The sequence below is a fragment of the Streptomyces sp. NPDC058371 genome (genome assembly GCF_042723265.1).
Taxonomy (GTDB): domain Bacteria; phylum Actinomycetota; class Actinomycetes; order Streptomycetales; family Streptomycetaceae; genus Streptomyces.
The window spans coordinates 366,635-421,314 of sequence record NZ_JBHXJC010000005.1 but is presented as its reverse complement, the minus strand read 5'-3'; the positions used below and the strand labels follow the sequence as shown (position 1 = coordinate 421,314).

The following is a 54,680-nucleotide window of genomic DNA, read 5'->3' as shown; positions in this document are numbered from 1 at the left end:
ATAGCGGGGTGGGGTGGGGGGGGGTGGGGCGGGCGGCGTTCAGGGGGTGGGGGCGGGCTGTGGTTGGGGCGTGTCCTGCGCTCTCCTCCCCCCCCCCCCCCCCCACGCCGTGCCACGGCACCGGGACGGAGGTCAGCCCGACAGGACGTCCAGCAGCCGGTCGACGTCGGCGGACGTGTTGTACAGGTGGAAGGCCGCCCTCAAGTTGCCGGCGCGGTCGGAGACTTCGACTCCCGCACGGCTCAGGTCCGGCTGCCGGTCACCCAGTCCGGGCACGGAGACGATGGCCGACCCGGGCGCCGGGACCGGCGCGTGGCCGAGCTCCTGAAGTCCCGCGCGGAAGCGGTCCGCCAGGGCGAGGTCATGGGTCCGTACGGTGTCCACGCCCAGTTCCGCGATCAGTTCGAGGGAGTGCCGGGCACCGGCGTACGAGAAGAGGCTCGGGCTCTCGTCGAACCGCCGTGCGGAGTGGGCGAGTTCCTCGACCGGGCCGTAGCAGCTGTCCCAGGGGCGCTCCCCCGCGACCCAGCCCGCGAAGAGCGGGGTGAGTCCCCCGAGGTCCTCCGGCACGACCAGGAAGGCCACGCCCCGCGGGCAGACGAGCCACTTGAAGGCGACGGAGGAGACGTAGTCGTACGCGTCCGCGTCCACCGGCAGCCAGCCGGCGGCCTGCGACACGTCGATGTACGTACGGGCCCCGTGCGTCCGCGCGGCCTCGCGGATCGCCGGCAGATCGGCGATCCGGCCGTCCGCCGACTGCGCGGCACTGACCGCGACCAGCGCCGTGCCGGGGCGCACCGCGTCGGCGATCCGCTCCAGCGGCACCGTGCGCACCTTGAGGTCCCCGCGGACGTGGAAGGGGTTCACGACGGAGGTGAAGTCGGCCTCGGCGGTGAGGACCTCGGCGCCGGCGGGCAGCGAGCCCGCGATCAGGCCGGTGTAGACGGCGACCGAGGCCCCGGCCGCGACCCGCCGCTCGGACACCCCGACCAGCCGGGCGAAGGCGGCCCGGGACGCTTCCACGTCCGCGAACATGTCCTGCGGCTGCCCGGCCGCGACCGATTCGACGCCGGCCCGCATGGCGTCCACCGCGCGGACCGGGAGCAGCCCGGTACTCGCGGTGTTCAGATAGGTGTTCTTCGGGGCGAACTCGGCTCGTACGAGGGTCTCGAAGGTCTCCATGGGACCACTCTGCGGCCCCTGGATCCCCCCGTCCATTGCCGATTTCTGCGTGGATCCGCCAAGAAGCGCTTATACATGCCCTCCGACCTGCGCTTTTCCTTGCTGGTCGGGAGTCGGTGGGGTCGGCGCGGTCGGTGCTCAGTTCTGCGGTACGGCGCAGCCGTCCGGACCGCAGGCCTCCGCGTCCCCGCCGGCCTCCTGGATCAGCTTCAGCGGCGAGCGCTCGCCCCACGCCTGGGTCAGGGCCTGGGTGAACGACTCGACGGGCTGGGCGCCCGAGACGCCGTACTTCCGGTCGAGGACGAAGAAGGGCACGCCGGTGGCGCCCAGCTCGGCCGCCTCGCGCTCGTCGGCCCGCACGTCGTCGGCGTACGCGGCCGGGTCGGCGAGGACCTTGCGGGCCGCGTCCGCGTCGAGTCCGGCGGCGACGGCCAGCTCCACGAGCCGCTCGTCGTCGTCGAAGACGGACCGCTCCTCCGCGAAGTTCGCCCGGTAGAGCAGGCCGACCAGTTCGTCCTGGCGGCCGTGCTCCTTGGCGAGGTGCAGCAGCCGGTGCATGTCGAAGGTGCTGCCGTGGTCGCGGCCCTCGGTGCGGTACTCCAGGCCCTCGGCGGCGGCGTTCTCGCCGAGTCGGTCCTCGGCGGCCCGCGCCTGCGCCTCGCTCATCCCGTACTTCTTGGCGAGCATCGGCAGGACGAGTCCGGTGTCCCCCTTGGCGCGGCCCGGGTCGAGCTCGAAGGAGCGGTGCACCACCTCGACCTCGTCGCGGTGCGGGAAGGCGTCGAGCGCCTTCTCGAAGCGGGCCTTGCCCACGTAGCACCACGGGCAGGCGATGTCGCTCCAGATCTCGACGCGCATGTCTTCGGCTCTCTCCAGGTCGTACGGGTGCGGAGGCGCGCTCCGCCGGTGCGGAGTCCTCCTCCGCCCACTGTGTGAACGTTCAAGCGGGCAGGCTCATTCCCCGGTCACCGCATAGCGCAGGTCCAGGTGATGGTCCCCCTCGGCGGGCGGCTTCTCCGGGTCGGGGACCCAGCCCTGGCGGGCGTAGAAGGCCTGCGCGCGCCGGTTGTCGACGTGCACGTCGAGCGTGGCGGTCCGCTTCCCGTCGGCCCGCCACTCCTCGACGCAGGCCGCGTGCAGCGCGGTGCCGATGCCGGCGCGCCAGTGGTCGGGGTCGACGTGGAACTGGAAGAGCTTGACGGTGTCGGCGGGGGCGCCGTCGGCGGTGCGGAAGGAGGCCAGGCCGACGATCCGGCCCTGTTCGACGACGCACAGCACATGTCCGTCCGGCCGCTCGACGGCGGTGCGCCAGGTCCCGAGCCAGTCCGTGCCGTCCTCCGGCACTCCGTCCGGGTAGTACGTCGCCCGGGCACGCGCGTGCAGGGCGGTGACAGCCGGCGCCTCGGCGGGCAGGGCGGTCCTGATCACCCGGTTCACATGGGTCACACGGTCCTCGATCATGCAGCGGAGGACGTCTCGGCCGGTGCCGTGGTTCCGATGCGGGTGAACTGGGCGCGGTACGCGCTCGGAGTGAGACCGGTGCGGCGGACCAGGTGGCCGCGGAGCGAGTCGGCGGTGCCGAGCCCGCAGGCGCCGGCGATCCGGTCCATGGGCAGGGTGGTCGTCTCCAGGAGTTCCTTGGCGCGTTCGATGCGCTGGTGCAGGAGCCACTGCAGGGGGCTCACCCCGCTCTCGGCGTGGAAGCGACGGGTGAGCGTGCGGACGCTGACGCCCGCGTGCCGGGCGAGTTCGGTGAGGGTGAGCGGCTTGTCGAGGTTGCGCATGGCCCAGCCGCGGGTGTCGGCGCAGAAGGTGCCCCGCTCGGGCGGCAGCGGAGTCTGGGTGAACTGGGTCTGGCCGCCGGGCCGTACGGGGGCGACGAGGGCGAGCCGGGCCACCTGGTTGGCGACGGCGGCGCCGTAGTCGGTGCGGATGATGTGCAGGCACAGGTCGATGCCGGCGGCGTACCCGGACGAGGTCATGATCTGGCCGTCGTGCACGTACAGGACGTCGCCCTTGAGGTCGAGTGCCGGATACCGCTTGCGCAGTTCCTCGGCCAGTTCCCAGTACGTCGTGACCGGGCGGCCGTCGAGGAGTCCGGCCTCGGCGAGCACGAAGGCGCCGCTGCAGATGGACGCGACCCGCTTGCCGGCGGCGGCGGCCTCGCGGACGGCGGCCACCGTCCGCGGATCGGGCACGTAGCGCTGTCCGGTGCCCGCGACGAGGACCGTGTCCGCTTCCCGCACGGCGTCGAGTCCGTGCCGCACATACAGGTCGAGGCCGCCGGTGGTGGACACCGGGCCCGGCTCCGGGGCGCAGATCACCACCTCGTAGCCCGGATCCCCGTCGACCTCGACCTTCGTGAACAGCAGTTCCGGGATGGCGAGGTTGAACATCGAGACGGGGGACGCGGCCACCACGGCGACGCGGCGGACACCCTGCGGGCGGGTCATGGCCAGAACCTCCGGATGTATGGCGTTCGGGCCACTACTGTACGCCGCCGGGGATCCGCAGCATGGAGGACATGTCAACGAACACGACCCCCGGGACACCTGCCACGGACGGCCGAATCCCTTGCGGGGAGGCGGAGTCGCCTTACGGGAAGAAGGCGGAGTCCCCTTGCGGGGAAGCGGAGTCGGGGCACCCCGCGCATCCCGCCTCGCCCGCCCTCACCCTTCTCGCCGCCCTGCTCGGCTTCGCGCTGATCACCCTCGACGCGTCCGTCGTGAACGTGGCCCTCCCGTCGATCGGCTCGGTGCTCGGCGGCGGGATGTCGGGGCTCCAGTGGGTGGTGGACGCCTACACCCTGGCCTTCGCGGCACTGATGCTCTCCACCGGGGCCTTCTCGGATCGGGTCGGGGCGAGCCGGGCGTACGGCATCGGGATCGCGGTGTTCACGCTGGCGTCCGTGGCCTGCGGTCTCGCGCCGGACCTGCGGGTCCTGATCGCGTCGCGCGTGGTGCAGGGCGCGGCCGCGGCCGTGGTGCTGCCCGCCTCGCTCGCGCTGGTGCGGCAGGCGTACGCGGACGCCGCCAAGCGGGCGCGCGCGGTGGCGCTGTGGGCGGCGGGCGGCTCGATCGCGGTGGCGCTGGGACCCGTGGCGGGCGGAGCGCTGACCACGGTGTGGGACTGGCGGGGCATCTTCTTCATCAACGTGCCGCTGGGCGCGGTGGCGCTCGCGCTGCTGCTGCGGGCACCCCGGTCCGCGCGCCGGCCCGCGCCGCTGGATCTGCCGGGCCAGTTCACCGCGGTCGTCGCGCTGACGGCGCTGACGTTCGCGGTGATCGAGGGCGGGACGACGGGGCTCGTGGCGCTGGCCGTGGCGGTGGGGGCGGCCGTCGTCTTCCTCCGTGTCGAAGCGCGGCAGGCGCATCCCGTCGTGCCGCTCGGGCTGTTCCGCAGCCGGGAGGTGAGCGTGGTGGTCGCCGCGGGAGCCGCGTGCAGCGTCGCCTTCTACGGAGTCGTGTTCCTGTTCTCGCTCTTCTTCCAGCAGGTGCAGGGGCGTTCGGCGCTGTACGCCGGGCTGATGTTCCTGCCGATGACCGGGCTGATCGCGGTCACCAACATCCTCGCCGGGAAGCTCGCCGGGCGTTTCGGTCCCCGGCTGCCGATGCTGGTCGGCCAGTCGCTGGCCGCCGTCGGGCTGCTCGTCCTCCTGTACGTCGACACCACCACGCCGTCCGGCCTGGTGGCCGTCCTTCTCGTCCCCCTGGCCCTCGGGTGCGCGCTGACCATTCCGCCGCTCACGGCGGCGATGATGGACGCGGTGCCCGCCGACCGGGCCGGGCTGGCGGCCGGGGTCCTGAACTCCGCCCGCCAGGTGGCGGGCGGCCTCTCCATCGCCGCGTTCGGCTCCCTTGTCGCGGGGGGCTTCGCATCGGGGATGCGGGTCGGTCTGGCCCTGAGCGCGGTACTGCTCGCCGCAACGGCCGCGGCAACGGTCGGCTTGCGGGTGACCCGCTGATCTTTCCTCGCCCCGTACCGGGACCAGCCCCCGGGCCCCCGCTCCCCAAACGCAGGAGGGGCTGATTTTCAGCCCGTCCGGCGATTGAGGACGAGCGCGTCAGCGCGATACGGGGGTCTGGGGCGGAGCCCCCAGGAGCAAGGGACGAGCGGGGACGGGCGGGGGCGGCAGGGGCGAAAACCCCGTAGGGGCACCCGCCGCACCCCGCCCCCGGGGTCACGTCCCGTCGCGCAGCCCGTCCGGCCAGGAATCCCGGAACTCGACGTGGTCGTACGTGACCACGCACCCCTCGCCCACCGGCGACTGCGCGAGGAACCCAACCAGCGCGGCGGAGGTCTCCTTCTCACCGGCGAGGGTGAAGAGCCGGACGAACGTCCAGTGGACCCCGTCACGGGAGGCGTGGAAGGCGAAGGCACGCCCGGTGCGACTGACCCGCAGCCACACGGAACTGCCGTCCACGGCAAAGGAGTTCGCGTCGTCGGAGTGCCCCCGAGTGACCACCGTGCAGACGGTGGGCACGTCCGGCGAGTACTCGAGACACAGCTTCGCCCAGGCCCGCTCCCCCACGTGGACGTAGAGGACACCCGCGTCGAAGGAGGCGGCGAACCCCACGGTCACCCGGGCGATCAGCTGGAAGTCCCCTTCGGGGGCACCCAGCAGCCGGGGCGCGTCGGACGCGGGATCGAGGGCCTCGCCGGTGGGCGCCACGAAGCGGTCCTGCCGCGCCCCCGCCCAGCCGGAGAGCACCCCGTCCTCGTACGCCCAGTGGCCGTCAGGCCCGTAGGTGCGGAGCGAAAAGGGGAGTTCGGGGAGTTGGACGTCCATCCGCCGAGTGTCCCAGGCCCGGGTGATCAGCGCTCCAGCCGGCCGTCGTAACGGCGGGGCAGCCCAAGGGGGTTGTCGTCGCGCAGCTCCGGCGGCAGCAGCGCCTCCGGCGCGTTCTGGTACGCCACCGGCCGCAGCCAGCGTTCGATGGCCGTGCCGCCGACGGAGGTCGAGGTGGACGTCGTCGCCGGGTAGGGGCCGCCGTGGTGCTGGGCGGGGGCGACGGCGACGCCCGTCGGCCAGCCGTTGACCAGGACGCGGCCGGCGAGCGGGGTCAGCTCGGCGAGGATCTCGGCGCCACGCCCCTCACCCGCGGCCTCCTCGGCGGAGAGGTGCACGGTCGCGGTCAGGTTGCCGGGAAGGCGGGAGAGGACCGCGCCGGCCTCGGCGTCGTCCTCGTAACGGGCGACGACCGTGAGCGGGCCGAAGCACTCCTCCAGCAGCAGGTCGTGCTCCCCCGCGGCGGCGAGCCGCTGTGCGGGCACGGTCAGGAAGCCCGGGCTCACCGTGTGGTCGCTGCCCGCGCCCGGGGTCACCGGGGCGTCCACGTCCGGGAGTTGGGCACGCTCGGCGACTCCGGCGACGAAGTTGTCGCGCATACGGTGGTCCAGGAGCACCCCGGCGGCGGTGTCGCTGACGGCGTCCGTCAGGGACTTGACCAGGCGGTCGCCGACCGCCCCGGCGGGCGCCAGCACGAGGCCCGGCTTCACGCAGAACTGGCCCACGCCGAGCGTCATCGAGCCCGCGAGCCCGGTGCCGATCGCCTCGGCGCGCTCGGCGGCCGCGGCCTCGGTGATGACGACGGGGTTGAGCGAGCCGAGCTCGCCGTGGAAGGGGATCGGCACGGGACGGGCGGCCGCCGCGTCGAAGAGGGCCCGGCCGCCTCGTACGGAACCGGTGAATCCGGCCGCCGTGACCAGCGGGTGCCTGACCAGCTCGACGCCCGCCTCGAAGCCGTGCACCAGGCCGACGACGCCCGCCGGGATGTCGTGCCGCGCGGCGGCCCTGCGCAGGACGTTCGCGACCAGCTCGGAGAGCGCCGGGTGGTCGGGATGCGCCTTGACCACGACCGGGCACCCGGCAGCCAGCGCGCTCGCGGTGTCGCCACCGGGCACCGAGAAGGCGAAGGGGAAGTTCGAGGCCGAGTAGACGGCGACGACGCCCAGCGGCACCTTGTAGCGGCGCAGGTCCGGGATCGGCGGGGTGGCCGTGTCGTCGGGGTGGTTGATCACGACGTCGAGGAAGGCGCCTTCGTCGACAATGTCCGCGAACGCCCGCAACTGGTAGCAGGTGCGCGCGAGTTCACCGGTGAGGCGGACGGGCCCGAGCGCGGTCTCGGCGTCCGCGGCCTCCACGAGGTGACCCTTGGAGCCTTCCAGCAGGTCCGCGGCGGTGCGCAGGAACGCCGAGCGCACCACGCGGTCGGCGAGGGATCCTCTGGCGGCGTGCGCGGCGCGGACGGCCTCGTCCACCTCCTGGGCTGTGGCCTCCACCGCAACCTGCTCGCGCTGCTTCCCGGTTCGGGGGTCGACACTCCAGACTGGTGCTGCTGCCACCGCGGGTCCCTCCAGATGTGTTGCCGCAGTTCTTCACCGCAGTTCTTACGTCACCACCAGGCTCGTTCGATATACTGAACGCTGTCTCTGCTGGTGAATATGATGCGGAGACTATTTCCCGTCGAACGAAGGGGTCAAGGGCGATGTCGGCAGTCGAGACAGGCGGCGGGGCACAGGTCAAGTCCGCGGTGAGGACCGTGGAATTGCTCGAGTACTTCGCCGGCCGCCCCGGTATGCACTCCTTGGCCGCAGTGCAGGAAGCCGTCGGCTACCCGAAGTCGAGTCTGTACATGCTGCTGCGCACGCTCGTGGAGCTCGGCTGGGTGGAGACGGACGCGACGGGCACGCGGTACGGCATCGGCGTACGCGCCCTGCTGGTCGGCACGTCGTACATCGACGGCGACGAGGTGGTGGCCGCGGCCCGGCCCACGCTCGACCGGCTGTCGGACGACACGACCGAGACGATCCACCTGGCGCGCCTGGACGGCACGAACGTCGTCTATCTGGCCACCCGCCAGTCGCAGCACTATCTGCGCCCCTTCACCCGGGTCGGCCGCCGCCTCCCCGCGCACTCGACCTCGCTCGGCAAGGCGCTGCTCGCCACCCACACCGACGAGCAGGTCCGCAAGATGCTCCCGGAGACGCTTCCGGCGCTCACCGAGCACACCATCACCGACCGGGAGAAGCTCATCGAGGAGCTGCGCCAGGTGCGGGAGCAGGGGTTCGCCGTGGACCGCGAGGAGAACACGCTGGGCCTGCGCTGCTTCGGCGTGGCGATCCCGTACCGCACGCCGGCCCGGGACGCGATCAGCTGCTCGGTGCCGGTGGCCCGGCTCACCCCGGCGCACGAGCAGATGGTCAAGGACGCCCTGTTCGACGCCCGCGACCGGCTCACACTGGCCACCCGGAGGCTCTGAGGTGGAGGTGGCCCTGCGCCCGGTCCACGACAGTGACCTGCCGGTCTTCTTCCGTCAGATGAACGACCCCGAGGCGTACCGCATGGCCGCGTTCACCTCGGCCAGGGACCCCGCCGACTGGGACCTCTTCGCCGCCCACTGGGAGCGCATCCGGACCTCGTCCGACGTGGTCCTCCGTACGGTCCTGGCCGACGGTGACGTGGTCGGCCACACCGCCGTGTACGGGGACCCCGGCGAGCGCGAGGTCACGTACTGGATCGACCGCACGTACTGGGGCCGGGGCATCGCGACCTCGGCGTTGCGCACCCTGCTGACGCAGGTCCCCGAGCGTCCGCTGCACGCACGGGCGGCGGCGGACAACCTGGCGTCCCACCGGGTGCTGGCGAAGTGCGGCTTCCGCGAGACAGGCCGGTCGCGCGACTACGCCCACGCCCGGGGCGAGGACATGGACGAGGTGGCCCTCGTCCTGGACGGCCCTTCCACGGGGTGAGGCCCCGGCCGGCCCGCCCACCCGCGCGCCGGGTCCGCACGTCTCCCCCGTCCGGCGGAGGCGGATCGTCGGCGGGCACGAGGCGGAGGGTGGCCGCGTCACGGGAACGTGGAGGCATGACGCAGACATCCGCTCCCGCGCTCTCCCCGGCATCCGAGCCCTCCTGGAGCAGCAGGCCAGGCCGGACGCGCCGGGTGCTCCGTACCGTCGCGGTCGTCTCCACCCTGCCGTACCTCTCCCTCAAGATCGCCTGGGTGGCCGGGAGTCACCTGGGCATCCCCGAGGGCAGCTCGCTGCTCGCGCACCGGTCGAGCACGGCGGTGGCCAACAGCCTGACGGTCCTGATGGACGCTGCCGTCATCGTGCTGGCGCTGCTGCTGACCCGGCCCTGGGGCCGACGGGTGCCGGCCTGGCTCCTGGCGTTCCCGATGTGGGTCGCCACCGGCCTGCTCGCGCCGATCATGACGGGGGTTCCGCTGCAACTGGTCGTCCAGGTGCTCGGCGGATCCGTGAACAAGGCCTCGGACACCGGCCGCGAGCCGTTCCTCGACGAGTGGGTGTTCGGCGTCGTCTACACGGGGTTCATCGTGCAGGGCCTCGCCCTGGGCACGCTGTTCGTGCTGTATGCACGCGACCGCTGGGGACACCTGTGGCGCGGGCGGGTCGGGGAACTGCCCGCGAGCGCTGTGGGATCGGCCCAACGGGCCGCCGCCGTAGCCGCGGCCGTCGTCGCCCTGCTGCCGCTCACCCTGCATCTGCTGTGGGCCTGCGGGAGCACTGCCGGCCTCAACGCCGGCCGCGCCACCGACCGGACCGGCGACTTCTACGTACTCGAGACCCTGGACGTCCTCTTCCTGCTGTCCGCCGTCGCCGGCGCCTGGATCATCGCCTTCCGCAGTGGCCGCCGACTGCCCACGCGGCTGCCGCTGGCGCTCGCCTGGGTCGGTTCCGGGGCCACGGCCTGCTGGGGCGGCTGGCTGTCGCTGGCGAGCCTGGGCGGGGTGGACGACCTCGCCAAGCGTCCGACGGAGCTGATGAACCTCACCTACGCTGGACAGATGATCGTCGGCATCCTGGTGATCGGCATCAGTGCCTACTTCCTCGCGGAGGCATCCGGTCGTGTGCGGCGGCCGGGCCCCAAGAAGCGGCCCGCGTGAGCGAGTTCGCCCGGTTCCTGTTCGGACGGCGGGCGCGCCTGCGGTGGATCCATCTGATCCTCGGCGGCGCGCTCGCGATGCCGTACGTCCTAGTCGGGTCGGTCATCGTCGGACCGGTGACGGGGTCGACAGACGCCTTCGGCTCGTTCCCCGTCCAACTGGCCTCCTTCGCCCTGGGGTTGCCCCTCGCGGCGGTCACCGCGCTCTTCCCGCTGACCCGGCCCATGTCGGTGGCCGCCGTACACGCGCTGTGCGGTGTCGAGCACGACCGGCTCGCCGACGGGCCCGCGCGCACCCGGGCGGCCCGGCAGCGCACCGCCGCCTGGTTCACCTTGCATCTGGGCTTCGGCGGGATCATCGCCGGAATGTCGCTCGCCGTACCGCCGTTCGCGGCCGTGCTCATCGCGCTGCCCGTGGTGGCCGAGTTGCGCGACTCACGGCTCGGTCTGCCCGAAGTCCTCGACCACACCTGGACGTTGGCGCTCTCGCCGGTCGCCGGGGTCGCCATGCTGATCGCGCTGGCGGCCTGCGCGGCGGGCTGTGGCCGGCTGCTGGCGCGGTGGGCGCCCGCGCTGCTCGGGCCCACGCCCGAGGACCGGCTCGCGTCGGCCGAGCGCCGCGCCGCCGATCTCGCCGTACGCAACCGGCTCGCACGTGAACTGCACGACTCGGTCGGCCACGCGCTCAGCGCGGTCACCCTCCAGGCGAGCGCGGCCCGCCGGGTCCTCGACACCGACCCGGACTTCGTCCGCGAGGCCCTCGCCGCGATCGAGGAGACCACCCGCCGTACGGTGGGCGAACTGGACGCGGTGCTGGGGGTGTTGCGGGAGGGCGACACCTCGGACGGGCCCGGCCGTACCACCGCCCCGGCCCCCACTCTCGCCGCCGACCTCGACGGCCTCCTGCACCGTACCCGGGCCGCCGGTCTCCCCGTCACCGCGACCGTCGAGGTGGACCCCGATGCGCTGCCCGCGCTGGTGTCCCGGGAGGCGTACCGCATCGTGCAGGAGGCACTGAGCAACGCCCTCAAGCACACCGGCCCGCGCACGCCCCTGACGCTGCGGATCGTACGGAACGGCGACGAGCTGGAGATCACCACCGAGAACCCGGCCACCGGCGCCCCGGTCTGCCGCCCCGGCGGCGGCCACGGGCTGCGCGGCGTCGCCGACCGCGCGCGGCTGCTGGGCGGCACGACCGAGGCCGGCCCCGTGGACGGGGTGTGGCGCCTGCGCGTACGACTTCCCCTGGAGGCTTCCGCATGACCAGTTCCCCCGCCGGCACCCCGGAGCAGGGCGCCGCACCCCTGCGTATCGTCCTCGCCGACGACGAGCGCATGGTGCGTACCGCCCTGCGCGTGATCCTGTCCGCAGAGCCGGATCTGGAGGTCGTCGGTGAGGCGGCGACCGGCGCCGAGGCGGTGTCCGTCGTCCGGGAGCTGAGACCGGACGTGGTCCTCATGGACGTACGGATGCCGGACATCGACGGGATCCGCGCCACCGAGCAGATCCTGGCCACGCTCACCGATCCCCCGCGGATCGTCGTGGTGACCACCTTCGAGAACGACTCCTATGTGTACGAGGCGCTGCGCGCCGGCGCCTCCGGGTTCCTGCTCAAGCGGGCCGAGGCGGAGGCGCTCGTGGGGGCCGTTCGGCTGGTCGCGCGCAGCGACAGCCTGCTCTTCCCGTCGGCGGTGCGGGCGCTGGCCGCCGAACACGCGCGCCGCTCCCGGCCCCAGGCCCCGCCCTGGGTGGCGAGGCTCACGGAACGCGAGAGCGAGGTGCTGCGGCTGATGGCCACCGGTCTCACCAACGCCGAGATCGCCGCACGCATGGGCGTCGGGCCCGCGACGGTGAAGAGCCATGTGGCGGGCGTGCTCGCGAAGACCGGCACCCGGGACCGGACGCAGGCGGTGATCGCCGCCTACGAGGCGGGCTTCGTGCGGGACGGCGGCTGAGCCCGCCCCGCGCACCCGGGTTCCGTGAGGGTCCCGCGGTCCCTGTCTCCATGGAGGAGAGCTCCCCGCTCCATGAACGAGAGATGAGAAATCCGGGCGGAAGGGAACGATTCGCGCCGGCCCGCTCGTCCTCAGAGCGGGATGAACAAGACGATCAGGCGTGCCGCCGTCTTCACACTGCTGCTGGTGCTCAGCCTGCTGATCAGGGCGACCTGGGTGCAGTTCTACGACGGGAAGGCACTGGCGGACAACAAGGACAACCGACGGAACGCGATCGAGCAGTACGCGAACCCGCTCGGGAACATCATCGTGGCCGGTGACGCCGTCACCGGTTCCGCGCAGACGAAGGGCGGCGACCTCAAGTACAAGCGCACGTACACGGACGGCAGTCTGTACGCGGCAGTCACGGGCTTCAGCTCGCAGGTGTACGGGGCGACGCAGCTGGAGGGCATCTACCAGAACCTCCTCGACGGCACCGACCTCCAGCTGAAGAACCCACTCGACACCCTCACCAACAAGCGCGCCACCCCGGGTGACGTCGTCACGACCATCGACCCGGGTGTGCAGAAGGCCGCGTTCGACGCGCTGGGGGACAAGAAGGGCGCGGCCGTCGCGATCGACCCGAAGACCGGCAAGATCCTCGCGGTCGTGTCCACGCCGTCGTACGACCCGGGGCAGCTCAGTGCCGGCGACAACAACGCCTGGACGAAGCTGACCAAGGACGCGGACAAACCGATGACGAACCGGGCCCTGCGCCAGCCGCTGCCGCCCGGGTCGACGTTCAAGCTGGTCGTCGCGGCCGCCGCCCTGGAGGACGGCCTGTACCCGGACGTGGACGCGAAGACGGACAGCCCGAACCCGTACACCCTGCCGAACACGACCACCGACCTGAAGAACGAGAGCGCGTCCGCGCCGTGCGAGAACGCCTCGATCCGGGTCGCCCTGCAGTACTCGTGCAACACCGTCTTCGCGAAGATGGCCGTCGACCTGGGCCAGGACAAGCTGCGGGCCACGGCCGAGAAGTTCGGGTTCAACGACAAGTCGCAGGACGTGCCGGTGCGGGCGTACCCGAGTGTCTATCCGTCGGACATGGACAAGTCGTCCACGGCGCTCACCGGTATCGGGCAGTTCGATGTGACCGCGACGCCGCTCCAGATGGCCATGGTGTCGGCCGCCATAGCCAACGACGGCAAGCTGGTTTCGCCCCATATGGTGTCGCAGACCAGTGACTCCGGCGGCAATGTGCTGAAGAACTACGACGACAGCACGGAGACGAAGGAGATCGTGAGTTCGTCCACGGCCCGCCAGCTCCAGTCCGCCATGCAGACGGTCATCACGGACGGCACGGGCACGAACGCCCGGATCTCCGGCGCGACCGTCGGCGGCAAGACCGGCACGGCGCAGCACGGCGAGAACAACAGCAAGACGCCGTACGCCTGGTTCACGTCGTACGCGAAGTCCGACTCCACGGACAAGGAGGTCGCCGTCGCGGTCATGGTCGAGCAGTCCGACGCGGCCCGCTCGGAGGTCAGCGGCAACGGCCTGGCCGCGCCTGTCGCCAAGGCGATGATGCGGGCGGCGCTGAGCAACTGAGCGGCGCCGGCCGTCCGTCGGCTGCGCGCCGTACGTGGCCGATCGCGGAGGGACCGCGTCCTCGCCGGGGCGCGGGCCCTGCGCAACCTGCTTCGCCGCCGGCGCCTGCTACTTCACGCCCAGGACCTGCTCGATCGGGTCGATCGCGAAGTACACCAGGAACATCGCCGACGCACCCCACAGCAGCCAGTGGATCTCCCTCGCCCTGCCGAGGACCGTCATGATCACGACGTAGGCGAGGAAGCCCGCGCCGATGCCATTGGTGATCGAATACGTGAACGGCATCACGGCGACAGTGAGGAACGCGGGGATCGCGATCTCGTAGCGGTCCCAGTCGATGTGCTTGACCTGGGTCATCATCAGGAAGCCGACGGCGACCAGGGCGGGCGCGGCGGCCTGGAGCGGGACGATGGTCAGCAGCGGGGTCAGAAAGAGCGCGAGCGCGAACAGCCCGCCGGTGACCAGGTTCGAGAAGCCCGTGCGTGAGCCCTCGCCGACACCGGCCGCCGACTCGATGTACGAGGTCGACGAGGAGGCGGAGGCCGCGCCGCCCGCGACCGCCGCCACGCCGTCGATGAGCAGCACGCGGCCGAGACCCGGCACCCTGCCCCCCTCGTCGAGCAGCCCCGCCTCGGCGCTGATGCCGACGACGGTGCCCATGGTGTCGAAGAAGTCGGAGAGGATCAGCGTGAAGATCAGCAGGACGACCGTGATGGCACTGGTCTGGCCGAAGGCGCCGAACAGGCTGAAGTGACCGAGCAGCCCGAAGTCCGGCGAGGCCACCACGTCGTCCGGGACCTTCGGTGTGGTCAGGCCCCAACTCTTGATGTCCGCCACCGAGTTGATGACGATCGCCACGATCGTCATGGTCACGATGCTGATCAGGATCGCGCCCTTGGCCTTGCGCGCGAGCAGGCCGATGGTCAGCAGCACCCCGAGACAGAAGACGAGGACCGGCCAGCCGGACAGCGTGCCCGTGCCGCCGAGCTGCACCGGCACGGTGGTGTTCGCGGCGTCCGGGATCCGACTGGCGAACCCGGCGTCGACGAAGCCGATGAAGGCGATGAACAGGCCGATGCCGACGCTGATCGCCTGTTTCAGCGGCTGCGGGATCGCCTGCATGACGGCCTCGCGCAGTCCCGTCACCACCAGCACACAGATGAGCAGGCCTTCGAGGACGATCAGGCCCATCGCGTCGTCCCAGCTCATCAGCGGGGCGATCTGGAAGGCGACGACCGCGTTGAGGCCGAGGCCCGCGGCGAGCGCGAGCGGGAGGTTGCCGCCGACGCCCATGATGACCGTCATGACCGCGGCCACCAGGGCGGTGGCGGTGGTCAGTTGGACGGTGTCGAGCTGGTGGCCGAACTTGTCCTTGGCACTGCCCAGAATGATGGGATTCAGGACAAGGATGTACGCCATGGTGAAGAACGTGGCGAAGCCGCCGCGTATCTCCCTGCCGAAGGTGGAGCCCCGGGCGGAGATCTTGAAGAACCGGTCGATGCTGTTCGCCGCGGGTGGCGGGGCACTTGGCCGGTCGGCCACCTTCTGCGGTTCGGACATGGCGATGCTCCTCGGACCTGGACGCCGGGTGGGCGGATGCTGGCTGGATTGTTCCCGTGCCGCACCGGTTTCAGGTTTTCTCCGTGTTACGGAATCAAGATCGGCTGCCCGGATGCCGTGCCGTCCTGAGCCCCGCACACGTCCATCGACATGCGGACGGGCCGGTCCGCCCCGTGCGGACCGACCCATGACCACCGGCTAGCTCACGTAGTACGTGGGGTTCGGGAGCTTGTACGTCTTGTCGGCGTAGCCCCCTTCGAGGTCGGAGTACTGGTCGCCGAAGTTGGCGACGATCTCGTACCCGAGGGACTCGATGTGCTTGCGGGTACCGGACTTGTACTGCACGGTCGTGCAGGTCCAGGCGGCGGCCGTGGCGCAGGCGCTCAGATACGCCGGCGGGTTGGCCGCGTCCTTGAGGAACACGTGGTCGGCGTCGAGGTTGATGTCGGCGCCGACCTTCTTCAGGTTCTCGACAGCGGCGGAGCGCTGCGACTCCTTGAGACCGGAGTTGTAGAAGACCTCGACACCCTTGGACTCGGCGTACGCGACGAGTTCGGGGGTGCCGAAGACGGCCGGACGGTCCGCCTTGGCCACGTACTCGGCCCAAGTGGTGGAGTTGTACGTGTAGTTGGTCTTCTTCTCGTAGTCGAGGGAGAGCAGCAGCGTGTCGTCGATGTCGAAGACGACCGCCGGCTTCTCGTGCCGGTGCTCGGCCTGGGCGGCCGCGCGCTTGATGTACTTCTTGGCATCGGCTTCGATGCGCGCCAGGTCCTTGGCGTACGGGCTGTCCTTGGACGCCTGGTACACGCCGGAGCTGTCGGCCTTCGTGCCGTAGTAGGAGTCGATCTCCTGGACGAGGAGCCCGATGTTGTGGGGCTCCGCCGTCGTCTTCGCCGTCGTCTGGCCGGCGGTGGCCGCGCCGGTGCCGTACAGGGCGACGCCGGCGATGGCACAGGCGGTGCCGACGGCGGCCGCTCTGAGGGACTTCCGCATGGATTCTCCGGATCTGGGGTGAGTTGGGTACCAAGTCGTTCCGTACCAGGCCAGGGAATGTCTACGCGCATCACGCACTCTCGCGCGAGAGGCTTTATCCGATCGATACGCGATCCAGGGACCGGCCAACCGCCCCCGCATTGCCCGCCCATGAGCCCGGGATGACCTCCCCTTTAACCGCCTCCCCTAGGGTCGTGGCTCGTGTGTTCGAACGGGGAGGCGGGCCATGGGTGACGGCAGCGACGACGGCAAGGTCCTGGACATCAAGACCGCCGACCTGAAGCGGTCGGCACCGGACTTCCACGAAGGCGCCAAGAACCTGAGCACGGCACTCACCACGCTCGTCACCACCCTGGACAACCTGGGCAAGCCCTGGGGCGACGACGAACAGGGCAAGCAGTTCGGCACGTCGTACTCGCCGCTCCAGAAGAAGATCGAGAGCGCGGCGGGCACGCTCGTGCTCGGCCTCACGAGCATTCATGAGGCGATGGTCGACATGGCGGACGGGCACGTGGACAACGACCAGTTGATCGCCGGGATGTTCACCGAGGTGAAGGTCGACGGCAAGAGCGGCGACAAGCAGAGCGACGGTGCCGGTGAGCGTTGAGGACGAGGCCAAGAAGATCCTGCTGAAGCTGGGTCTGTGGTGGCCGGACGCCGACGCCGACAAGCTGCGGGAAGCGGCGACGGCGTGGCGGACCTTCGCCGGTTCGGTCGACGACGTACGGGCTCCCGTGCACCGCTCCGCCTCCTCGATCATCCACCACAACTCCGGTGAATCGATCGAGGCGTTCGAGAAATTCTGGAACCGCTACGCCAAGGGCAAGGACAGCGGCTGGCTGAGCGACCTCGCCGACTCGGCCCGCGAAATGGCCAAGGCGCTGGAGAAGTTCGCCGACGCGATCGATGACGCCGTCCACAAGCTCTGGACGCAGATAGCCATCGACGCCGCGGTGATCGCGGGCGGAGTGGCACTGGCCTTCTTCACGGCAGGCCTCGCCTCCGGCGCCGCCGTCGCGGCCGCCGACGTCATCATCGAACTCGGAGCCGGCCTGGGCGTCGCCGTCTCCACCACCGTCGCCGAGATAGCGGCCGGCACCCTCGTCGCCGCGGCCTTCGGCGGGGTCGAGTCGGTCACCGTCGACCTCGCGGTGGCCCAGCCGTTGAAGATGGTCACCGGCCTGCAGCAGGGCCTGAGTCTGGACGAGATCAACCAAGCCGCCAAGGACGGCATGATCTTCGGCGGCGCCCTCGGCGCAGGCAGCGGAGTGGTCAAGGCAGGCGTGGAAGGCGCGTTCAGCGACACGGTCCCGCTCATGCTGCGGCCGCCGTCGCTCCGCCCCGACCTGGTGGAACTGGGCCCGGCGGCCCGCAATGCCGAGCGCACTCCGTGCGTGGGCGAGCCGATCGACGTGGCGACCGGCGCCATGCTGATGACGCAGACGGACCTGGCCCTGCCCGCTTCCCTTCCGCTCCTCTTCCAGCGCACCCACCTGTCCTCCTACCGGGGCGGTGTCTGCTTCGGTCCCACCTGGATCTCGACACTCGACGAGTGCGTGCAGATCGACGGCGAAGGCGTCGTCTTCGCGGCGGCGGACGGAATGCGGCTCGTCTATCCGGTGCCGGAACCGGACGTGGCCATACTCCCCGTGACGGGCGCCCGCTGGCCCCTGCACTGGGACGGCAAGCCGGACGGCGTCATGACGATCACCGACCCCGGCTCCGGTGTCGTACGCACCTTCAGCACGCCCTTCTCCTCGGGCTCGTTCGGTGTCGTCCACCTCCCACTGGACTCCTGGAGCGACCGCAACGGCGCCCGGATCGACATCGAACGCGACGACGAAGGGGTGCCGTTCGGCATCCGGCACTCGGGCGGCTACTACGTGGCCGTCGACACGCAGGGCCCGCGCATCACGGCCCTGCGCCTCCTCGACGAGGCTCCCTCCCGCTACGGCCCGGGGGGCCCGCTCGGGAACGGCACCGTCGTCATGCGCTACGCCTACGACACCTCCGGCAACCTCACCGAGGTCATCAACTCCTCTGACGAGCCACTGCGTTTCACGTACGACGGCCAGGGCCGGATGACCCGCTGGACGGACCGGAACGGGACGTGGTTCTCGTACATCTACGACGAGCGCGGCCGGGTCGTACGTACCGAGGGCGTCGACGGCATCCTGTCGGGCACGCTGACGTACGACGACGGGATGTCCACGACGACGTACACCGATTCGCTCGGCCGCGTCTCCAGCCACCGCTACAACTCCGCGGGTCTGGTCGTCGAGGAGACGGACCCGCTGGGGCACACCACGAGCACCGAGTGGGACGAGCACGGTGCCAAACCCCTCGCCGTCACCGATCCACTGGACCGCACCACTCGCTACGCCTATGACGACGCCGGGAACCTGACGGAAGTCACCCTGCCGGACGGGTCGGTGGCGCGGGCGACGTACAACGGGCTCGGGCTGCCGACCGAGGTGGCCGAGCCGGGTGGAGCCGTCTGGCGGCACTCCTATGACGAGCGCGGCAATCTGCTCACGACAGTCGCCCCGACCGGCGCCGAAACCCGTTACGCATACGACGAGTCGGGCCGTCCGACATCTGTCACGGACGCGCTCGGCCACACCCGCATGACGGCCTTCGACGCGGCCGGACTGCCCGTCGCCCTGACCGACGAACTGGGCCACACGACGTCGGTGCGCCGAGATGCATTCGGCCGCGTCGTAAAGGCCACCGACCCACTGGGCCACACGACCAGGATGGGCTGGACAGCCGAGGGCAAGCCCGCCTGGCGCGAGCAGGCCGACGGCACGCGCGAATCCTGGACCTGGGACGCCGAGGGCAACCTCCTCACCCACACCGACCCGGCTGGCAACACCACGCACCACACCGCCGCCCCCTTCGATGTCACCGCCACCCGCACCGACCCGGACGGCACCACCTACGCCTTCGCCTACGACACCGAGCTGCGTCTGACAGGCGTCACCAACCCGCTGGGCCTGACCTGGTCGTATGCCTATGACGAGGCCGGGCGGCTGATCGCGGAGACGGACTTCAACGGCCGCACGCTGTCGTATACGCATGACGCGGCCGGGGGGCTGGTATCCCGGACCAACGGCGCTGGCGAGACGCTGCACTTCACGCGGGACACGCTGGGGCGGGTTGTGGAGCAGCGGAGTGACGCGGAAGAGGTGACCACCTACGCATACGACGCCGGCGGACGCCTGGCACGCGCCATCGGCGCGCACGCCGACCTGGTCCTCGAGCGGGACGTGCTGGGACGTACCCTCGCGGAGAGTATCAACGGGCGCACCACCACCTATGCGTACGACTCGCTCGGCCAGTGCACGCGGCGGACGACGCCCTCCGGGCTGACCTCACGTACGACGTACGACGCACGGGGTCGAGCGACCGAACTCCGTTCCGACGCGGGATCGTTGACCTTCTCCTACGACGCGGTGGGGCGCGAGATCCGGCGCCGTGTGAGTGACGGGGTCACCCTCGCCCAGAGCTGGGACGCGACCGACCGCCTCGTCGTGCAGTCCCTGACCTCGACGTCCGCCGGAGCGGAAGACGACCGCCTCCTCCAGCACCGCAGCTATGCCCATCGCGCCGACGGCTACGTCACCGAGATCCGCGAACTCACCTCGGGCACCCGGCGCTTCGACCTGGACGGCACGGGCCGCGTCACCGGCGTACGTGCCCACGGCTGGACCGAGACCTACGCCTACGACGCGTCGGGCAACCTCACGAACGCCTCCGCTCCGGCCCTTCGCACACCCGGTGATCGCGAGTTCGAGGGGACGCTCCTGCGCCGTGCCGGCCATACAACGTACGAGCACGACGCCGAGGGGCGCCTCGTCCGCCGGGCTCGCAAACTCCTCAACGGGAAGCGTCAGACATGGACGTATGCCTGGAACGCCGATGACCGGCTGACGGAGGTTGTCACGCCGGACGGCCACCGCTGGCAATACACGTACGACCCCCTCGGCCGCCGCATGTCCAAGTACCGGCTGGCCGAGGACGGTTCGGCCGCCGACCGGACCGACTTCACCTGGGACGACACCCGCCTGGCCGAACAGGCCGGACCGGACGGCCGGGTCACCACCTGGGAGTACGCTCCCGGCAGCCACCGCCCCCTCACACAGACGGACCACAGGCCGGCGGTCCGCGCTGCAGGTACCTCATTCCTCGCCCAACTGGCCGCGGAAACGGCCACGGAGTCCGATTTCCGCTTCCACGCGATCATCACCGATGCCGTGGGTACACCAGCCGAACTGGTTGACGCTGACGGGGATGTGGCCTGGCAGCGCCGGACCAGCCTCTGGGGCAACGACACCCCGGGCCCTGCGCACGACACGGAGTCCGTGTCGTGCCCACTCCGCTTTCCAGGCCAGTACGCCGACCACGAAACCGGGCTGCATTACAACTACTTCCGCTACTACGACCCGGAGACGGGCCGGTACCTGACCTCCGATCCCCTCGGCTTGGAGCCGGCACCCAATCCCGACTCGTATGTTGACAACCCCCTGTCCTGGACGGACCCGCTGGGGCTCGCGCCCTGTGCCAAGGCGCAGTGGGAGCAGAAGGCCGACTTCAGCAGTCAGAAAGTGATGAGTAAGAAGTACGACAGCCACGCGGGTGACTTCGGAGTCACCGGAAACCGGAACAAACAGACGATGGGGCAATTCCAGCAGAACATGCGAAACCACATACTCGCGCCTGACACCAAGGTCTACCGGTTCGACTACCGAGGTCAGGGGCCGGCTGTCGGGTTCATCGATCCTGCGACGAAGAAGATGGTCATGCTTCACAGCGACGGTAAGTTCTGGTCGGCCTGGAAACTGGGCGACAAACAGTTCCAGAGCATTATCGACAAGGGCTTCCTGACGTAGAGGTGCAATGGTGAGCAAGAAGAACCGTGATGTGACCGACGCGGTCCTGTCGCCCTCCGGCGACTTCAGGAGTGACTGGCTGAGGTCGACCGGCGCGACGCACATGGCCCCCCTCCCCTCCCATACGGGGCTTAGTCGCATCATCGCCCAGCGTGCGGTAGCAGGCGCCCGGGAGTCCGGTGCGGAGGGAATCCTCGTGGTCCCGATCGACCCGGGGCTCGGCGATACGACCGCTTCCGAGTCCCTCCTCAGCACGGAGGCCCTTCTCGACCTCGGCAGCCGGCAGGAGGACCGTTCCGGACTGCTGTTGGTCGCCGACAACTTTCGCGGGGCGCTGCTTCTCCGGCCCGGATACGCGCTGGTGGCAGGGACGCAGGAGTTTGTCAGGGGCGCCGTACCCGAAGGGACGGACCAGGCGAAAACAGAATTCCAGAGGTATGCGCGCAAAGCACGGTCCGGGGCAGGGACTACGGCCCTCACCGCCGTGGCCGGCGAGTTCCGTCCCCTCACCAAGACGTGGAAGACCCCGCAGGATGTTCCCGCCACCAGCCATCACGGTCACCAACTGGAGCTCATGCGACAACTGGCTGCCGGCGCGGTCGAAGGTCCCTCGTTCGCCAGACAGTGGCTGGACGAGCGACGGCGCGCGATGAACGCAGGTGAGCGGCTGGGAGACGCGCTCACCACGGCGCTGGACGAGGTCTTCTACGCACTGGAGGACTACAGCATCGACCCCTCGCTCCGGGACGAGGACGACCTGACGGACGAGGAGCTGCGGGACCGGGTGGCCCATGTCATGACGCGGCTGGACAACGAGGAACGGCGACCATGACGCCCACGAGGGACTACTGGCCGAGAACTTCGGAAGCGTCGACTGGTTCCGGACAACGGAAGCTGCGTCATCACCTTCTTCCCGATGGGAAAGAGCAGCGCCCCGTGATCACTGTGCAATTCGCCGTCCGCCCCGGCCAAGGCGCCCCCAGCGGCTTCGACCTGGGGGACATGTTCGTCACCGGGGATCTCGGTACGGCCGATTCCGCCGACCATGCTCCTGACCAACCGCATGATGATCTATCTCTCGGTGACGCAGCTGCTGGACAGTCTCGGTGCATTTCTCTGCGGCAATGCCGGAACGCTGGCCTTCACTGGTGTCGACACCTCCTTCAACCTCGTCTTTCGACGCACCAAGGACGGACTTTCGGTCGCCGGCGAGGACGGAGTCATCGCCCGCACGGCACCTCAAGAACTCGCATCAGCGGTTCTGAGTGCGGCCGAATCCCTGTCCCGCAGGCTCCCCTCCGAAGACCCGGCCGCATCCGGCTACGAGGCCTCCTTGGCGGCATTTCGTCCACTCTTGTCGTGACGCGATCAGAAGGGCGGTCATTGACGTGAGGCCGGGTTGCGTTCGCCCACGTCGAGTCCCCCAAGATCTGCATGGTGCAAGACGGTGACGCGGGTCTCCTCAGCGAGTTGGACTCTCTCCTGGCTCAGCTCGAGACGATGCCCAATGACCCACGCGTCACCGTCATCAAGTACCAACTGACCGACTTCCGCCAGGACTGGTACGGCGTCGGAGACGGCGGAAGCGGAACCGGCGCAGGCGCCTGATGCAGAAAGCCGTCGCCGAGCCCCTCGGCGATCACCGTGCCGGCCTCGGCCCGGAGGTGAAGTGGGATACTCCCGTCGCCGTACCTACGAAAGGATCTGAAGTTGTCTGAAGGGTTCGTCCTCGCCGCTGGGTCGAGCGACACCTCGCCGGTCGTCCTCGCCGTCTTCCTGCTCGGCGGCCTGGCCGCCCTCTGGTGCGGGGTGAACTGGGCGTTCGACGTGCGGGGGATCACCACCCGACGGGCCGAGCGGATTCAGCGCAAGAATGAGCAGGTCTGGGCGACGGCAGGTCGTCTGGGCGGGCCGTCCAACCTTTTCGCGACGCCCGGCTATCTGCGGTTCCTGGGCGCGCTCATGGTGTTCGCCGGCCTCGTCCTGCTCACCGCGACGTACGCCCTGTGGCATCTGGGCTGAGGGCCCCGGGGGGCGAGCCGGAGCTGGGGTGCTCAACCCGCGTAAGGGTCCGGCACCTCGCCCGGTCGGGACAGGAACGCGAAGTCGCAGCCCGTGTCCGCCTGGGTGATCTGCTCGCTGTAGAGCGCCCCGTACCCGCGCTCGTACCGCGCCGGCGGGGGTGTCCACTCCGCTCTACGGCGAGCCAACTCGGCGTCGTCCACGTTGAGTTGGAGCGAGCGAGCCTCGACGTCGAGGGTGATGGTGTCGCCGGTGCGCACCAGCGCGAGGGGGCCGCCGACGTACGACTCCGGCGCCACGTGCAGCACGCAGGTGCCGTAACTCGTGCCGCTCATCCGGGCGTCGGAGATGCGCACCATGTCCCGTACGCCCTGTTTCAACAGGTGATCGGGGAGGGGCAGCATCCCGTACTCGGGCATGCCCGGGCCGCCCTTGGGGCCGGCGTTGCGCAGCACCAGCACGGTGTCGGCGGTGATGCCCAGGCCGGGGTCGTTGATGGTCCGTTGCAGGGTGCGGTAGTCGTCGAAGACGACCGCGGGACCGGTGTGCTTGAGCAGCTGCGGGTCGGCGGCGATGTGCTTGATGACCGCGCCGTCGGGGCAGAGGTTGCCCCGCAGCACGGCGACGCCGCCCTCGTCCGCGACCGGGTTGTCACGGGTGCGGATGACGTCGTCGTTGTGCACCCGGGCGGTCGCCAGCTGCTCACGCATGCTGTCGTACGACGCCGTCGGCCGGTCCAGGTGCAGCAGTTCGGGGATCCGCGACAGGAACCCGGGCAGCCCGCCGGCGAAGTGGAAGTCCTCCATCAGGTAGGGGCCACCGCCGGGCCGGACGTTGGCGAGCACCGGCACGGTCCGCGCGATCCGGTCGAAGTCGTCGAGCGTGAGCGTGACACCGGCGCGGCCGGCCATGGCGATCAGATGGATCACGGCGTTGGTCGAACCGCCCAGGCCGAGGACGGTCGTAACGGCGTCCTCGAAGGCCTCCGCCGTGAGGATGTCGGACAACTTCCGGTCCCTGCGGACGAGTTCGACGATCCGGAGGCCGGAGGCCGCGGCCATCCGGTCGTGCCCGGAGTCGACGGCGGGGATGCTGGACGCGCCGGGCACGGTGACGCCGAGCGCCTCGGCGGCAGCCGTGAGCGTGGACGCCGTACCCATGGTCATGCAGTGTCCGGGCGACCGGGCGAGCCCGCTCTCCAGCTCGGACAACTCGCAGTCCCCGATGAGCCCGGCCCGCTTGTCGTCCCAGTACTTCCACATGTCGGTGCCGGAGCCGAGGACTTCGTTGCGCCAGTGGCCGGGCAGCATGGGGCCGGCGGGCACGAAGACGGCCGGCAGGTCGACGGAGGCCGCGCCCATCAGCAGCGCGGGCGTGGACTTGTCGCAGCCGCCCAGCAGCACCGCGCCGTCCAGGGGGTAGGACCGCAGCAGTTCCTCGGTCTCCATCGCGAGCAGGTTGCGGTAGAGCATCGGGGTCGGCTTCTGGAAGGTCTCGCTCAGCGTGGAGACCGGGAACTCGAGCGGGAAGCCCCCGGCCTGCCAGACCCCCCGCTTCACGGCCTGTGCGCGCTCCCGCAGGTGCACATGGCAGGGGTTGATGTCGCTCCACGTGTTCAGGATCGCGATGACGGGCTTGCCGAGGTGCTCCTCGGGCAGATAGCCGAGCTGCCGCGTCCGGGCCCGGTGGCTGAAGGAGCGGAGCCCGTCGGTCCCGTACCACTGATGGCTTCTGAGGTCGTCCGGGCGCTTCATGTCGACCAGCCCGCGGCGAGGGCGGCGACTTCCGCCCGCGCGGACTCGGACAGTGGACTGCTCGGCGGGCGGACGTCACGACGGCACAGCCCGAGGGAGGCGAGGGCCTCCTTGACCACGGTCACGTTGTTGGCGGAGCCGTCGGCCGCCCGCAGTTCCTCGAAACGGCGGATCCGCTCCCAGATCTTCATGGCGGCCGGATAGTCACCGGAGCGCAGCGCTTCGATCATGTCCAGCGAGACGGACGGGGCGACGTTCGCCAGCCCCGAGGTGAATCCGGTGGCGCCCGCGGAGAAGTACGAGGGCGCGTACGACTCCGCGAGTCCGGCGACCCACACGAACCGTTCGAGCCCCGCGTCCCGGGCGAAGGCGGCGAACCGCGCGGCGTCCGGCACGGCGTACTTCACGCCGATGACGTTCGGACAGGCGTCGGCCAGCTCCGCGAGCCGCGCGCCCGGGAGCAGCGGATTGCGGAGGTAGGGGACGACTCCGAGCTCGGGCACGGACGCCGCGATCTCGCGGTGGTAGTCGAGCCAACCGCCGTCCGACACATACGGATGCACGGGCTGATGGACCATCACCAACCGCGCCCCGTGCCGCCGGGCGTGCCGCGCCGAGGCCACGGCGGTCGGCACGTCGTGCCCGATCCCGACCATGACGACCGCCCGGTTCCCCGCCTCTTCCAGCGTCAACTCCGCGACGAGCGACCGCTCTTCGGGAGTCAGGGTGTAGAACTCGCCGGTGTTGCCGTTCGGCGTGAGGGTGCGGACGCCGCCGTCGAGCAGCCGGCGCAGCAGGACCCGGTGGGCGGCGCGGTCGACCGTGCCGTCCTGCGCGAACGGGGTCACGGGGATCGCGACGACCTCCGCGAGCGGCGCCCGCTGGGTCTCGTAGGCCGCGGTCATGGCCGTACCCCGTGTTCCCCGCCCCCGGGGAAACCCGGCCCCTCCGGGAAAGCCCGCGCCTCGCGGCCATCAGGGAACGCCCGCTTCTCCCCGCCCCCGGGGAAAGCCCGCGCCTCCCCACTCTCCGGGAAAGCCCGCGCCTCACGCCCATCAGGGAGCGCCCGCACCTCCCCGCCCCCGGGGAAAGCCCGCGCCTCCCCGCCCTCCGGAAACGCCCGCTCCACGAACGAGGCGATGTGCGCGTGCAGCGCCTCAGCCGCCCCGTCGGCATCACCGTCCAGGGCGAGTCGCAGAATCTGCCGGTGCTCGCCCGCCTCGCGCGCCCAGGAAGGATCGGCGGCCCAGGCGACGGCCGACACCAGGGCGGCCTGGTCGCGGACCTCGTCGAGCATCCGGCCGAGCAGCGGGTTGCCGCAGGACACGTACAGGGCGCGGTGGAACTCGCGGTTGGCGAGGGAGCGTTGGGCGCTGTCGGCCGCCCGGTCGGAGCGGTCGAGCGCGTCGCGGGCCGCGTCCAGGCAGGCTCCGCGGTGCACGGCCCGCCACAGCGCCTCCGGTTCCAGGAGCAGCCGCACGTCGTACACCTCGCGCGCCATGTCCGCGTCCACCATGCGCACACTGACGCCCTTGTACTGGTTCATCACGACCAGTCCCGTACCGGCCAGGGTCTTCAGCGCCTCCCGCACGGGTGTCTTGGACACCCCGAACTGTGCGGCGAGCTCGGTCTCGACGAGGGCCTGCCCCGGCGTCAACTGCCCGGTCAGGATGCGGTGCTTGATCGCCTCCAGCACGAACTGCGTACGGGACGGGATCGGGATGGGCACGGAGGTCATGCACGCCTCTCGGATCTCGCATATCGCGTCTCATATATGACGTACGAAGTACGACGCGATGAACCTAGGAGCGCACCCGCGATTCGTCAACGCTTCCGACAAAAGGGGCCGGCCACTCCGCGGCCCGGCCGCCCGCCCCGCCGACCACCCCGTGCCCCAACGCCGTCCAGCCCGTCCCCCTACACCTTCCAGCCCGGGTCACGTCCACTGAGGCCGATCACGCGGTCCAGCAGGGGCGCGTCCTCCGGTACGGGGACGACCGGTCCGAAGGGGCCGTTGCCACGGTTCGGTTCCTCGGCGACGGCCGCGAGGAACCCGTGCGCCGCCTGGAGGGCGGCCGGATCCGGCTCGTACTCCTGACCGGTGGCCCGGGCCAGGTCCCAGCCGTGCACGACCAGTTCGTCGGCCGCGACGGCGGCGGCGACCGAGCCCGGCAGGAACACCCCGCCGGCCTGCGTCTCGCCGGTGTAGGCCGCCGGATCGCGCCAGGCCTCGGCGAGTTCGTCCAGCGCCTTCGGCAGGGACTCGCGCCAGCCGGACCCGATGTCCGGCACCGCGGAGTCCGGGCTGGTGTCCGTGGTGGGTCCCAGGTTCTTGCGCCCGGCGTCCCGGAAGGCGGTGGCCAGGCCGATCAGATGCCCCAGCAGGTTGCGCACCGCGAGGTCCGGACAAGGGGTCGCGCCTCCGAGCTGCGTCTCGGTCACCCCCGCCGCGAGTCGCGCCACCACCAGGGCCTGCGGGCCGAGGTCGAGAGTCGTGTCAGTCATCCGCTGCTCCTCAGGAGTCCAGAGTTCTTCGCCACTCAGGTAGACCGGCACCGCACACGAAAGTCATCGCCGTCCGTCCGGCTGCTTTGCCGCTGCTGCGGTGAGGGCTGCCGAGGACCCGCCTGGAATGCCCCCGTCCTCACGGTCCGGGGCGCCGACCGCGGTGCCGGCGTCGATTTCTAGGGCACCTGCCCGATCCCCTGGGCAGCGCCTTAGACCCACGATGACCTGCCATGACGACATGGACGGTGACGCGGGTCCTGCGGGACGGCAACGCGGGGTGGTACCTGACCGCGGTGGTGGTGTCCGGCTTCGGCACGTCGGCGATGTGGCTGGTCTCCGGGATCTGGGTCAAGGATCTGACCGGCTCGAACGGTCTGGCCGCGCTCTGCACCTTCGCGCTCTGGGCCCCGACGCTGGTCGGCCCGCTGCTGGGCACGTTCGCGGACCGCGTCCGCCGCAGACCGCTGCTGGTGTGGACGAACCTGGGGCTGGCCGCCCTGCTGCTGCCGCTGTTCGCCGTCGACTCGCCGGACACCCTGTGGATCCTCTTCGCCGCACTCCTCGTGTACGGAGCGGCGGGCGTGGTCCACGACGCGGCGGAGTCGGCCCTGGTGGCCTCGGCGGTCGACACACGGCTGCTCGGCGATTTCAACGGCCTGCGCATGACGGCCAACGAGGGCATGAAGCTGGTCGCCCCGCTCGCCGGCGCGGGCCTGTACGCGGCGTACGGGGGCTCGCGGGTCGCCCTGCTGGACGCGGCCACGTTCGTACTGGCCGCGAGCATGTACGCCCTGCTGCGGGTGCGTGAGACGGCACCCCGCCCGGACCCGGCGGGCCTGCGCGCGCGGATGGCCGAGGGCACCCACCGGCTGTGGCGTCACAAGGCACTGCGGCCGCTGGTCGTCGCGGGCGGCACGACGATGTTCTTCGCGAGCGTCAACGGCGCGGCGATCTACGCGGTGGTGGACGGCCTCGGCCACGCACCCACGTACGTGGGGCTCCTCTACGCGGTCCAGGGCGCCGGTTCGGTGGCCGTCGGCCTGGCCGCGGGGCCCCTGTTGCGCCGCCTGGGCGAACGCCGCTTCGCGGCCTGCGGCATCGCGCTCACCGCCGTGGCGGTGGCTCTGCGCGCGATCCCGTCAGACGCCGTGGCCCTCGTCAGCAGCGCGGCGGCCGGCGTGGGTCTCCCCTGCGTGCTGATCGCCGCCCTGACCGCGGTCCAGCGGGAGACCCCGGACGCCGTGCTGGGCCGGGTCACGGCGACGGCGAACACGCTGATGTTCGCCCCGAACGCGGTCGGACTGGCCCTGGGCGCCGGACTGGTCGAACTGGTCCCGTACCAGGCGCTGGTGCTGGTACTCGGGCCGGCCCTGCTGGTGACCGCCGTGCCGCTGCTGAGGTCTCAGCCGAGCCGGGCGAGCGCCTCCGCCACCAGCGACAGGTCCTCGTCCGACGCCAACCCCGCGTGATACAGCCGCAGTTCGGTGGCACCGAGCCCGGCCGCCCGCGCGGCGTCCGCGCCGAGGGTCGCGGGGCTGCCGCCCATCCCGCTCACCACGGTGAAGTTGGCCGCCAGCACGCTGCCCTCGACGCGCCGCTCCGCGAAGGGTGTCAGCAGTCCCGTCCCTCCGGCGCACGGCACGACCACACCGTCGGCGACCGACAGGATGTGCTCGGGGTCCACGCCCGCGTTGGCGCCGCAGTGGTACGACGCCGGGTCCGCGTGCAGCAGGATCCGGAACCCGTCCGGGGCGGCCGCACGCACCGCGGTGACGGCGTCCGACTGGAGCGAGCGCGCGGCGGAGTCCCGCCACGCGCGCGTGGCCGTCGCCGGCTCGCTCCCGAGGAGTTTCTCCACCGCCTCCCAGCCGCCGGCCGGGGCGTCGCCCCGCCACACGGGCTCCAGGGCGCGCCGCACGGCCGACCTCAACTCGTCCGGGTCCAGCCCATGTTGTGCATAGCCGTCGCGGCACGCGGGGCAGAAGCAGAGCGACATCAGGTACTGCCCGGCGTCCCCGAGCGCCACCCCGGCGGTCTTGTCGTGGGCGTGCAGATGCGCGAGCCCGTACCACCCGAGGGACTCCAGCTCCGTACCCCCGGCGCCCGGCCGCACCGCCGATTCGACGGCCAGATCGACGAGGTACGCGTGCGTGTCGGGCTGGGCGATACACGGGGCCCAGGGATAGCGGTCCCCGTAGGCGTTGACGACGGAGGTGTCCGGAAACTCCTCCCCCATCCGGGAGTTGTGCGCGAGCACGACCCAGGTGTGCACATCGAGGCCGGTCTCCGCGAGGGCGGCGGCGGCCTCACCGTAGGCGTCCCCGGGCGCCCAGTCACCGGCGGCGTACGGCCTGAGCCGGCGCCCGGCCCAGCGCTCGGCGTCGACCGGGTGCAGCACGGCGGCGTGCGAGGCGGTGATGATCCGGTGGCGGGGATGCCGCGGGGTCAGGGCACGGGTGGAGTGGTAGGCGGAGGCGAGCGTGGCCTGCCGCACGCCGAGCGCGGCGATCCGGGCCGGGGCCTCGGGGTCGCCGTTGACGTCCCACGGGTAGACGAAGGCGGACGCCGCCATCCGCCCTCCGGACGACCCGGCGGACCCGGCGGACGATCCGGCCGACCCTGCGGACGCCCCGACCGGCACCGCAGCCGCCCCGGACCGCTCCTCCGGCGCCGTCACAGGCCCTCCTCGAGAAGCGCGTAGCCCCGCTCGAGGAGCTCGGCGAGCTGCTTGATGTGGTCCTCGGTGGGCTCGTGCAGCGGCGGCCGGACCTCACCCACGTCGAGCCCCCGCAGCCGTACACCCGCCTTGACCAGCGAGACGGCATAGCCGCGTCCCTGGGCGCGCAGATCGACGAACGGCCGGTAGAACCCGTCGAGCAGCCGGTTCGCGGTGACGTCGTCGCCTGAGTTCAGCGCCTGGTGGAAGGCGAGCGCGAGCTCCGGCGCGAAGCAGAAGACGGCGGACGAGTACAGCGTGATCCCGATGCCCCGGTAGGCGAGACCGGTGAGCTCGGCGGTCGGCAGGCCGTTGAAGTACAGGAAGTCGCCCGGCACTTCGGACCGCACCGCGCTCACGATCCGCTGCATCAGGTCCAGATCGCCCAGCCCGTCCTTGAACCCGATGATCCCCTCGGTGCGCGCCAGCTCGACCACCGACTCGGGGGTGAACACCGCGTTGTCCCGCTGGTACACGATGACGTCGAGCGAGGTGGCGCCCGCCAGCTCGGCGTAGTGCCGCAGCAGCCCCTCCTGCCCGGCCACCACGAGATACGGCGGCATGGCGAGCAGCCCGTCGGCCCCCGCGCCCTCGGCGAGCCGCGCGTAGCGCACGGCGAGCGCGGTCCCGTACCCGGCGCCGGCGATCACCGGAACCCGTCCCGCCGTCTCCTCCACGGCCGCGCGCACGCACGCCTCGAACTCCTCGGGCGTGAGCGCGTGGAACTCCCCGGTGCCGCAGCACGCGAAGACCGCCGCGGCCCCGGCCTGGACGCCACGGCGCACATGCTCCCGGTACACATCGAGATCGACGGAGCCGTCGGGACCGTACGCGGTGACGGGAAAGAACAACGGCCCGCTGGGGGTACGCAGTCGAGCGGCGAGGGGGGCTGACGTCACGGGCTCTCCCTGAACAGGCACGGCGTGCGGCGCGCCGCGCCGTCACCGGCGCTCGCGCACACCATCACGGTGCACGTTTCTGATCCACGTCTATATTTCTGAACGCGTCCACGCTAAGCCGCGACCTTGGGGCCGGTCAAGCGCGCAAACACGCTACCCAGAGGCGGATTCCCGGCCTCCGCGCAACACTTGACGCGGAGCACCGATGATCCCTAGCGTGTCCATGGATGTGAATGCTGTACACGCATGCGCATGAGCATCGGCTGACGATCCAAGGAGACCCGAAGATGCCCGCTCCCCGTACCGTTCTGCTCACCGGCGCCGCCGGCGGACTCGGCACCCTGATGCGAGGCCTGCTGCCGAAGTACGGCTACGAGCTGCGCCTTCTCGACCTGCTGCCGATCGAGGGCGAGCCGGACGCGATCACCGCCGACCTCGCCGACCGGGCGGCGCTGCGCGAGGCGGTGCGGGGCGTCGACGCGATCATCCACCTCGCCGGCATCTCCCTGGAGTCCTCCTTCGAGAAGATCCTCAAGGCGAACATCGAGGGGACCCACCACCTGTACGAGGCGGCGCGCGAGGAGGGCGTGGGCCGGATCGTCTTCGCGTCCTCCAACCACGCGGTGGGCTTCACCCCGCGCCCCCGGGGCGAGGCACCCTTCGACCGGAGCGCGCTGATCCCCATCGACACCCCGCGCCGGCCGGACACCTTCTACGGGCTCTCCAAGTCGTTCGGCGAGGACCTCGCGCAGTTCTACTGGGACAAGCACGGCCTGGAGACGGTGTCCGTGCGCATCGGCTCCTGCTTCGCGGAACCCACCAGCGTCCGCATGCTCTCCGTCTGGATGAGCCCCGAGGACGGCGCACGCCTCTTCCACGCCGCGCTGACCGCCGACGACGTCCGGCACACGGTCGTCTACGGCTCGTCCGCCAACACCCGGCTGTGGTGGGACCTCTCCACCGCCCGGGCGCTGGGCTACGAGCCGCAGGACGACTCCGAGCGGTACGCCGAGAAGCTCATCGCCGAGCAGGGCGACCTCGACCCGGGCAACCCGGACCACGCGCATCTGGGCGGCCACTTCACCACGAACCCGCCGATCTGGCCGTACTGACGCGGTGACGGAACCGGCAGGAAGGGCGGGCGGGCACCGAACGGGCCCGCCCGCCCCGCTGTTCGGGCACAGAGAGTGCCCGATCTCACTCCTCGAAAGACTCCGTCCCAGGTCCGGCACGGGCAAGCGGAACGGAAAACGGACACAGCCGGGCACCATCGGGCATGCAACAGGCCTGGTCAGTGACCGAGACCCGCTGTAGAACTTCCCTCAAGGGCCCGAACGGGCAGCGAGGCAGTGAAGCAGTGCGTACAGGGAGCAGGTGCCGGCCATGACCGCGGAGGAGCGACAGCGCGAGATCGTCCGGGCCGCCCGCCGTACGGGCTCGGTCGACGTCACCGCGCTGGCCGCCGAACTGGGTGTCGCCAAGGAGACCGTCCGGCGCGACCTGCGCACCCTGGAGGACCACGGTCTGGTGCGGCGCACCCACGGCGGCGCCTATCCCGTGGAGAGCGCCGGTTTCGAGACGACGCTCGCCTTCCGCACGACGAGTCAGGTCCCCGAGAAGCGCCGGATCGCGGCCGCCGCGGCCGAGCTGCTCGGGGACGCGGAGACGGTCTTCGTCGACGAGGGGTTCACCCCGCAGCTCATCGCCGAGGCGCTGCCCAGGGACCGGCCGCTGACCGTGGTCACCGCCTCCCTGGCCACGGCGGGCGCGCTCGCCGAGGCCGACAACACGAGTGTCCTGCTGCTCGGCGGCCGGGTCCGCCCCGGCACGCTCGCCACCGTGGACCACTGGACGACGAAGATGCTCGCCGGTTTCGTCATCGACCTGGCGTTCATCGGCGCCAACGGCATCTCACGCGAACACGGCCTCACCACCCCCGACCCGGCGGTCAGCGAGGTCAAGGCGCAGGCGATCCGCGCGTCACGGCGCACGGTCTTCGCGGGCGTGCACACCAAGTTCGGGGCCGTCAGCTTCTGCCGGTTCGCCGACATCAGCGCGCTGGAGGCGATCGTCACCAGCACGCTGCTCCCCTCCTCAGAGGCCCACCGGTACTCGCTGCAGGGCCCCCAGGTCATCCGAGTCTGACAACCCAACTGACCCACTCACAGCGCGTTCGAAAGCCCAACTGACCCACCCGTAGGGCATCGCCCTACCCACACTCACCCGTTATCTCCCCATACGTCCAGGAGCGATCCATGCGAACCCAGAGCCGACGGAGGCCGCGCGCGCTTGCCGCGGCCGCCGCAGGGACGCTGCTCGCCCCGCTGCTCTCCGGCTGCTGGGCCGGGGCGGGCGGAGCCGGTTCCGGCGGCAATTCCATCAATGTCCTGATGGTCAACAACCCCCAGATGGTCGAGCTGCAGAAGCTCACCGCCGGAAACTTCACCAAGGAGACCGGCATCAAGGTGAACTTCACCGTCCTCCCCGAGAACGACGTCCGCGACAAGATCAGCCAGGACTTCGCCAACCAGGCCGGCCAGTACGACGTCGCCACACTGAGCAACTACGAGATCCCGATCTACGCCAGGAACGGCTGGCTGCACGAGATGGACTCGTACGTGCGTGACGACCCCGCGTACGACGAACAGGACGTGCTGAAGCCGATGCGGCAGTCCCTCACCGCCGACGACGGCAAGCTCTACGGGCAGCCCTTCTACGGCGAGTCGTCCTTCCTGATGTACCGCAAGGACGTCTTCGCCGAGAAGGGCCTGAAGATGCCCGCACACCCCACCTGGGAGCAGGTGGCGCAGCTCGCCGCCGAGGTGGACGGCGCCCAGTCCGGCATGCGGGGCATCTGTCTGCGCGGCCTGCCCGGCTGGGGCGAGATCATGGCACCGCTGACGACCGTGGTGAACACCTTCGGCGGCACCTGGTTCGACAAGGACTGGAAGGCGCGGCTGGACTCCCCCGAGTTCGAGAAGGCGACGAAGTTCTACGTGGACCTCGTCCGCAAGCACGGCGAGTCCGGCGCGGCCCAGTCCGGCTTCGCCGAGTGCCTCAACAACCTCACCCAGGGCAAGACCGCCATGTGGTACGACGCCACCTCGGCCGCCGGCTCCCTCGAATCGGCCAAGTCCCCGGTCAAGGGCAAGATCGGCTACGTACCGGCGCCGGTGGAGAAGACGAAGAGCTCCGGCTGGCTCTACACCTGGGCCTGGGGCATGCAGAAGGCCTCCCACAACTCCTCCAAGGCCTGGAAGTTCATCTCCTGGGCCTCCAGCAAGGAGTACGAGCAACTGGTCGGCGACAAGGTCGGCTGGTCGAACGTCCCGGCCGGCAAGCGCGCCTCGACGTACACGAACGCCGAGTACCGCAAGGAGGCCGCCGCCTTCCAGGACATGACACGGGCCGCCATCGAAGGCGCCCGGCCCCGCGACCCGGGGGTGCAGCCGCGCCCCGCACCCGGCATCCAGTTCGTCGGCATCCCCGAGTTCACCGATCTCGGCACCAAGGTCTCGCAGGAGATCAGCGCGGCCATCGCCGGACGCCAGTCCGTCGAGTCGGCGCTCAAGAAGTCCCAGCGGCTCGCCGAGCAGATCTCGAAGGAGTACGAGGGACGATGACCGCCACCACGACAGCCCCCGTCGCGACCGCTCCCGCCCGCGCCGCCCGCCCGCCCTCCGGCCGGCTGCGCGCCTGGGCCACCCGGGCACCGCTGCTGCCCGCCCTGATCTTCATGATCGCCGTGACACAGCTGCCCTTCGTGGCCACGCTGGTGATCTCCTTCTTCGACTGGAACGCCCTCTATCCGAAGGCCCGCCACTTCACCGGCTTCGGCAACTACTCGCAGGTCCTCACCGACCCCGACCTGCGCAAGTCGGTCCTCACGACGATCCTGCTGACGGCCGCCGTGGTGATCGCCAGCCTGGTCATCGGTCTGGGTCTGGCCCTGCTCATGGACCGCAAGTTCCGCGGCCGGGGCCTGGTCCGCACCCTGCTGATCGCGCCCTTCCTGGTGGTCCCGGTGGCCGCGGCCCTGCTCTGGAAACACGTGCTCTACAACCCGGAATACGGCCTCTTCAATGGGCTGCTGCACTATGTGGGCGGCCCACAGCCGGACTGGATCTCCAACACCCCGCTGCTGGCGGTGGAGGCCTCCCTCATCTGGCAGTGGACGCCCTTCATGATGCTGATCCTGCTGGCCGGACTGCAGAGCCGCTCCCACGAACAGGTCGAGGCGGCCCGGGTGGACGGCGCGACCGACTGGCAGGTCTTCCGCCACCTGACCCTCCCCCACCTGCGCCGCTATCTCGAACTCGGCGCCCTGCTGGGCTCGATCTACATCGTGCAGAACTTCGACGCGGTCTTCACGATCACCTCGGGCGGCCTCGGCACGGCGAACCTGCCTTACACCGTCTACCAGAGCTTCTACCAGGCCCACGAGAACGGCCTCGCCTCGGCCGCGGGCGTCCTGGTCGTCATCGGCTCGATCATCATCGCGACCTTCGCACTGCGCGTGGTGTCGTCCCTGTTCAGCGAGGAGGCGAACCGCGCATGAGTGCCACCGCCGTACCCGTACGCAGCCGCCGGACCCGGGGGGCGGGCCTGGGCCTGATCGCCTGGCTGGCCGGAATCGTCTTCTTCCTGCCCATCGCGTGGATGGCGCTGACGTCCTTCCACTCCGAGTCGGACGCGGCGACCAACCCGCCGTCCTTCGCGGCCTCCCTCACGCTCGACGGCTACCGCGAGTTCTTCGGCACGGGAGGCGGCGCGAGCCCCTGGCCCGCGCTGATCAACTCGGCCGTGGCGTCCGTGGCCTCGACGCTCTTCGTCCTGCTCCTGGCCTTCCCGGCGGCGTACGCGCTCTCCATCCGGCCGGTGAAGAAGTGGACGGACGTGCTGTTCTTCTTCCTCTCCACGAAGATGCTGCCGGTGGTGGCCGGGCTGCTGCCGATCTACCTGTTCGCGAAGAACACCGGGATGCTGGACAACATCTGGCTGCTCGTCATCCTCTACACCTCGATGAACCTGCCGATCGCGGTGTGGATGATGCAGTCCTTCCTCGCCGAGGTCCCGGTGGCGGTCATCGAGGCCGCACAGATCGACGGCGCCAGGCTGCCCACGATCCTCAGCCGCATCGTGGCCCCCATCTCCGCCCCCGGGATCGCGGCCACGGCCCTGATCTGCTTCATCTTCAGCTGGAACGAGCTGCTCTTCGCCCGGGTCCTCACCGGAGTGGTGGCCGAGACCGCCCCCGTCTTCCTGACCGGCTTCATCACCAGCCAGGGCCTGTTCCTGGCGAAGGTGTGCGCCGCGTCGCTCGTGATCTCCCTGCCGGTGCTCGCCGCGGGGTTCGCCGCCCAGGACAAACTGGTCCAGGGCCTGTCGTTGGGAGCCGTGAAATGAAGGCCGCCGTCATCGAGTCCGTGGGCAAGGCCGTCGTCATGGAGGTCCCGGACCCGACGCCAGGGCCCCGGGAGGTCGTCGTCGAGGTCGCGGCCTGCGGACTGTGCGGTACCGATCTGCACATCCTCCAGGGCGAGTTCGCGCCCAAGCTGCCGATCGTGCCGGGCCACGAGTTCGCGGGCGAGGTGGTCGGGGTCGGCACCCAGGTCACGGAGGTCTCGGTCGGCGACCGGGTGGCCGTGGACCCGTCCCTGTACTGCTACGAGTGCCGCTACTGCCGTACCGGCCACAACAACCTCTGCGAGCGCTGGGCCGCGATCGGCGTCACCACGGCGGGCGGCGCGGCCCAGTTCGCCGTCGCCCCGGTGGCCAACTGCGTCAAGCTCCCCGAGCACGTACGCACCCAGGACGCCGCCCTCGTCGAACCGCTCTCCTGCGCGGTCCGCGGCTACGACGTCCTCAACGCCCGTCTCGGCGCCCACGTCCTGATCTACGGCTCGGGCACGATGGGCCTGATGATGCTGGAGCTGGCCAAGCGCACCGGCGCGGCGAGCGTGGAGATGGTGGACCTCAACCAGCAGCGGCTGGCCACGGCCCAGCTGCTCGGCGTCTCCGCCTCGGCGGTGAACGCCGACGAGCTGGACCGCCCCCAGGGCTGGGACGTGGTCGTCGACGCGACCGGCAACGCGGCCGCGATCCAGGACGGCCTGGGCCGGGTCGCGAAGGCCGGCACCTTCCTCCAGTTCGGTGTCGCCGACTATGCGACCCGGGTCAGCATCGACCCGTACCGCATCTACAACCAGGAGATCACCATCACCGGTTCGATGGCGGTCCTGCACAGTTTCGAGCGGGCGGCGGAACTCTTCGCGAACGGCGTTCTCGATCCGGACGTCTTCATCAGCGACCGGCTGCCGCTCTCGAGCTATCCGCAGGCACTGGAGCAATTCGCGGCCGGAGTGGGCCGGAAGATCATCGTGACACCGTAATTCGCTGTTCCCGGGCATGGCCGGACGCCTAGTATCCCGGCCATGCCACAACCCCATGGATTCCGATACGAGGAGCTCGCGGACGGCGCGGTCGTCATCACGCATCTAGAACGCGCCGCCGGCACGCTGCGCGGTCCGCGGGCCCAGCAGTTCCTGGCCGAAGTGGTGACCGGAGACCCCCAGCTCGTCATGGCCCGCTGGACCGGAAACTACAAGCGGGGCAACGAACGCACGGCCCGAAATCACCCGCGAAATCGCCACTGACCCAAATGGCCGTCGGGTAAGGGAACGGTAAAGCGGCCTCGGTCGTTCACCCGGCATGACAGCTATGACCCCTGGCTCGAACATCCCTCTCCCCGTCGCGCGCGTGACGGTGGACGTCGCCGCTCCGGTGCGGCTCGACGTGTCGGGCCTGCTGCTCACCGCCGACGGCAAGGTGCGCTCCGACGACGACTTCATCTTCTACAACCAGCCGGCGGGCCCGGGCGTGACCTACCGCTCCGGCGGGGGTACGGCCCCGGACGCGATCACGGTCGACACGTCCGCGGTCCCCCCGGGCATCGAGAAGATCGTCGTCACCGCGAGCCCGGACGCGGCGGGCCAGACCTTCCAAGGCATCGAGCCCACGGCCACGATCCGCAACGCGGACGACAACTCCGTGCTGGCCTCCTTCACCCCGCCGCAGCTGGGCAGTGAGACCGCCCTGGTGATCGTGGAGGTCTACCTCCGCAACGGCGCGTGGAAGGCCCGCGCGGTCGGCCAGGGCTATGCGAACGGCCTGGCGGGCATCGCCACGGACTTCGGTGTCACGGTGGAGGAGCCGGCGCCCGCGGCGGCCCCGGCCACGCCTGCCATGCAGCCCCCGGTGACCCCGCCGGCTCCGCCGCTCGACCCGCGCGTGTCCGCGCCCCCGGCCCCGGCCGCGCCGCCGGCTCCCGCGGCGGCCGCCCCCGGCTCCGGGAAGATCAACCTCGACAAGGGCCGGGTCAGTCTCCAGAAGAACCAGACCGTCTCCCTGGTCAAGAACGGCCGTCCGCTCCTCTCCCAGGTCAAGATGGGCCTCGGCTGGGAGCCCGCGTTCCGCGGCAAGGACATCGACCTGGACGCGTCGGTCATCGCCTACGGCCCGCAGCGCAATCACATCGACAGCTGCTACTTCGGCAAGCTCTCCATCGTGAACGGCGCGATCAAGCACTCCGGCGACAATCTCACGGGTGAGGGCGGCGGTGACGACGAGGTGATCGTCGTCGACCTCGGCCGGCTTCCCCAGGAGGTCACCGGCCTGGTCTTCACGGTCAACTCCTTCTCCGGCCAGAAGTTCACGGAGGTCGCCAAGGCGTACTGCCGTCTCGTCGACGCGGCGACCGACGAGGAGCTGGTCCGCTTCGACCTCACCAACGCGGAGGCGCAGACCGGCGTCATGATGGCCAAGCTGATCAAACAGTTCTCCGGTGAGTGGGAGATGACGGCCATCGGGGACTTCGTCAAGTCCCGCACGGTCCGCGGCATGGTCAAGCCGGCCGCGGGCGCGCTCTAGTTTTTCCACCGGGCGCCCTCTGCAGTGCCGGGTGGGCCATCTCCCCTACCCCCGTCAGCACCCGGCGCCGGGGTGGGCCGGCGAGCCCGGCACTTCGAGGTGCCGCCCGGGTTGGGGGGACCTCGCCCCTACCGGCACGCACGCCCGCAGCTAGGTCTGCCCGCAGTCGCCCGGGGCGCCCGCTGCCCCCAGCGCAAGCCGGCGACGGCGGCCCGCCCCCGCCCGCAACCCCCACGCACCGCAGTCGCCGACGCGCCGAAGGGGCCGTGCCGGTACATCAAATGCCCGTCGCCATGCGTCAGGACACCCAACCGAGCGCCCCCAGAAGACACCACAGCCGGTAGGGCGACGGGCGGATGTACCGGCACGGACCCGACCCACCCACCGGCACCAGGCGAACCACCCACCACCGGACGGCGAACCACCCACCGGCACACGGGCGAACCACCCACCACCGGACGGCGAACCACCCACCGGCACACGGGCGAACCACCCACCACCGGACGGCGAACCGGCCACCGGCACCAGGCGACCGCCCACCCACCGACGGCTCAGCCGGCCGGCCCCGGCCGCAACCCCTCCGTCAGGAGGGACAGGTACCGCCGGATGTGCTTCCCCTCCCCGTTCGCCAGCTCCGACGCCGTGGCGACACCGTGCGCCAGCCGCAGCAGCTCGATCGGCTCCACATCCGCCCGCAGCGTCCCCTCCCGCCGAGCCGCCCCCACCAGCCGACCCGCCGCCCCCTTCACCGAGTCCCCGCACGCGGTCAGCACCGCCGAACTCCCGTCCGCGACAGCCGACCCGAGCAGCCCCTTGAGCCCGCGGACCTGGATCATCCCCTCGCTCAGCTCGTTCAGCCACTCCACCAACGCCTCACCAGGCGGCAGTTCGGCGGCGATCTCGTCCGCCCGCGCCGCAATCGCGTCGATGGTGTCGACGTACACGGCCTCCAACAGCGCCTGCCGCGTGGGGAAATGCCGGTACAGCGTGCCGGACCCGACCCCGGCCCGCTTGGCGATGTCGTCCAGCGACGCGCCTTCCCCGTGCTCGGCGAACGCGATCGCCGCTTCCTTGAGCAACCGCTCATAGTTCCGCCGCGCATCCGCCCGCATCGGCTTGGCCGAACGCGTCGAGCCGCCCGCTCCCACCTGCGTCATCCAGATACTCCTTGCGAACCGGGGACCTTCTCCGTATCTTAGCGAGCACTAAACGGAGACAGTCCCCGCTTACCGCCGCGGGCCATCCGCGCCGTCCACGGGGGTGATCCGTGCTGCCCTCCGCAGGCACCGCGCACGGCCCGCGGACACCTCACCGGGACACCAGACAGGGAGCATCCCATGTCCACCCCGCCCACTTCACCGGCACAGCCCACCGGCCCCACCCCACCCGGGCCCGCCCCCGAAACCGCACCCACATCCCCAGCCCCGCAGCCCCAGCAGCGGCATCCGCACCCGCCCACCCTCCGCACCGCGTTATTCGTCATCGTCACCGCCTACTTGATGGTCGGCGTCGACTCCACGGTGGTCAACGTCGCGCTCCCGGACATCCAGCGAGACCTCAACTTCACGCCGACCGGCCTCTCGTGGGTGCTCAACGCCTACACCCTCGCCTTCGGCGGACTGCTCCTGCTCGGCGGCCGCGTGGGCGACATCGCGGGCCGCCGCCGCACGCTCACCGCCGGCGTCCTCCTCTTCGCACTCGCGTCGCTGCTCGGCGGTCTCGCCACGGCGGACAGCTGGCTGCTCGTGGCCCGCGCACTCCAGGGCGTCGGCGCCGCCCTCACCGCCCCCAGCACCCTCGCCCTGATCACCACCAACTTCCCCGAGGGCCCCCGCCGCCACCACGCCCTGGGCATCTACACCTCGATGGCCAGCATCGGCGCCTCCATCGGCCTGGTGCTCGGCGGCATGCTCACCTCGTGGGCGTCCTGGCGCTGGGCTCTGCTGATCAACGTGCCGATCGGGATCGGAGTGGCCCTGGCCCTCCCCCGCTTCGTCACCGAAACCCGGCGCCACGCGGGCCGTTTCGACGCGGCGGGGGCGCTGACCGGCACCGCCGGCATGACGTCCCTCGTCTACGCCTTCATCCGGGTCTCGGAACACGGCTGGACCGACATCCAGTCACTGCTGGGCTTCAGCACGGCCGCCGCACTCCTCGCGGGCTTCGCGCTGATCGAGTCCCGTGCCGACCAGCCGATCATGCCGCTGCGCCTCTTCCGCAGCCGCAACCGCGCGGGCGGCTACGCGGGAGTGCTGCTGCTCCCCGCGGGCATGTTCGGCGCGTTCTACTTCCTCACGCTCCTCACCCAACAGGCGCTGGGATACGGCCCGTTGCGCGCCGGTTTCGCCTTCCTGCCGATGACGCTGGCCATCTTCGCGACCCTGCGTATCGTGCCGCGGCTCCTTCAGCGCCACGGCGCCAAGCCGCTGCTGCTCACCGGCATGACGCTGATCGTGGTCGCGGGCGGCTGGCTCTGGCGACTCGAACCCGGCGACGGCTATGTCACCGGGCTGCTCGGGCCGATGATCCTGATGGGCCTGGGCGTCGGCATGAGCTTCATGCCGCTCAACGCGACGATCCTCGCGGGTATCGCACCGCGCGACGCGGGTGCCGCCTCCGGCCTGCTGCAGACCCTCCAGTGGCTCGGCGGCACCCTTGGACTGTCCGTGCTGGTCACGGTCTTCGGGACGGCGACCCGGCACGCGACCGGCTCCCCGGCCGCGATCCTCACCCAGGGCGCGGCCCGGGCGTTCGGGGCCGGCTCACTGATCGCGCTGGTGGCCCTCCTGGTCGCCGCCCTGGCCCTCACCGGACGCCCGCGCCCACCGCGGTGACCCCCGCCAGGCGAACCACCGCGCCGGCCCCCGACTTCGACCCTCCGCCACCCGGGCTCAGACGAAAACCCAACCCAGACGAAACCCAGCCCAGCCCCAGACATAGCCCCAGACGCAGCCCCAGACTCAGAACAGCGCACTGTACGCATTCAGCGCAGGCTGCCCGCCCAGATGGGCATACAGCACGGTCGAATCCCGCCCTATCTCTCCGCGGGCCACCAGATCGACCATGCCGGCCATCGACTTCCCCTCGTACACGGGGTCGGTGATCATCCCCTCGGTGCGGGCAGCGAGCCGCATCGCTTCCAGCGTGGCCTCGTCGGGGACCCCGTACGTGCCCGCGTGATACCGCTCGTCCAGTTCGACATCTTCTACCGTCAACTCGCCCTGCACACCAATGAGTTGGCCCGTGCGGTGCGCGATCCGGGCGATCTGCTCACGGGTACGGGCGGGCTCCGCCGACGCGTCGATCCCGAGAACGCGCCGCGGCCGCCCGCCCGCTTCCCGCAGGGCGGCGAACCCGGCGACCATGCCCGCCTGGGTCGAGCCGGTGACCGAACACACCACGACAGTGTCGAAGAAGACGCCCAACTCCTCTTCCTGTCGCACGACTTCGTACGCCCAGCCGGCAAATCCGAGGCCACCGAGCGGATGGTCGGACGCCCCGGCCGGGATGGCGTACGGCTTGCCGCCCGCCTCCTCGACCTCCCGCAGGGCCTGTCCCCAGCTCTCCTTGAAGCCGATCCCGAACCCGGCCCGGACGAGCCGCACGTCGGCGCCGGCGAGCCGGCTGAGGAGGATGTTCCCGACCTTGTCGTACACCGCGTCGGGCCACTCCACCCAACTCTCCTGGACCAGCACGCACTTGAGTCCCGCGCGGGCGGCACAGGCCGCGGCCTGGCGGGTGTGGTTGGACTGCACCCCGCCGATCGAGACGAGCGTGTCGCACCCCTGGGCGAGCGCGTCGGCGATCAGATACTCCAGCTTGCGGGTCTTGTTGCCGCCGTACGCGATGCCGGAGTTGCAGTCCTCCCGCTTGGCCCACAGCGCGGCACCCCCGAGGTGCCGGGTCAGCCGTTCCAGCGGATGCACCGGCGAGGGGCCGAAGAGCAGGGGGTAACGCGCGTACGAGGCAAGGGACATGAGTCCTCCCCGGATGAGATACGGCCGACGTGCAGGTCAGGTCAGGTGCCGAGCCAATGCGGATCACGTACCGAGCGAATGCGAGCCAACAGCGCTCCTCGGATACAGGGCGGCGAGAAATCAGGGGTCGGTGTCGGCCACCTCTTCGAGCGCGAGCCAGATCTCCGCCGTGACGCGGACGGCCTCGGCCACGTCCCGTTCGGCGCAGGCGTCGATCAGCCGCTGGTGCAGCCCCGGCGAACGGCAGTTGCCGCCCTCACCGAAGCGGCGTCGCTCGAGGCGACGGATCAGCGGGGTGTAGCGGGCGATGGTGGCGGCGGCCGCGCTATTGCCGCCTGCCCGCACCAGTACGTCGTGCAGCTCGTCGTCGGCGAGCAGAGCGGCGTCCACGTCACCGGCCCGCACAGCCATGGCGAACCGCGCATTGGCGTCCCGCATGGTGTCGAGGTGCGTCGCGAGCAACCGCGGCACGGCCGTGCGCACCGCGAGTGCGTGCATGGCGCCCACCACCGCCGCGGCGTCCCGGACATCGGCGGCGACCACGGGGGTCACCCGGGTGTAGCTCTGCGGCTTGGACTCCAGGAGACCCTCGTCCACCAGCCGCGCGAACGCCTCGCGCACGGGCGCCCGGGACAGCCCGAGCCGCTCGGCGAGTTCGGCGTCCCGCACCGCCGTGCCCGGCTCGATGTCGCCGGTGACGATGGCGTCCCGTATCGCCTCGTACGCCTGGTCCCTGAGCAGGGTCCGGCGCACGGGCCGTATCGCCTCCATGGAGTGAAATGTTAGATATCAATCTGCCGGACGCACAAGAGTGCGGCCCGCACCGAAGTACGGGCCGCACTCGCACGACTCCCCTCTCGACCGGCCCACGACCGGTCGGCGCCCGTCTCAACCAGCCCACGGCCAGTCGGCGTCCCGGGCCTGCTCCAGCAGAGGCACCATCCGGAAGGCCGCGTCCGAGAGCCCTCCGAAGGTGTGCCGGTGGGCCGTCCCGGACGGGCCGTGGCCCGGCCGGTACCCCGCCAGGTTCCAGGTGTAGACCGGGATGTGCTCCGGAACCTGCTCGGTCGGGTCGCCGTAGTGGCTGTACATGGCCTGCTCGTCGGTGACGATCAGCACCCGGTCGTGCTTCTTGTAGTGCCGGCGCACCGCCTCGCTGGTGTCGGTGCCACCGAGGTCGCCGAAGCGCTCCAGGACCTTGAGCACCGACTCGCCGCCGCGGAACTTCACCCGGTTGCTGGTCGTACCGAACTCGACCAGATCTGCGTCTGCCGCCCGCAGCGCGAGCGCCGTGCCAAAGATCGCCGCCGCGTCGGCCCGGTTGAGCTCCGAGCGGTCCGACAGCCGCGAGTAAAACATCGAACCGGAGCGGTCCACGAGCACCAGCGTCCGCCCGCGCAGGACCGGCACGTTGGCCAGCGAGTGGCCGAGCGCCTGCTCCAGCGGGTAGGACCAGCGCAGCGACGGCGCGTGCTGGTACGCGGCGAGGTAGCGGAAGGGGAACTGCCGCGAGCGTGCCACCTCTGCCGGGTCGCTGATCTTGGCGGCGACCTGGGCCGCCACCTCGTCCGAGACACCCGCCTCGTCGAAGTTGCGCAGGTTGCGGACGAGCGCCATCGCGCCCATGGACGGGATCACGGCCTCCCAGGCCGCCTTGTCCATCGGGCCCTGCAGCCAGCCGGCCAGCGCCTCCCAGGTCATGCCCGCCTCCGCGAGGCGCTGCGCGCCCTGTGCTCCGGTCACGACCTTGCGCCGCTTGGCGGGCCGCAGCGCCATCAGGTCGCGATGGGCCGCGAGTACGGGCAGCGACTTGGGCACCACGGCCGTGTCCGGGTGGTGGCGCCGGTCCAGCGCGTACTGGAACAGGTCGCCCTGCCACGGCTTGCCGGGGTCCGGGGCCGCGTGCACCAGGTTCAGGATGTCGCCGAAGCGGTAGCCCTTGGACGCGGTGTCGTACTTCAGCAGCGACTTGCCGCTGTAGAGACGGCGTACGGCGTCGGCGACACCGCGCTTGACGGGCTTGGGCACGTTGCGGCCGTAGCGGGAGGTCCAGTACGCGAGCAGCTCGCCGGGCTCGTCCGGGCGGCGCAGCACGGAGGCGATGACCTGCCGGTTCGCCGGACCGTCGGTGGCGCCCGCGTCGAGCCGCGCCTTCACGTACTCGGCGGCGCCCACGATCGAGGCCGTCCGGAGGTTGCCCTCGCCGCGCAGCCAGCCGAGCAGGCCGGCCGTCCAGGCGGGGTCGGCGACGGCGAGCTCGCGCACCAGCTTGGCGAACCGGTCGTCGCGGGCCGCGCCGGTCTCGTAGAAGGTCTGCTGGGAAACGAAGTTGGCGACGGCGAGCAGGAAGAGCTCGGAACGCGCGTCGCGCTCCTGGCCACGGCCGCCCTGGTGCGTCCGCAGGACGCGGCCGGTCGAGGTGACGCGCGAAGCGCCCTGCGCCTTGGCCGTCTTGGTGTTGAATCGCGCCATGATGAATTCCCCCGAATTCGTCTACGACCGTGAAGTCGCGTTTCGGAGGGAGGCGCAGCAAATGGAGCGTGCCCGAGATCAGGAGTCGGCGACGGACTTTAGCCAGATGCTCTTCCGAATTGAGCTACCTCGACCCTGGGGTCGACGACGGGATTTGAACCCGCAACCGTCCGGTCCGATGAAGTAACCGTTGCCTGCGCACCGGGCACACACCAGCTGCTGCGCCTCCCGAGATCAAATCGGCGGCGGCGTGGATTCTTTGGAAGAGAAGTAGCCGCAGCCTGCGCACCGGGAGGTGCATGAAGTTGTGAGTGTCCAGAGTTCAGGTCGGCGGAACCGACATAGGTGCTCTAACCCCTGAGCTACACCGGCGCGTTGTACCGGTGACGGGACTCGAACCCGCGGCCGCCCCATTATCAGTGGAAGTAGGTCCTGCCTTCGCACCTGGACGTTCTTCACTCTAGGAGGCGTGCCGCGGCTCGGCGAGCGAATTAAAAGCCGCCCGGACGGTGCGGAGTTCAGCCGCGCTTCTGGCGCTTCCAGGGCCCCTTGACGGCCAGCATGATGCCCGGCTCCTGAATGTTGGCGAAGAGCGTCCTGCCGTCGGGCGAGAAGGTGACGCCGGTGAACTCGCTGTAGGCCGGCTCCGCTTCGGTGCCGATGTTCAGTTCGTTGCGGGCGATCGGGTACGTGCGGCCGCTGTCGGTGGCGCCGAAGAGGTGCTGGACGCCCTCGCCGTCCTCGGCGATGACGAGACCGCCGTACGGGGAGACGGTGATGTTGTCGGGGCTGTCGAAGGCGCCGTCCTTGGCCGGGTCGGGGTTCACGCCGAGCAGGACCTTCAGGGTGAGGGTGCGGCGCTTGGGGTCGTAGAACCAGACCTGGCCGTCGTGCGGGACGGGGCTCTCGTCACGGGCGTACGAGGCGACGATGTAGGCACCGCCGTCGCTCCACCACATGCCTTCGAGCTTGCGGGCGCGGGTGACCTGGCCGGTGGTGAACTGCTTGCGCACGGACACGGTCTTCGCGTCCCGGTCCGGCACGTCCACCCAGTCGACGCCGTACACCGTGCCGATCCTGGTGGCGCGGGAGAGGTCGTCGACGAACTTGCCGCCGGAGTCGAAGCACTTGAAGGCCTGGAGGGCGCCGGCGTCGTCGGCGAGGGTGGCGAGCTGTCCGTGGCCGTGCTCGAAGCCCTGCGGCGGGGTCCAGCGGTACAGCAGGCCGTTGGGGCCCGACGCGTCCTCGGTGAGGTAGAGGCGGCCGCGCCTGGGGTCGACGACGACGGCTTCGTGGGCGTATCGGCCGAGCGCCTTGACCGGCTCGGGGTTCCGGTTACGGCGGCCGTCCTCGGGGTCGACCTCGAAGACGTAGCCGTGGTCCTTGGTCATGCCGTTCTGGCCGGCCTTGTCCTCGGTCTCCTCGCAGGTGAGCCAGGTGCCCCAAGGGGTGTTGCCGCCGGCGCAGTTGGTGGAGGTTCCCGCGATGCCGACCCACTCGGCGACCTTGTCCCCCCGCACCTCGACGACCGTGCAGCCGCCGGACGCGGCCGGGTCGTACACCAGGCCCGGGGTGAGCGGCACGGGGTACTTCCAGTCGGCGCGCGGGCCCTTCAGCTCGTGGTTGTTGACCAGGAGCGTCGTGCCGCGACGGCCTTCGAAGGTGGAGGTGCCGTCGTGGTTGGACGGCGTGAACTCGCCGGACTCCAGCTTGGTCCTTCCGCTGTAGGTGATCACGCGGTACGAGAACCCGGCGGGCAGCGCCAGGACGCCCTTGGGGTCGGGAATCAGCGGCCCGTAGCCGACGCCCCCGTGCCGGTCCGCCGACTGGTCGTCCGCGCTCTCGGTGTCCGTGGACGCGAGGGCGTTCGGCGCGGTGGCGAGCGCGCCGACGCTGCCGGCCAGGGCGACTCCGGCCCCGGTGAGCGCGGATCGTCTGGCGAAGTCCCTGCGGGTGAGCGACATGCTGTCTCCTGCTGACGGTGGAGTGGGACGTCGTGGGGGGTGGGTGGCGGACCTCGTTGCGGCGACACGGTCCCGCTCGCGCCTGAACGGGAGTTGAACAGAGGCCGACTTCAGGGACCCTGCTTGCGTGAATCCGGCCGAAAGCAAGAAAGAGCCCTGCCCCCGCCGTAGCGAGGAACAAGGCTCTTTCGCGCTCGGAAAATCGCCCCACCAGGGCAAGCAGCAAGGGCGCCGCCGGGCCACGCGGGACCCGACGGCTCACCCCGCCTGCTGCGACCGCGCCTTGAACGCGGCCTTACGAGCCTCCTTGGCGACCTTCTTGTCGGGGTGCAGCCGGCCCATCGCCTCCAGGACGTCCGGCGTGGCCGGGTGGTCCACCCGCCAGGCCGTCGCGAAGAAGCCACCGTGCTGCTGGGCGAGGCCCTCCACGAGGCCCTGCAGCTCCTCGGAGTTGCCCTCGGCCGCCAGCTGCGCGGCAACGGTGTCGATGGTCAGCCAGAAGACCATCGCCTCCGACGGCGCGGGCACCTCGGCCGCGCCGCGCTCCGCGAGCCAGACCCGCGCGAGCCCGCCGAGCTGCGGGTCGTCGAGCACCTCGCGCAGCGCCGGCTCCGCCTCGGCGCCGACCAGCGACAGCGCCTGCTGGCACCGCAGGCGACGCAGCGGGGCGCCCTCGTCCGTACCGCGCGCCGCCGCCAGCAACTCCCGTGCCGCGGGGAGGGGTTCACGCCGGGTGAGCCACTGCTCGGTCTCGGCCTGCGCGGCGGCCGGCGGAAAAGCGGAGGTGCCGTCGAGCAGCGCGTCCGCCCCCTTGTCCGAGAGGTCCCCGACCGCGGGCGCCTCGATGCCGGCCTCCTGCAGCCGCGCCCGCAGCCCGTACAGGCCGAGGGGCGTCAGCCGGACCATCCCGTAACGCGAGACGTCGGTCTCGTCGACCACCGCCGGCGCCTCCGGGTCGTCGGCGTCGGCCATCAGGGCCTCGTCCACCGGCTGGAAGTCCACGAGCCCCACCGGCTCCAGGAGACGGAACTGGTCGTCGAGCCGCATCATCGCGTCCGACACCTGTTCCAGTACGTCGTTGGTGGGCTCGCCCATGTCGTCCGGCACGATCATCGACGCGGCGAGGGCGGGCAGCGGCACCGGGCTGTCGCCGGGTCCCTCCTCGCTGACGGTCAGCAGATAGAGGTTGCCGAGCACGCCGTCGAGGAACTCGGCCTCCGCCTCCGGGTCCCAGTCCAGGGAGGAGAAGTCGATCTCGCCGCCCTCGTCCATCGCCTCGACGAGGTCGTCGAGGTCCGGCACGCTCGCGTCGGCCAGGACCGTCTCCAGTGCGGCGAGCCATACGCCGAGCACGTCCTGGGGCGCTCCCGAGGTGAGCAGCGCGAGGTCCGCGCCGGCGGCGACCGTGCCCTCCTCCTCGTCCACGATCTCGACGAGGCCGGCATCGACGGCCACCCGCCAGGCCTCACTGGCGTAGGCGACCGCCTCGTCCCCGGTGAGTCCGAGTTCCGCGGCCGCCGCCGGAAGCTGCTCCTCGACGAGTTCGCCGCCCGCGCCCACGCGTGTGTCCGGTCCGGCCCAGCGGGCGAGCCGCGCGGCGCGGGACAGCAGCGGGGCGGCGAGCGCGTCCCGCGCCAGCTCCGCTTCGGACGTCAACCGCACGGGCGGCAGGGGGGAGCTGTCTGACATCGGCTGATTCTCCTCCGGACAAGCAGGACAGGCAGGGCAGGCAGAACGGGCTTCGAGGGCCGCCGACCCCCGTCGCCCGCACCGCACTGCCGTGACGGCTCAGCCTAGACGGATTTGGACGCATGCCGCCCGGTTCATGTCCCTGTCAGGAGTCGGACACCGCCGAAACCTTGACAACTCCCCCGGCCACGCACGAGATTGACGCGCGTAGAAGTCGGACGGGCACTCGCTCACCTGCTTCTACGCGCGTCACCGGCCCGCACGCAGGTCGCGCTCCCCCCACTGCTCCACCCTCGTCCCGGCGCTCACGTACGTCCCCGGAGGGATTCCCTTGCCGAGCAAGAGAACCGCGCGCATCGCCGCGCTGACCGTTGCCGCGGTCTGTTCCACCGTCTCCGCCGTGGTGCTCACCGCACCCGCCCACGCGGACACCGTCCACATCCACGACATCCAGGGCACCACCCGGATATCCCCGCTCGCGGGCCAGAAGGTGACCGACGTGACCGGCGTCGTCACCGGCGTGCGGACCTACGGCTCGTCCAAGGGCTTCTGGTTCCAGGACCCGGACGCGGACGCGGACGCGGCCACCAGTGAGGGCGTCTTCGTCTTCACCAGCTCCGCGCCGAAGGTCGCCGTCGGGGATTCGGTCACGGTCACGGCCACCGTCTCGGAGTACGTCCCCGGCGGCACCTCGACCGGCAACCAGTCGGTGACGGAGCTCACCAAGCCGACGGTGACCGTGCTCTCCAGCGGCAACGCCGTCCCGGCCGCCACGGTCGTCAACGCCCGGTCGGTCCCGGACGTGTACACCGCCGCCGGTGACACCGCGGCGGCCGGCTCGGTCAACGGCCTGGCCCTGCAGCCGAAGAAGTACGCCCTGGACTACTACGAGTCCCTGGAGGGCATGAACGTCCGGGTCGCCGACGCCCGCGTGGTCACCGCGACCGACCCGTACAGCGAGCTGTGGGTGACGGTGAAGCCGGGCGAGCACGACAACCGCCGCGGCGGCACGGTGTACGGCGCGTACACCTCGCAGAACACCGGCCGGCTGCAGATCCAGTCCCTCGGCGCGACCGCCGACTTCCCCACCGCGAACGTGGGCGACGAGCTGTCCGGCACCACCGCCGGTCCGCTCGACTACAACCAGTTCGGCGGCTACACCCTCGCCGCGAACCAGCTGGGCACCCTGGAGAAGGGCGGCCTGGAGCGCGAGACGACCCAGAAGCAGTCCCGCGACGAGCTGGCCGTGGCGACGTACAACGTCGAGAACCTCGACCCGGGCGACGGCACCTTCGCGGCCCACGCGTCCGCGATCGTGAACAACCTGCGGTCGCCCGACGTCGTGTCCCTGGAGGAGATCCAGGACAACAACGGCGCGAAGGACGACGGCACGGTCGCCGCCGACCAGACCGTGACCAAGCTGATCGACGCGATCGTCGCGGCGGGCGGCCCGAAGTACGACTGGCGTTCCATCGACCCGGTCAACGACCAGGACGGCGGAGAGCCCGGCGGCAACATCCGCCAGGTGTTCCTCTTCAACCCGGAGCGGGTCTCCTTCACCGACCGCGCGGGCGGCGACTCGACGACCGCCGTCGGTGTCACCAAGGTGCACGGCAAGGCGGCCCTGACGGTCTCCCCCGGCCGGATCGATCCGGCGAACGGCGCCTGGAAGAGCAGCCGCAAGCCGCTCGCGGGCGAGTTCGTCTTCCGCGGCAGGACCGTCTTCGTGATCGCCAACCACTTCGCCTCGAAGGGCGGCGACCAGGGGCTGACCTCCCAGTACCAGCCGCCGGCCCGCAGCTCGGAGACCCAGCGGCACCTTCAGGCGACCGCGGTGAACTCCTTCGTCGAGGACGTGCTGAAGACCCAGAAGAACGCCGACGTCATCGCCCTCGGCGACATCAACGACTTCGAGTTCTCCGACACGGCGAAGCTCCTGGAGGACGACGGCGCCCTCTGGTCGGCCATCAAGTCCCTGCCGAAGAGCGAGCGTTACACGTACGACTACCAGGGCAACAGCCAGGTCCTGGACCAGATCCTGATCAGCCCGTCGATCCGCAAGGACTGCGACGTGGAGTACGACAGCGTGCACGTCAACTCGGAGTTCTCCGACCAGATCAGCGACCACGACCCGCAGGTGCTGCGGTTCCGGCCGTAGTCCCCGCACCGCGAAGAGCCCGGCCCCGTCGTCCGAGGGGTCGGGCTCTTCGCCGTACCGGTGATCACCCGGCGAAGACGCCGTCCAACCAGCTCTGCCAGGCGGCCTCGTTGCGCTTGCCGTCGGCGTCGGGCGCGAAGTCGTGGATGCTGATGCCCACCGGCGCGCCCCAGTGGTTGCGCCCGAAGAAGCGGATGAGGGCGTTGTCCGTGCGCAGCCCGATGAAGTACGGGTCGCGGTAGTCGAGTACGGCGTCGAGGAGCTGCCCCTCGGGACCGCGGGCCTGCACGCGCGCACCCTCGGTGGTGTCGTCCGCGAGACCGAGCGCATGTCCTACGGCGCTGAAGGCGTCGGGCGCCTTGGACGCCTCGGGTCCGTCGAACATGGCGAACGTGAGCGGGCGGCCGCTGAAGTGCGTCACGTACTCGCGCAGGGTGCGCAGGTAGAAGGCGTTGTGCTTGTTCGCACCGTCGTACTGGTTGTCCCAGTCGTCGACGAAGATGCCGCTGTGCACATACCGCACCCAGGCCCGGCTGCCGCCCTCGCGCGGCTCGATGGTGTAGTCGAGCTGGTTGAGGGTCTGCTCGGAGATGCCGTCGACGTCCTCGACGCGGTTGGTGTAGCGGTGCGGAGGGTCCCAGGTCGTGATCGTGGACCCGAAGGGGCCCGTACCACCCTCGCGCGGCTCGGGCGCCTCCATCGGCCACAGCCAGCCTCCGGTGCCTTCGGTGATCGCGTCCCACACCCGCTCCGGCGTGGCGTCGATCTCGATCTCGTGGGCGCTCTCGAATTCCTTGGACATGATGGTCACTCCTCGGTACTGATGGGCAGTTCGGCCGCCGGGGTCTCGGGTCTGACCGTGGGGTGGAGGGCGACGACGATCCGGTGGCTGCGGCCGCCGGCGGTGTCGGGGGCGTCGTACTTGCGGATCAGCCCGCCGACACCCGCCGTCAGCTCCTCGATGAACGCGGCACGGTCCGCCGCGGTCGCGAAGGTCACCTCGCCGTCGAGCGCGTAGGTGGCCAGCCGCTTGCGGGCCTTCGTCGCGCCGGTGATCAGCGATCCGACGTCCCGTACGAGCCGGGCGCCGAGCGCGAGCAGCCAGCGGGCGGAGAGCTGGTCCCGGAAGCGGTCCGGGTCGGGCTGCACGGCGGCGAGCGCGAGCGGCGAGATGACGTACGACGCGGCGGTCGCGCGCATCAGCCGCTCGGTGACGTTCCCCTTGCGGCGCTCGTCCGCCAGCTCCACCAGGCCGTGCCGCTCCAGGGCCTTCAGGTGGTAGTTCACCTTCTGCCGGGGCAGCCCGATCCGGCCGGCCAGCATGGCGGCCGACGCGGGCCCGGCCGCCAGCTCGGCCAGCAGCCGGGCCCGCACGGGGTCCAGCGAGACGGCGGCTGCCGCCGCATCCTCGATCACGGTCACGTCCAACATGGCTCCAGCGTCCCACCGAACACTTTTTTTGTCCAGGCGATTGGAGTTGTCGGTGAGTCGGGTCGTGCCGGAGCCGGGTCGTGCCGGAGCCGGGTCGCGTCCGAGCCGGGCCCTGGTGCCCACCGGTGAGGTCGGCGTGTGCGCGTATCAGGCACCGGGCGCACCCGAATGTCAGGGCTCGAGCCCGAGCACGTACGTGTACCGGCTCCCCGAGAACCTCGTCAGCCCGGGAAAGTTCCGTACGCGCTCCCAGTGCTCCGTGACCGAGCCGACCCCCTCGCCGGGCGCCGCGAGGGCCTTGTCGTAGGCCTCCGCGCTCTCCCACTCGGCGTAGTTGAGGACCTTGGTGCCGTCGTCGTTCAGGTGGAAGTGCGCCGAGATGAGGCCGGGATTCCCGGCCGGGTCGTCGGCCAGGGCGTCCAGCACCAGGTCGACCCATGCGCTCCGCCGCCCGGCCGCGGCCGCCTCGAACCCGATCTCGACGGTCACCACCAGGCCCGGGACGCGCGTGTCACCGGCGGCGCGCTCCAGGCTCCGGTAGCGCCGGTAGCGGCCGAGTCCGATCCGCTCGATTCCCGGCACCGCCCGGTCGATCTCGTCCACCCGCTGCTGCCGGTGCGCGGCGACGAAGTCCTCGTACTCCTGCTCGCCCGTCCACCGCGAGTGGTGCATCAGCGTGGTGCCGTCGTGACCGGCGTAGACGTAGTAGCCCAGCAGGCCTTCGGCGGGCCAGGGCCGGCTCTGCCAGGTGCCGGCGATGGCGTCGACGGCGACGCGCTGGCGCTCCGGGGTCCCCACCCGCCAGGTGCTGAAGAGCGGGGATCCGGCCCGGGAGTCGGCGAGTTCGGGATGGACGGCGGTACGGCGGGTCATGACGGCCTCCGATGGTCGCGCTCACTGCGTGTACCGACCACCCTTCAACCTCAACCATGATGGAGGTCAAGCGCGGGCTTCATCGCCCCGTTCCGGGACATACGCCAGGTCATGGACGAGAAGCGACCGGAATCGGAGACGGCGGGACTGACCGAGAAGGACAGCCCCACCGAGTTGCCCGCGCGTTCCTGGTGGGCGGTGGTGCGGCGCACGGCGAAGGAGTTCCAGGACGACGAACTCTCCGACCGCGCGGCCGCGTTGACGTACTACGGCGTGCTGTCGCTGTTCCCCGCGCTGCTGGTACTGGTGTCCCTGCTGGGCGTTGCCGGGCCTGGCGTCACCGACAAACTCCTGGAGAACGTACGGGACTTGGCCCCCGGGCCGGCCCGGCAGATCCTGCACGACGCGGTGGTGCAGCTCGGCGACAGCGGGGGCACCGGGGGCGTGCTCGCGATCGTGGGACTGCTCGCCGCGCTCTGGTCCGCGTCCGGCTACGTCGCCGCGTTCATCCGCACGTCGAACGCCGTGTACGACCTGCCGGAGGGCCGCCCCGTCTGGAAACTCACGCCGCTGCGGCTGGTGCTGACCGTCGCGCTGATGCTGTTGCTCGCGGTGAGCGCCCTGATCGTGGTGTTCACCGGACCGCTGGCCCATCGCGCGGGCACGGCCGTCGGGCTCGGTGACGCGGCGATCACCGCCTGGTCGATCGCGAAGTGGCCGGTCCTGCTGGTACTGGTCGTCCTGATGATCGCCCTGCTGTACTGGGCCGCCCCCAACGTCCGTGGCCGCGGCTTCCGTTGGGTGAGCCCCGGCAGTGTCCTCGCCACACTCATCTGGCTGGTCGCCTCCGCCGGCTTCGCCCTGTACGTCGCCAACTTCGGTTCGTACAACAAGACTTACGGTGCTCTCGCGGGCGCCGTCATCTTCCTGGTGTGGCTCTGGCTGACCAATCTGGCGATCCTGCTCGGCCTGGAGTTCGACGCGGAGCTGGCGCGTCAGCGGGCGATCAGCGGGGGCCGGCCGCCGGCCGAGGAGCCCTACGTCGAGCCGCGTGACACCCGCAAGTGGCCGCCGCGGCTGCGTGCGCTGCGGGAGGCACGGGCCCGGGCGTCCCAGGGCAGCATGACCCGGGCCGGAGAGTGACCTGCCTCCCTCGCGGGAGCGACGGCAGCGGTGGGGCCGAGTAGTCGACTACTCGGCCCCAC

General features: G+C 70.8%; 46 protein-coding genes and 1 pseudogene. 24 read left to right on the top strand and 23 right to left on the bottom strand.

Going from position 1 to position 54,680, the window contains the following annotated elements:
* Positions 1-132: 132 nt before the first annotated feature.
* The 4 genes from ACFWM2_RS19190 to ACFWM2_RS19175 all read right to left on the bottom strand — a co-directional run bounded on the left by ACFWM2_RS19190 (position 133) and on the right by ACFWM2_RS19175 (position 3,635).
* Entirely contained in the window at positions 133-1,182 is a 1,050-nt protein-coding gene (locus ACFWM2_RS19190) for an aminotransferase class V-fold PLP-dependent enzyme (protein WP_383280801.1), read from the bottom strand.
* A gap of 138 nt (positions 1,183-1,320) precedes the next feature.
* Positions 1,321-2,040, bottom strand: coding sequence for a DsbA family oxidoreductase (locus tag ACFWM2_RS19185; RefSeq protein WP_383280799.1), 720 nt, complete (start codon positions 2,038-2,040; stop codon positions 1,321-1,323).
* Positions 2,041-2,136: 96 nt separating this feature from the next.
* On the bottom strand, positions 2,137-2,643 hold the full coding sequence (locus ACFWM2_RS19180) for a GNAT family N-acetyltransferase (protein WP_383280796.1): 507 nt from the start codon (positions 2,641-2,643) through the stop codon (positions 2,137-2,139).
* Positions 2,640-3,635: a GlxA family transcriptional regulator gene (locus ACFWM2_RS19175; protein ID WP_383280793.1), complete on the bottom strand. Its 996-nt coding sequence runs from the start codon at positions 3,633-3,635 to the stop codon at positions 2,640-2,642. Before ACFWM2_RS19175 ends, ACFWM2_RS19180 begins: the two co-directional genes overlap by 4 nt.
* A gap of 71 nt (positions 3,636-3,706) precedes the next feature.
* Between ACFWM2_RS19175 and ACFWM2_RS19170 the strand changes: the two genes are divergently transcribed.
* The gene (locus ACFWM2_RS19170) at positions 3,707-5,146 is read left to right on the top strand and encodes an MFS transporter (RefSeq protein ID WP_383280790.1); all 1,440 of its coding nucleotides are present in this window, start codon (positions 3,707-3,709) and stop codon (positions 5,144-5,146) included.
* A 216-nt stretch (positions 5,147-5,362) separates the two neighbouring features.
* Here ACFWM2_RS19170 and ACFWM2_RS19165 read toward each other — a convergent pair whose 3' ends face one another.
* Both ACFWM2_RS19165 and ACFWM2_RS19160 read right to left on the bottom strand, forming a co-directional pair.
* A complete protein-coding gene (locus ACFWM2_RS19165) occupies positions 5,363-5,971 on the bottom strand; it encodes a DUF1349 domain-containing protein (RefSeq protein ID WP_383280787.1) in 609 nt (202 codons plus the stop codon).
* Positions 5,972-5,997: 26 nt separating this feature from the next.
* Positions 5,998-7,527, bottom strand: coding sequence for an aldehyde dehydrogenase (NADP(+)) (locus ACFWM2_RS19160; protein WP_383280784.1), 1,530 nt, complete (start codon positions 7,525-7,527; stop codon positions 5,998-6,000).
* A gap of 143 nt (positions 7,528-7,670) precedes the next feature.
* On the opposite strand from ACFWM2_RS19160, the gene ACFWM2_RS19155 reads away from it, so the two are divergent.
* The 6 genes from ACFWM2_RS19155 (at position 7,671) to ACFWM2_RS19130 (ending at position 13,638) form a co-directional block, all read left to right on the top strand.
* Positions 7,671-8,444, top strand: coding sequence for an IclR family transcriptional regulator (locus tag ACFWM2_RS19155; RefSeq protein WP_383280781.1), 774 nt, complete (start codon positions 7,671-7,673; stop codon positions 8,442-8,444).
* 1 nt (position 8,445) lies between these two features.
* Entirely contained in the window at positions 8,446-8,934 is a 489-nt protein-coding gene (locus tag ACFWM2_RS19150; protein WP_383280778.1) for a GNAT family N-acetyltransferase, read from the top strand.
* Between the two features lie 116 nt (positions 8,935-9,050).
* Positions 9,051-10,091 (top strand): hypothetical protein, encoded by a 1,041-nt coding sequence (locus ACFWM2_RS19145; RefSeq protein ID WP_383280775.1) that lies wholly within the window; start codon positions 9,051-9,053, stop codon positions 10,089-10,091.
* Positions 10,088-11,353, top strand: a complete 1,266-nt coding sequence (locus ACFWM2_RS19140; protein WP_383280772.1) for a sensor histidine kinase — start codon at positions 10,088-10,090, stop codon at positions 11,351-11,353. Before ACFWM2_RS19145 ends, ACFWM2_RS19140 begins: the two co-directional genes overlap by 4 nt.
* Positions 11,350-12,045, top strand: coding sequence for a response regulator (locus ACFWM2_RS19135; protein ID WP_383280769.1), 696 nt, complete (start codon positions 11,350-11,352; stop codon positions 12,043-12,045). The genes ACFWM2_RS19140 and ACFWM2_RS19135 overlap by 4 nt, the downstream gene beginning before the upstream one ends.
* Positions 12,046-12,186: 141 nt before the next feature.
* Positions 12,187-13,638, top strand: a complete 1,452-nt coding sequence (locus tag ACFWM2_RS19130) for a peptidoglycan D,D-transpeptidase FtsI family protein (protein ID WP_383280766.1) — start codon at positions 12,187-12,189, stop codon at positions 13,636-13,638.
* 108 nt (positions 13,639-13,746) lie between these two features.
* On the opposite strand, the gene ACFWM2_RS19125 is transcribed toward ACFWM2_RS19130, so the two are convergent.
* Together ACFWM2_RS19125 and ACFWM2_RS19120 are read right to left on the bottom strand one after the other, a co-directional pair.
* Positions 13,747-15,198, bottom strand: a complete 1,452-nt coding sequence (locus ACFWM2_RS19125) for an NCS2 family permease (protein ID WP_383280763.1) — start codon at positions 15,196-15,198, stop codon at positions 13,747-13,749.
* A 198-nt stretch (positions 15,199-15,396) separates the two neighbouring features.
* Entirely contained in the window at positions 15,397-16,191 is a 795-nt protein-coding gene (locus ACFWM2_RS19120; protein ID WP_383280760.1) for an HAD family acid phosphatase, read from the bottom strand.
* A 226-nt stretch (positions 16,192-16,417) separates the two neighbouring features.
* Between ACFWM2_RS19120 and ACFWM2_RS19115 the strand changes: the two genes are divergently transcribed.
* The 5 genes from ACFWM2_RS19115 to ACFWM2_RS19095 all read left to right on the top strand — a co-directional run bounded on the left by ACFWM2_RS19115 (position 16,418) and on the right by ACFWM2_RS19095 (position 23,105).
* The gene (locus ACFWM2_RS19115; protein ID WP_383280757.1) at positions 16,418-16,798 is read left to right on the top strand and encodes a hypothetical protein; all 381 of its coding nucleotides are present in this window, start codon (positions 16,418-16,420) and stop codon (positions 16,796-16,798) included.
* The gene (locus tag ACFWM2_RS19110) at positions 16,788-21,083 is read left to right on the top strand and encodes an RHS repeat-associated core domain-containing protein (protein WP_383280754.1); all 4,296 of its coding nucleotides are present in this window, start codon (positions 16,788-16,790) and stop codon (positions 21,081-21,083) included. The genes ACFWM2_RS19115 and ACFWM2_RS19110 overlap by 11 nt, the downstream gene beginning before the upstream one ends.
* A 7-nt stretch (positions 21,084-21,090) precedes the next feature.
* The gene (locus tag ACFWM2_RS19105) at positions 21,091-21,915 is read left to right on the top strand and encodes a hypothetical protein (protein WP_383280752.1); all 825 of its coding nucleotides are present in this window, start codon (positions 21,091-21,093) and stop codon (positions 21,913-21,915) included.
* Positions 21,916-22,128: 213 nt separating this feature from the next.
* Positions 22,129-22,446, top strand: a complete 318-nt coding sequence (locus ACFWM2_RS19100) for a hypothetical protein (RefSeq protein ID WP_383280749.1) — start codon at positions 22,129-22,131, stop codon at positions 22,444-22,446.
* A gap of 347 nt (positions 22,447-22,793) precedes the next feature.
* The gene (locus tag ACFWM2_RS19095) at positions 22,794-23,105 is read left to right on the top strand and encodes a hypothetical protein (RefSeq protein ID WP_383280746.1); all 312 of its coding nucleotides are present in this window, start codon (positions 22,794-22,796) and stop codon (positions 23,103-23,105) included.
* Positions 23,106-23,137: 32 nt separating this feature from the next.
* Here the strand turns inward: ACFWM2_RS19095 and araD are convergent, their stop codons facing one another.
* The 4 genes and pseudogenes from araD to ACFWM2_RS19075 form a co-directional block, all read right to left on the bottom strand.
* Positions 23,138-24,859, bottom strand: a complete 1,722-nt coding sequence (gene araD, locus ACFWM2_RS19090; RefSeq protein ID WP_383280743.1) for an L-arabinonate dehydratase — start codon at positions 24,857-24,859, stop codon at positions 23,138-23,140.
* Positions 24,856-25,764, bottom strand: a complete 909-nt coding sequence (locus tag ACFWM2_RS19085; RefSeq protein WP_383280740.1) for a dihydrodipicolinate synthase family protein — start codon at positions 25,762-25,764, stop codon at positions 24,856-24,858. The genes araD and ACFWM2_RS19085 overlap by 4 nt, the downstream gene beginning before the upstream one ends.
* A gap of 197 nt (positions 25,765-25,961) precedes the next feature.
* Positions 25,962-26,597: pseudogene (locus ACFWM2_RS19080) on the bottom strand (GntR family transcriptional regulator); the annotation flags it as partial.
* A 179-nt stretch (positions 26,598-26,776) separates the two neighbouring features.
* Positions 26,777-27,364, bottom strand: a complete 588-nt coding sequence (locus ACFWM2_RS19075) for a TIGR03086 family metal-binding protein (RefSeq protein WP_383280737.1) — start codon at positions 27,362-27,364, stop codon at positions 26,777-26,779.
* 233 nt (positions 27,365-27,597) lie between these two features.
* On the opposite strand from ACFWM2_RS19075, the gene ACFWM2_RS19070 reads away from it, so the two are divergent.
* On the top strand, positions 27,598-28,836 hold the full coding sequence (locus ACFWM2_RS19070; protein WP_383280734.1) for an MFS transporter: 1,239 nt from the start codon (positions 27,598-27,600) through the stop codon (positions 28,834-28,836).
* On the opposite strand, the gene ACFWM2_RS19065 is transcribed toward ACFWM2_RS19070, so the two are convergent.
* Together ACFWM2_RS19065 and ACFWM2_RS19060 are read right to left on the bottom strand one after the other, a co-directional pair.
* Positions 28,770-29,939 carry a hypothetical protein gene (locus ACFWM2_RS19065; protein WP_383280731.1) on the bottom strand — a complete coding sequence of 390 codons (1,170 nt, stop codon included), beginning with the start codon at positions 29,937-29,939 and terminating at the stop codon, positions 28,770-28,772. The genes ACFWM2_RS19070 and ACFWM2_RS19065 overlap by 67 nt on opposite strands.
* Before the next feature lie 101 nt (positions 29,940-30,040).
* A complete protein-coding gene (locus tag ACFWM2_RS19060; protein ID WP_383280729.1) occupies positions 30,041-30,982 on the bottom strand; it encodes a 5-dehydro-4-deoxyglucarate dehydratase in 942 nt (313 codons plus the stop codon).
* Positions 30,983-31,269: 287 nt separating this feature from the next.
* On the opposite strand from ACFWM2_RS19060, the gene ACFWM2_RS19055 reads away from it, so the two are divergent.
* The 8 genes from ACFWM2_RS19055 (at position 31,270) to ACFWM2_RS19020 (ending at position 38,911) form a co-directional block, all read left to right on the top strand.
* Positions 31,270-32,094: an NAD-dependent epimerase/dehydratase family protein gene (locus ACFWM2_RS19055; RefSeq protein ID WP_383280726.1), complete on the top strand. Its 825-nt coding sequence runs from the start codon at positions 31,270-31,272 to the stop codon at positions 32,092-32,094.
* 271 nt (positions 32,095-32,365) lie between these two features.
* Positions 32,366-33,127 (top strand): DeoR/GlpR family DNA-binding transcription regulator, encoded by a 762-nt coding sequence (locus tag ACFWM2_RS19050; RefSeq protein ID WP_383280723.1) that lies wholly within the window; start codon positions 32,366-32,368, stop codon positions 33,125-33,127.
* Positions 33,128-33,237: 110 nt separating this feature from the next.
* The gene (locus ACFWM2_RS19045; protein ID WP_383280720.1) at positions 33,238-34,605 is read left to right on the top strand and encodes an ABC transporter substrate-binding protein; all 1,368 of its coding nucleotides are present in this window, start codon (positions 33,238-33,240) and stop codon (positions 34,603-34,605) included.
* Positions 34,602-35,540: a carbohydrate ABC transporter permease gene (locus tag ACFWM2_RS19040; protein WP_383280717.1), complete on the top strand. Its 939-nt coding sequence runs from the start codon at positions 34,602-34,604 to the stop codon at positions 35,538-35,540. Before ACFWM2_RS19045 ends, ACFWM2_RS19040 begins: the two co-directional genes overlap by 4 nt.
* Complete coding sequence (locus ACFWM2_RS19035; protein WP_383280714.1) at positions 35,537-36,388, top strand: carbohydrate ABC transporter permease; 852 nt, start codon at positions 35,537-35,539, stop codon at positions 36,386-36,388. Before ACFWM2_RS19040 ends, ACFWM2_RS19035 begins: the two co-directional genes overlap by 4 nt.
* Entirely contained in the window at positions 36,385-37,374 is a 990-nt protein-coding gene (locus ACFWM2_RS19030) for a zinc-dependent alcohol dehydrogenase family protein (RefSeq protein WP_383280711.1), read from the top strand. Before ACFWM2_RS19035 ends, ACFWM2_RS19030 begins: the two co-directional genes overlap by 4 nt.
* A gap of 42 nt (positions 37,375-37,416) precedes the next feature.
* Complete coding sequence (locus ACFWM2_RS19025) at positions 37,417-37,638, top strand: hypothetical protein (protein ID WP_383280708.1); 222 nt, start codon at positions 37,417-37,419, stop codon at positions 37,636-37,638.
* 64 nt (positions 37,639-37,702) lie between these two features.
* Positions 37,703-38,911, top strand: coding sequence for a TerD family protein (locus tag ACFWM2_RS19020; protein ID WP_383280705.1), 1,209 nt, complete (start codon positions 37,703-37,705; stop codon positions 38,909-38,911).
* 551 nt (positions 38,912-39,462) lie between these two features.
* Here ACFWM2_RS19020 and ACFWM2_RS19015 read toward each other — a convergent pair.
* The gene (locus ACFWM2_RS19015) at positions 39,463-40,068 is read right to left on the bottom strand and encodes a TetR/AcrR family transcriptional regulator (protein ID WP_383280703.1); all 606 of its coding nucleotides are present in this window, start codon (positions 40,066-40,068) and stop codon (positions 39,463-39,465) included.
* Between the two features lie 180 nt (positions 40,069-40,248).
* Between ACFWM2_RS19015 and ACFWM2_RS19010 the strand changes: the two genes are divergently transcribed.
* On the top strand, positions 40,249-41,745 hold the full coding sequence (locus ACFWM2_RS19010) for an MFS transporter (RefSeq protein WP_383280700.1): 1,497 nt from the start codon (positions 40,249-40,251) through the stop codon (positions 41,743-41,745).
* Positions 41,746-41,871: 126 nt separating this feature from the next.
* Here ACFWM2_RS19010 and ACFWM2_RS19005 read toward each other — a convergent pair whose 3' ends face one another.
* From ACFWM2_RS19005 to ACFWM2_RS18985, 5 genes are all read right to left on the bottom strand, one after another.
* The gene (locus ACFWM2_RS19005; protein ID WP_383280697.1) at positions 41,872-42,888 is read right to left on the bottom strand and encodes a 1-aminocyclopropane-1-carboxylate deaminase; all 1,017 of its coding nucleotides are present in this window, start codon (positions 42,886-42,888) and stop codon (positions 41,872-41,874) included.
* 120 nt (positions 42,889-43,008) lie between these two features.
* Positions 43,009-43,659, bottom strand: a complete 651-nt coding sequence (locus tag ACFWM2_RS19000; protein ID WP_383280693.1) for a GntR family transcriptional regulator — start codon at positions 43,657-43,659, stop codon at positions 43,009-43,011.
* 117 nt (positions 43,660-43,776) lie between these two features.
* Positions 43,777-45,360 (bottom strand): TROVE domain-containing protein, encoded by a 1,584-nt coding sequence (locus ACFWM2_RS18995; protein ID WP_383280690.1) that lies wholly within the window; start codon positions 45,358-45,360, stop codon positions 43,777-43,779.
* A 518-nt stretch (positions 45,361-45,878) separates the two neighbouring features.
* Complete coding sequence (locus ACFWM2_RS18990; protein ID WP_383280687.1) at positions 45,879-47,324, bottom strand: alkaline phosphatase PhoX; 1,446 nt, start codon at positions 47,322-47,324, stop codon at positions 45,879-45,881.
* A gap of 258 nt (positions 47,325-47,582) precedes the next feature.
* Entirely contained in the window at positions 47,583-49,013 is a 1,431-nt protein-coding gene (locus ACFWM2_RS18985; RefSeq protein ID WP_383280684.1) for a hypothetical protein, read from the bottom strand.
* Between the two features lie 331 nt (positions 49,014-49,344).
* Here ACFWM2_RS18985 and ACFWM2_RS18980 point away from each other — a divergent pair, with 331 nt between their 5' ends.
* Entirely contained in the window at positions 49,345-51,171 is a 1,827-nt protein-coding gene (locus tag ACFWM2_RS18980) for an endonuclease/exonuclease/phosphatase family protein (protein ID WP_383280681.1), read from the top strand.
* Between the two features lie 64 nt (positions 51,172-51,235).
* Here the strand turns inward: ACFWM2_RS18980 and ACFWM2_RS18975 are convergent, their stop codons facing one another.
* The 3 genes from ACFWM2_RS18975 to ACFWM2_RS18965 form a co-directional block, all read right to left on the bottom strand.
* Positions 51,236-51,973, bottom strand: coding sequence for an SRPBCC domain-containing protein (locus ACFWM2_RS18975; protein ID WP_383280679.1), 738 nt, complete (start codon positions 51,971-51,973; stop codon positions 51,236-51,238).
* A gap of 5 nt (positions 51,974-51,978) precedes the next feature.
* Positions 51,979-52,602: an ArsR/SmtB family transcription factor gene (locus ACFWM2_RS18970; RefSeq protein ID WP_383280676.1), complete on the bottom strand. Its 624-nt coding sequence runs from the start codon at positions 52,600-52,602 to the stop codon at positions 51,979-51,981.
* A 171-nt stretch (positions 52,603-52,773) separates the two neighbouring features.
* Positions 52,774-53,475 (bottom strand): antibiotic biosynthesis monooxygenase, encoded by a 702-nt coding sequence (locus ACFWM2_RS18965; protein WP_383280674.1) that lies wholly within the window; start codon positions 53,473-53,475, stop codon positions 52,774-52,776.
* Positions 53,476-53,586: 111 nt separating this feature from the next.
* Here ACFWM2_RS18965 and ACFWM2_RS18960 point away from each other — a divergent pair, with 111 nt between their 5' ends.
* Positions 53,587-54,618, top strand: coding sequence for a YihY/virulence factor BrkB family protein (locus ACFWM2_RS18960; RefSeq protein WP_383280671.1), 1,032 nt, complete (start codon positions 53,587-53,589; stop codon positions 54,616-54,618).
* Positions 54,619-54,680: the final 62 nt, after the last annotated feature.

Bases quoted from the DNA above. Each gene is read 5' to 3' on its own strand.
- ACFWM2_RS19190 (WP_383280801.1), bottom strand. From the start codon at position 1,182: ATGGAGACCTTCGAGACCCTCGTACGAGCCGAGTTCGCCCCGAAGAAC.
- ACFWM2_RS19185 (WP_383280799.1), bottom strand. From the start codon at position 2,040: ATGCGCGTCGAGATCTGGAGCGACATCGCCTGCCCGTGGTGCTACGTG.
- ACFWM2_RS19180 (WP_383280796.1), bottom strand. From the start codon at position 2,643: ATGATCGAGGACCGTGTGACCCATGTGAACCGGGTGATCAGGACCGCC.
- ACFWM2_RS19175 (WP_383280793.1), bottom strand. From the start codon at position 3,635: ATGACCCGCCCGCAGGGTGTCCGCCGCGTCGCCGTGGTGGCCGCGTCC.
- ACFWM2_RS19170 (WP_383280790.1), top strand. From the start codon at position 3,707: ATGTCAACGAACACGACCCCCGGGACACCTGCCACGGACGGCCGAATC.
- ACFWM2_RS19165 (WP_383280787.1), bottom strand. From the start codon at position 5,971: ATGGACGTCCAACTCCCCGAACTCCCCTTTTCGCTCCGCACCTACGGG.
- ACFWM2_RS19155 (WP_383280781.1), top strand. From the start codon at position 7,671: ATGTCGGCAGTCGAGACAGGCGGCGGGGCACAGGTCAAGTCCGCGGTG.
- ACFWM2_RS19145 (WP_383280775.1), top strand. From the start codon at position 9,051: ATGACGCAGACATCCGCTCCCGCGCTCTCCCCGGCATCCGAGCCCTCC.
- ACFWM2_RS19135 (WP_383280769.1), top strand. From the start codon at position 11,350: ATGACCAGTTCCCCCGCCGGCACCCCGGAGCAGGGCGCCGCACCCCTG.
- ACFWM2_RS19130 (WP_383280766.1), top strand. From the start codon at position 12,187: ATGAACAAGACGATCAGGCGTGCCGCCGTCTTCACACTGCTGCTGGTG.
- ACFWM2_RS19125 (WP_383280763.1), bottom strand. From the start codon at position 15,198: ATGTCCGAACCGCAGAAGGTGGCCGACCGGCCAAGTGCCCCGCCACCC.
- ACFWM2_RS19120 (WP_383280760.1), bottom strand. From the start codon at position 16,191: ATGCGGAAGTCCCTCAGAGCGGCCGCCGTCGGCACCGCCTGTGCCATC.
- ACFWM2_RS19115 (WP_383280757.1), top strand. From the start codon at position 16,418: ATGGGTGACGGCAGCGACGACGGCAAGGTCCTGGACATCAAGACCGCC.
- ACFWM2_RS19105 (WP_383280752.1), top strand. From the start codon at position 21,091: ATGGTGAGCAAGAAGAACCGTGATGTGACCGACGCGGTCCTGTCGCCC.
- ACFWM2_RS19100 (WP_383280749.1), top strand. From the start codon at position 22,129: ATGCTCCTGACCAACCGCATGATGATCTATCTCTCGGTGACGCAGCTG.
- araD (WP_383280743.1), bottom strand. From the start codon at position 24,859: ATGAAGCGCCCGGACGACCTCAGAAGCCATCAGTGGTACGGGACCGAC.
- ACFWM2_RS19085 (WP_383280740.1), bottom strand. From the start codon at position 25,764: ATGACCGCGGCCTACGAGACCCAGCGGGCGCCGCTCGCGGAGGTCGTC.
- ACFWM2_RS19075 (WP_383280737.1), bottom strand. From the start codon at position 27,364: ATGACTGACACGACTCTCGACCTCGGCCCGCAGGCCCTGGTGGTGGCG.
- ACFWM2_RS19070 (WP_383280734.1), top strand. From the start codon at position 27,598: ATGACGACATGGACGGTGACGCGGGTCCTGCGGGACGGCAACGCGGGG.
- ACFWM2_RS19065 (WP_383280731.1), bottom strand. From the start codon at position 29,939: ATGGCGGCGTCCGCCTTCGTCTACCCGTGGGACGTCAACGGCGACCCC.
- ACFWM2_RS19055 (WP_383280726.1), top strand. From the start codon at position 31,270: ATGCCCGCTCCCCGTACCGTTCTGCTCACCGGCGCCGCCGGCGGACTC.
- ACFWM2_RS19050 (WP_383280723.1), top strand. From the start codon at position 32,366: ATGACCGCGGAGGAGCGACAGCGCGAGATCGTCCGGGCCGCCCGCCGT.
- ACFWM2_RS19045 (WP_383280720.1), top strand. From the start codon at position 33,238: ATGCGAACCCAGAGCCGACGGAGGCCGCGCGCGCTTGCCGCGGCCGCC.
- ACFWM2_RS19040 (WP_383280717.1), top strand. From the start codon at position 34,602: ATGACCGCCACCACGACAGCCCCCGTCGCGACCGCTCCCGCCCGCGCC.
- ACFWM2_RS19035 (WP_383280714.1), top strand. From the start codon at position 35,537: ATGAGTGCCACCGCCGTACCCGTACGCAGCCGCCGGACCCGGGGGGCG.
- ACFWM2_RS19030 (WP_383280711.1), top strand. From the start codon at position 36,385: ATGAAGGCCGCCGTCATCGAGTCCGTGGGCAAGGCCGTCGTCATGGAG.
- ACFWM2_RS19025 (WP_383280708.1), top strand. From the start codon at position 37,417: ATGCCACAACCCCATGGATTCCGATACGAGGAGCTCGCGGACGGCGCG.
- ACFWM2_RS19020 (WP_383280705.1), top strand. From the start codon at position 37,703: ATGACCCCTGGCTCGAACATCCCTCTCCCCGTCGCGCGCGTGACGGTG.
- ACFWM2_RS19015 (WP_383280703.1), bottom strand. From the start codon at position 40,068: ATGACGCAGGTGGGAGCGGGCGGCTCGACGCGTTCGGCCAAGCCGATG.
- ACFWM2_RS19010 (WP_383280700.1), top strand. From the start codon at position 40,249: ATGTCCACCCCGCCCACTTCACCGGCACAGCCCACCGGCCCCACCCCA.
- ACFWM2_RS19005 (WP_383280697.1), bottom strand. From the start codon at position 42,888: ATGTCCCTTGCCTCGTACGCGCGTTACCCCCTGCTCTTCGGCCCCTCG.
- ACFWM2_RS19000 (WP_383280693.1), bottom strand. From the start codon at position 43,659: ATGGAGGCGATACGGCCCGTGCGCCGGACCCTGCTCAGGGACCAGGCG.
- ACFWM2_RS18995 (WP_383280690.1), bottom strand. From the start codon at position 45,360: ATGGCGCGATTCAACACCAAGACGGCCAAGGCGCAGGGCGCTTCGCGC.
- ACFWM2_RS18990 (WP_383280687.1), bottom strand. From the start codon at position 47,324: ATGTCGCTCACCCGCAGGGACTTCGCCAGACGATCCGCGCTCACCGGG.
- ACFWM2_RS18985 (WP_383280684.1), bottom strand. From the start codon at position 49,013: ATGTCAGACAGCTCCCCCCTGCCGCCCGTGCGGTTGACGTCCGAAGCG.
- ACFWM2_RS18975 (WP_383280679.1), bottom strand. From the start codon at position 51,973: ATGTCCAAGGAATTCGAGAGCGCCCACGAGATCGAGATCGACGCCACG.
- ACFWM2_RS18970 (WP_383280676.1), bottom strand. From the start codon at position 52,602: ATGTTGGACGTGACCGTGATCGAGGATGCGGCGGCAGCCGCCGTCTCG.
- ACFWM2_RS18965 (WP_383280674.1), bottom strand. From the start codon at position 53,475: ATGACCCGCCGTACCGCCGTCCATCCCGAACTCGCCGACTCCCGGGCC.
- ACFWM2_RS18960 (WP_383280671.1), top strand. From the start codon at position 53,587: ATGGACGAGAAGCGACCGGAATCGGAGACGGCGGGACTGACCGAGAAG.